A 54576-nucleotide genomic window follows, 5' to 3' on the forward strand; every position below is an offset into this window, starting at 1 on the left:
TGCTGCTGCCCCGCCTGCGGCGGGAAGCCCTGCTGCGGCTGCCCCTGCTGCGGGTACCCCTGGAAGTTCTGCTGCTGCTGGCCGGGGAAGCCCTGCTCCCCCGGGAAGCCCTGCTGGGGGTAGCCCTGCTGGTCGCCCTGGTACCCCTGCTGACCGGGGTAGCCCTGTCCCTGCTGCGGGTACCCCTGCTGACCGCCATACTGCTGCTGACCCTGCTGCGGCATCGGCTGTCCGTACTGCTGCTGACCCTGGGCGCCGCCGGGGTAGCCCTGCTGGGCATAGCCCTGCTGGCCGCCGTACTGCTGCTGCTGCATCTGCTGCCCGTAAGGCTGCTGACCCTGCTGGCCTTGCTGACCCTGCCGGCCCTGCTGGGGATGCTGCTGCCACTGGCCGTCCTGCTGGCCGGGGACCGGCTGCTGACCGCCGTACCCCGGATCGCCGGGGTGCCACGGCTCGGAGCCCTGGGGGCCGTAGCCCCCACCCAGATCGGTCATTGATCCCCTTATACCGACGGAGACGGCCGGCGGATCGGACCGGCCGTCCGGGACGGCGTCCCGGATTGTTCTCGAACCGGCGTGCTACTGCATCGCCTGGAGGGAGACGTTACCGTACCGCAGAGCCGCCCCCGGCAGGGCGGACGCCGTCTCAGTGCCCCGCCGGATCCGGTGACCCACCCGTCGGGGCGGCGCTCGGGGCCCCCGCCGAAGCCGCCGGAGACGACGCCGGGGAGGAGGCCGCCGCTGCGCTCGCCGACGCCGCCCGGACGGCGTTGAACTCCGCCACGTTGCGCTGCTGCACGTCGAAGCTGTCGGTGAACCGGGTGTCCCCCGGCTTCACGGTGACGAAGTACAGCCAGTCGCCCTGCGCCGGGTCGACCGCCGCCATGATCGCCTGCCGCCCCGGATTGCCGATCGGCGTCGGCGGCAGCCCGGCGTGCTGGTAGGTGTTGTACGGCGAGTCCAGCCTGGTGTCGGTGACGGTGGTGTTCAGCGTCGAACGGCCGAGCGCGTAGTTGATGGTCGAGTCCAGCTGCAGCGGCATGTTCTTCGCCAGCCGGTTGTAGATCACCCGGGCCACCTTGGCCATGTCCTCGGTGTTGTCCGCCTCGCCCTGGACCATGCTCGCGATGGTCACCAGCCCGTACACGCTCTGCCCGAGGTTCTGGGCGACGACCTCCGCGTCGTCCCGGGCGAACTCCTTGCCGGCCCGCTCGACCATCTGCTTCAGCAGGTCGGCCGCGGTGGTGTCGGTGGTGACGCTGTAGGTGGCGGGGAAGAGGTAGCCCTCCGGGCTGCCGTTGGCGAACTCCGGCAGGCCCAGCTCGGCGCCCTGCTCCTGCGCGGTGCGCTGGGTGGTGCCCTCGGGCAGCTGGAGCTTCTTGTCGATCGCCGCGTAGATCTGGTTGCCGCGCCAGCCCTCGGGGATGGTCAGGCCGTTGGCGTTGGCCGGGTCGACCAGGACGGCGAGCGCCGAGGCCGCCGACATCTTCTGCCGCAGCGTGTAGGTGCCGGGCTGGATCCGGCCGGCCGCGGCCGCACTGCCCTTCGCCGCCCGGGTGAAGGCGAGCGAGCTGGCCACCACCCCGTTGCGCACCAGCGCCGAGGCGATCTGGGTCAGGCCCGCGCCCTCGGGCACCGACACCTGCACCTCGCCGCTGCCGGCGCCCGCGTAGTCGGCGGCGGCCGGCGGCCGCTGCTGGCCCTGCAGCCAGGTGTACCCGGTCAGTCCGGCCCCGCCGAAGACCACGATCAGGGCCAGCGCGGTCAACCCGCAGGCCAGTCCGTTGCGCCGACGGTGCGGATCGGGTGCATCGGAGCGCGGACGGCGCGCGCCGGGCGGGCGGCCCTCGGGCTCCATCACCGGCGCACCGAGGTGGCCGGGGGTGAGCCCGGGCGTGAAGTCCTGGTCGGTCACTGCGCCCCCTCTGCGGTCCCGGAACGGAGCAAGGGGCCCGTGCGGACGCGTCCGCACGGGCCCCTCACCGGGACGTTAGAACAGAGCGGTCAGCCGACCGCCTCGACGCTCTCACCAGGAGGCCGCCCGCTCACCCGTTCGGACTCAAGGGCGGTCTGCAGGATCACCACCGCGGCGGCCTGGTCGACCACCGAGCGGCCCTTCTTCGCCTTGACCCCGGAGGCCCGCAGGCCGTGGGTCGCGGTGACGGTGGACATCCGCTCGTCGACCAGCCGGACCGGCACCGGGTAGAGCCGGTTCGCCAGCCGCACCGCGTACGCGCGGACCTTCTCCGCCGCCGGTCCCTCCTTGCCGCTGAGCGAGCGCGGCAGGCCGACGATCACCTCCACCGCGTCGTATTCCTCGACGATGGCGGCGATCCGGGCCTGGGACTTCACCCCTGCGGGGACGGTCTCCACCGGTGTGGCGAGCACCCCGTCGGGGTCGCAGGACGCGACCCCGATCCGGGCGTCACCGACGTCGACGGCGATCCGCCGCCCCCGCCGGAAGGGCCGCTCCTGCTCCTGGTCGAACATCAGGAGGCGCGCTCCGCGACCAGGCCGCGCACCGCGGCGATGGCCTCGTCGACCGCGGCCGCGTTGGTGCCGCCGCCCTGGGCGACGTCGTCCTTGCCGCCACCGCCGCCGCCGAGCGTCTTGGCGGCGACCCGGACCAGCTCGCCGGCCTTGATGCCGCGCCCGCGGGCGTCCTCGTTGGTGGCGATCACGGTGAGCGGGCGGTCGTTGGCCACCGTGAAGGCGGCGACCACGGCCGGGCGCGAGCCGAGCCGGCCGCGCACGTCCAGCACCAGCTTGCGCAGCTCGTCCGCGCCGACGCCGTCGGCGACCCGGGCGGCGACCACCGAGACGCCCTGCACGTCCTCGGCCGAGCCGGCGAGACCGGCGGCGGCCGCCAGCACCTTCTCGGCGCGGAAGCGCTCGATCTCCTTCTCGGCGTCCTTGAGCTTGGCGAGCATGCCCGAGATCTTCTCCGGCAGCTCCTCCGGGCGGCCCTTGACCAGCTCGGTCAGCTGGGAGACCACGGTGTGCTCGCGGGCCAGGAACTTGTACGCGTCCACGCCGACCAGCGCCTCGACGCGGCGCACGCCGGAGCCGATCGAGGACTCGCCGAGCAGCTTCACCAGGCCCAGCTGGGCGGTGTTGCCGACGTGCGTGCCACCGCACAGCTCCTTGGAGAAGTCGCCGATGGTGACGACCCGGACCTCGTCGCCGTACTTCTCGCCGAACATGGCGATGGCGCCGGCCTTGCGGGCCTGGTCCATCGTCATGACCTCGGCGGTGACGTCCAGCTCACGGGTCAGCACGTCGTTGATCTTCTGCTCGACGTCGACCAGCACGCTGCCGGGCACGGCGGCGGGCGAGCCGAAGTCGAAGCGGAAGCGGCCCGGGGCGTTCTCGGAGCCGGCCTGGGCGGCCGTCGGGCCGAGCGCGTCCCGCAGCGCCTGGTGGGTCAGGTGGGTGGCCGAGTGGGCGCGGGCGATCGCCCGGCGGCGGTCGATGTCGATGGTGGCGTACGCCGAGGCGCCGAGCACGACCTCGCCGAACAGCACGCCGCCGGAGTGCACGATCACCCCGGGCACCGGCTGCTGCACGTCGCGGATCTCCACGACCGCGCCGGACTCCAGCCGGATCCGGCCGTGGTCGGCGAGCTGGCCGCCGCCCTCGGCGTAGAACGGGGTGCGGTCGAGGATGATCTCGACCTCGTCGCCCTCGGTGGCGGCCGGCGCCGGGACGCCGTCCACCAGCAGGCCGACCACGGTGGCCTCGCCCTCGGTGAGGGTGTAGCCGGTGAACGCGCTGGCGCCGGCCTTGTCGGCGACCTCGCGGTACGCGGCGACGTCGGCGTGGCCCATCTTCTTGGCCTTGGCGTCCGCCTTGGCGCGGTCCCGCTGCTCCTGCATCAGCCGGCGGAACCCGGCCTCGTCCACCTGGAGGCCCTGCTCCTCGGCCATCTCCAGGGTGAGGTCGATCGGGAAGCCGTAGGTGTCGTGCAGCTTGAACGCCTGCTCGCCGGAGAGCACCGCGCCGCCGGACTGCTTGGTCTCGGTGACGGCGGTGTCCAGCAGGCTGGTGCCGGCCTTCAGGGTCTGCAGGAAGGCCGTCTCCTCGCCGGTGACGACCGTCTCGATGCGCTTGCGGTCGCTCTCCAGCTCCGGGTACTGCGGGGCCATCGCCTTGATGGCGACGTCCGTCAGGTCCTTGGCGACCACACCGGTGGCGCCCAGCAGGCGCATGTTGCGGATGGCGCGGCGCAGGATGCGGCGCAGCACGTAGCCGCGGCCCTCGTTGCCGGGGGTGACGCCGTCGCCGATCAGCATCAGCGCGGTGCGGATGTGGTCGGTGACCACGCGCAGCGAGACGTCCGACTTGTGGTCGGCGCCGTAGGTGTGGCCGGTCAGCTCGGCCGCCCGGTCCAGGATCATCCGGCTGGTGTCGATCTCGAAGAGGTTGTCGACGCCCTGCAGGATGGCGGCGAGGCGCTCGAGGCCGAGGCCGGTGTCGATGTTCTTGCTCGGCAGGTCGCCGAGGATCTCGAAACCGTCCTTGCCGTCACCGTGGCCGCGCTCGTACTGCATGAAGACCAGGTTCCAGATCTCCAGGTAGCGCTCGCCGTTGACGGCCGGGCCGCCCTCCTCGCCGTAGGCGGGGCCGCGGTCGTAGTTGATCTCCGAGCACGGGCCGCACGGGCCGGGGACGCCCATCGACCAGAAGTTGTCCTTCATGCCCAGGCGCTGGATGCGCTCGGCGGGCACGCCGATGACGTCGCGCCAGATCTGCTCGGCCTCGTCGTCGTCCTGGTAGACGGTGATCCAGAGCTTCTCCTTCTCCAGGCCGTAGCCGCCGTCCGCGACGGAGCCGGTGAGCAGCTCCCAGGCGAACTTGATGGCGCCTTCCTTGAAGTAGTCGCCGAAGGAGAAGTTGCCGCACATCTGGAAGAAGGAGCCGTGCCGGGTGGTCTTCCCGACCTCCTCGATGTCCAGGGTGCGCACGCACTTCTGGACGCTGGTGGCGCGCGAGAACTGCGGCTTGACCTCGCCCAGGAAGTACGGCTTGAAGGGCACCATGCCGGCGTTGACCAGCAGCAGGGTGGGGTCGTCGGCGACCAGGGACGCCGACGGAACGACGGTGTGGCCGCGCTCCTCGAAGAAGCGCAGCCAGCGGCGGCGGATCTCTGCCGACTCCATTAGTGGTCCTTCCGGTTCGGGGTACCGCCCGGCTGCGGCAGTGCGCGGCGGGGCGTCTTTTCGATGGCTGGGGTGGTCCGGGCACCGTCGGACGATGCGCGGGCACTGCTGGACGGAGGCAGGGCGGCGGCCGGGCTGCCGGGCGCCGCCGAGATAGCTCGGTACTGCGGCTCGCTTGATGGGGGCAGCGCGGAGCGCTTCCCAAGAAGGGTGGCGGCGGGCGACGGGCGGGCTCTGCGGCGCCCGGGCTCCACGACGGCGGTGCCGTCCAGTCCGAGGTCCTCGCGCAGCTGCTCCTCGCGCTCGGCCATGCCGGCCTTCACGTCCTGCGCGAACCGCTTGGCCGCGTCGCCCAGGTGCAGCGCACTGCGCGCGGCGGTGCCGGAGAGGCTGTCCGGGGTGAGCCGGTGAACGGCCTCGTTGGCCTTGTTCATGGCCCAGACGGTGGCGCTGGCGCCGACCGCCATCCAGAAGATGCGTCGAACCATGCCGTCAGCCCCTCACCGCGCGCCGGACCCTGGCCAGCAGGCCGCCCCTGGGCGCGGTCGCGGCACGCACCTCGGCCCGGATCAGCCGGGCCAGCTCCTCGCGCTCGCCGGGCTGGGTGGGCAGCGGAAGGGTGCCGTTCTGCTTGGCGACGGCCTTGCGGACGCCGTAGCTGAAGGCCGCGACCTTGACCAGCGGCCCGCCCAGGGTGGCAGCGACGGTGGAGGAGAGCGCGTTGGCGTTGGCGGCGGCGTCCTGCACGTTGGCGGTGATCTCGTCGACCCGCTCCAGCTGCTCGTTGGCGCTGCGCACGGCGGCGCCCGCGTCGGTCAGCAGCGGCACGGCCTGCTCGGTGACCGCGGAGACCAGGACGGTGGCCTCCTTCAGCACCCGCGAGAGCCGTACCAGGACGACGGCGAGCAGGGTGACCAGGACCGCCCAGAACACGGCGACGAGCAACCCGGCCAGCTCTCCCACGGACACCTTGTGCGCTCCCTCGCCTTGCCGTTCTCCAAACGGAACCCTATCGCGCCCGGGCCGGCTTTCCGGACCGGGTTGTTCGACGGCGGGCCGTCCGCGAACCGGTCGGGTGTGCGAACGGCGCGCGTAACCTACCCGCTGGTCACCTCGTTCTGCCAGACGGGTCGGCGGATGCGCGGCCCACGGCTCGTTCGGACCGCGACGGTTCGGGCACGGACACGGGAGCAGCGGTTGGCCGGCGACTCGACAGCACGCCCTCGGGAGACGACGCAGCCGCCGCCGGATCCCGCGCCCGGCGGCCTGCCCGCGGAGGTCACCAGCTTCGTCGGGCGCCGGGAGGAGCTGGCCGCACTGGCCGGACTGCTGGTCGGCGCCCGGCTGGTGACGGTGACCGGGCCCGGCGGGGTCGGCAAGAGCCGGCTGGCGCTGCGCGCGGCGGCCCGGGCGGCGGGCGCCTTCCCGGACGGCGCCTGGCTGGTCGAGGTCTCCCCGGTCCAGGATCCGCTGCTGCTCGGCCACGCCGTCCTGGAGGCGCTGCAACTGACCGACGGCACCGCGCGGCCGCCGCTGGACATCCTGACCGAGCGGCTCGCCGGGCACCGGCTGCTGATCGTGCTGGACGGCTGCGAGCACCTGGTGGCGGCCTGCGCGGAGCTGGCCGACGCCCTGCTGCGGGCGGTGCCGGGCCTGCGGGTGCTGGCGACCAGCCGCTCGGCGCTGCGCTCGGCGGGCGAGCACCTGCTGACCCTGGCCCCGCTGCCGGTCGGCCCGGGCGCGCCGCCGGACGCGGTCCGGCTGTTCGCCGACCGGGCCCGCGCGGTCCTGCCCTCCTTCGAGCTGACGCCCGCCACCACCGAGGGGATCGCCCAGCTCTGCCACCGCCTGGACGGCATCCCGCTGGCCGTCGAGCTGGCCGCCGGGCGGCTGCGCGCGCTGTCGGTCGAGCAGATCACCGCCCGGCTGGACGACCGCTTCCGGCTGCTCACCGGGGGTGCCCGGACGGCCCTGCCACGACATCACACGCTCCGGACGACCATCGGCTGGAGTCACGAGCTCTGCACGGTGCAGGAACGTTTACTCTGGGCCCGCCTCTCGGTCTTCGCCGGCGGCTTCGACCTGGAGGCCGCCGAGTACGTCTGCGCCGGCGAGGGCATCGAGCCGGACGAGATGCTCGACCTGCTCGCCGACCTGGTCGACAAGTCGGTGGTGCTCCGCGAGGACGGCCCCTTCGGGGTCCGCTTCCGCCTGCTGGACACCCTGCGCGAGTACGGCGGCCACTGGCTGCGCGCCGCCGGCGACGAGCAGCGGCTGCTGCGCCGCCACCGCGACTGGTACCTGGGCGTCGCCACCTGGGGCGAGGTCGAGTGGTTCGGCCCCCGGCAGGCCGAGACCGCCGAGCGCACCGGACTCGCCCACCCCAACCTCCGTGCGGCGCTGGAGTTCTGCCTGGCCGAACCGGGCGAGGAGCAGCTCGCCCTGCTGCTGGCCGGCACGCTCTGGTTCTACTGGGTCGGCTGCGGCCACCTCGGCGAGGGCCGGCACTGGCTGGACCGCGCGCTCGCCCTGGACCTTGAGCCGACCGAGGCCCGCGCCAAGGCGCTCTGGGTGACCGGCTACATGGCCACCCTGCAGGGCGACCTCGGCTCGGCCCGCCCCGCCCTGGAGGAGTGCCGCCGCCAGGCGCTGGACACCGGCGACGACCGGGCGCTGGCCTACGCCGTCCACCGGCAGGGCTGCGCCGCCCTGATCGGCGACGACCCGGTCCGCGCCGCCGAGCTCTTCGAGGAGGCGCTCTGGCACTACCGGACGATCGGCGAGCTCAACAGCAACGTCCTGATGGCCATGTTCGAACTGGGCATCGCCTACCTGTTCCAGGGGGACCAGGAGAGCGGCGCGCTCTGGCTCGGCCAGGTCCGCGAGCTGTGCGAGGAGCACGGCGAGCAGTGGGCGTACGCGTACGCGCTGTACGCGCTGGCGTACTCGCACTGGCTGAACGGCGACATCCGGCTGGCCCGGTCCTGCGCCCGGGAGAGCGTCCGGCTCAACCACCTCTTCCACGACCTGCTGGGGATCGTGCTGGCGATCGACCTGCTCGCGCTGCTGGAGACCGAGCCCGCCGGTCCGGGCGAGCCCGGCGACCTGCGCGAGGCCAGGGTCCTCCAGGGCGCGGCGCACCGGATCTGGCAGGCGGTGGGCAAGCCCTTCTTCGGTTCGCGCACCTTCAACGGGCCGCACCGGGACTGCGAGCAGCGGGCCCGGGCGGGGCTGACCGAGCAGGAGCTCGCGGACCTCTTCGAGTGCGGCGCCCGCCTCGACCTCAACGCGGCGGTCTACCGGGCGCTCGGCGGCGGCCACCCGGACGACCCGGGGCCGCAGTCGGGCCCCTGCCCGCCGCCGCCCGCGCCGCAGCCCTCGCCGGTCAGGAACAGCCGACGGAATAGTTGAAGATTGTCCATTGCTGGAGGGGGCGAGTACCACCGAAAGGAGCGACCGTGGCCACCTACAGCGCCGCCGACGAGTACCGCATGGCGACGTTCTACTTCGACTCCAAGGCCTACGCGGACGCCGCCCGCATGCTGGAGGGCGTCCTCGCCGAGGAGCCGGCCAACCTCTCCGTGCGGCTGCTGCTGGCCCGGAGCTACTACCACTCCGCCCAGCTCTCCCGGGCCGAGGCCGAGCTGCGCCGGATCCTGGACGCCGACCCGGCCGAGGCCTACGCGCGGCTGATGCTCGGCCGCACCCTGGAGCGCCGGGGCCGCGCCGAGGAGGCCCGCCCGCACCTGCGCCTGGCCGCCGCGATGACCGGTGAGGGCGCATAGCCCCGCCGCGCAAAAAAGGGGCGAGCCCCCGCAGCCTCGAAAGGCGGCGGGGGCTCGCTGGGTACTGCAGGTGAACCGCTCGCGGGTCAGCGCGAGTAGTACTCGACGACGAGCTGCTCGTCGCAGATCACCGGGACCTCCTTGCGCTGCGGCGCGCGGTCCAGGCGGAAGGCCAGGGCCTTCAGGTTGACCTCGAGGTACTTCGGGGTCTGGCCCTCGCCCGCGTAGCCACCCTCACGGGCGACCTGGAACGGGACCTTCTCCTTGCTGCGCTCGCGAACGGTCACGACGAAGCCGGGCTTCATCTGGTACGACGGCTTGTTGACCTTGCCGCCGTTGACCTCGATGTGGCCGTGGACGACCATCTGGCGGGCCTGGTAGATGGTGCGGGCAATGCCCGAACGCAGCACCAGGGAGTCCAGACGGGTCTCCAGCTCGGCGACGAGCGCCTCACCGGTCTTGCCCTCGGCCTTCTTCGCGCGGTCGAACGCGCGCGCCATCTGCTTCTCGCTCAGGTCGTACTGGGCGCGCAGACGCTGCTTCTCGAGCAGACGGACCTTGTAGTCCGAGTTCTGCTTGCGACCACGGCCGTGCTGGCCGGGCGGGTACGGGCGGGCCTCGAAGTACTTGACGGACTTCGGGGTCAGCGGCACGCCGAGCGCACGCGCGATCTTGACCTTGGGACGCTTCTGGTTCGCCATGAACCAAACCTTCCTTGCTTATGAATACGGCTTCACCAGGTGTTGACGGAGGTCGCTCCTCGCGGTCCGGAGAATAACCACGCCCACCCATGGGTGGACCGGTCAGCCGCTCTCCGAGGCCGGGCACGGAAGTGCTTGCACACGAGTGGCCCACCGAACCTGGGTTGGTGGGCTGCACGCGACACCGAAACGGTGCGCGACGCTCCTCAGGGCTCCCCCGGAGGGGGCCCGCGGCCGGTGTCCCGCTGGTGTGGCCGGTCGGCTGGGTCTCCCCTGCCGCCGTCCCGGGACATGGCACTCCGCACGAGTATACGCTGCGATCCGCCTGCTCCCGCCCGGGGCCGGGGAGACGCTCACTCGCCCCGGAGCCGGCCCCTGGTCCACTCCACGATGTCCGCGTACCGGGCCTCCCCGCCGTGCCGGGTCGGCCGGTAGTACGCCTTGCCGTGCACCGCGTCCGGCGCGTACTGCTGCGAGGCGATGCCCTCCGGCAGGTCGTGCGGGTACTGGTAGCCCTGGCCGTGGCCGAGCTTGCCCGCGCCGCCGTAGTGCGCGTCCCGCAGGTGCGGCGGCACCGCGCCCGCCAGGCCCTGCCGGACGTCCGCCAGGGCCGCGTCGATCGCCAGGTAGGCGGCGTTGGACTTGGGCGCCAGCGCCAGCGCGATCGCCGCCTGGGACAGGATGATCCGCGCCTCGGGGAAGCCGATCAGCGCCACCGCCTGGGCCGCCGCCACCGCCGTGGGCAGCGCCGTCGGGTCGGCCAGGCCGACGTCCTCGCTGGCCGAGATCATCAGCCGCCGGGCGATGAACCTCGGGTCCTCCCCCGCCTCGATCATCCGGGCCAGGTAGTGCAGGGTGGCGTCCACGTCGCTGCCGCGGATCGACTTGATCAGCGCACTGGCCACGTCGTAGTGCTGGTCGCCGTCCTTGTCGTAGCGCACCGCGGCCTGGTTGACGGCCGTCTCGGTGGTGGCGAGCGTGATGACCGCCTCGCCCTTCTCCAGCGCCGCCCCGGCCGCCGCCTCCAGCGTGGTCAGCGCCCGCCGGGCGTCCCCGCCGGCCAGCCTCACCAGGTGGTCCTCGGACTCCTCGGACAGCTCCAGCGCACCCTCCAGGCCGCGCTCGTCGGCCACCGCACGGCGCAGCAGGGCGCGGACGTCGTCGTCGGTCAGCGACTCCAGGGTGAGCAGCAGCGAGCGCGACAGCAGCGGGGAGATCACCGAGAAGTAGGGGTTCTCGGTGGTCGCCGCGATCAGGGTGACCCAGCGGTTCTCCACCGCCGGCAGCAGGGAGTCCTGCTGGGCCTTGGAGAAGCGGTGGATCTCGTCCAGGAAGAGCACCGTCTCCCGCCCGCTCATCCCGACGGCCCGGCGGGCGCCGTCGATGACCGCCCGCACCTCCTTGACTCCGGCGGTGATCGCGGACAGCTCGACGAAGCGGCCCTCGACGGCCTGGCTGATCACATGGGCGAGCGTGGTCTTCCCGGTGCCGGGCGGGCCCCAGAGGATCACCGAACTGGTGGCCGCCGGGCCGCGCGAGCCCGAGACGAGGCGGCGCAGCGGCGAGCCGGGCTTCAGCAGCTGCCGCTGGCCGGCCACCTCGTCCAGGGTGCGCGGGCGCATCCGCACGGCGAGCGGGGCCCGCCCCGGCTCCTTGGCCTGGCGTTCCTCGGCGGCGGCGGTGAAGAGGTCCGGTTCGTCCACACCGGAAGCCTATGCGAGGGCGCCGACAGACCGTCCCGGCCGAGCCGCCGGGACGGCACGGCCTACAGCTGCGGCACGTCCAGCAGGACGACCTCGAACTCCTCCAGCGAGCGCAGCGTCGCCCCGCCGGCGGTCACGGCCTTGGCCCGGGCCGCCGCGAGCGGGCCGCGGGAGGCCTCCAGGGCGGCCCGGTCGGCGAAGAGCAGGCCCACCGCACCGCGCTCGTCCTCGGCGTTGAACAGCATGGAGCCGCCGAGGAACCCGTCGACCCGCTGCATCGCGGGCAGCACCCCCTCGCGGAAGGCGGCGGCGATCCGGTCGGCCTGCGCGCGGCCGACGTCGAACCTGGTCATCCGGAACCAGGCGCCCGGGCCGGCCTGGGCGGGCCGGGCGGTGACCACGGCCTCCCAGGAGTCCTGGGCGACCGTGCCCCCGAACGGCGCCAGCAGCTCCGCGCGCCGCCCGCGCAGCTGCGCGTCGCTGTCCCGCTCGGCCTGCGCGCTCTCCCACCAGGAGCCCATCGTGATGATGCCGAGCTCGCGGTTGGCGAACAGGCCGTAGCCCCGGTAGCCGGGCTGGCCGGACAGCAGCCCGACCGCCTCGGCGCGGAGCCCGTCGAGGGTCTGGTCGAGCCTGGCCGGGTCACCGGTCGCGTAGACGGTACGGACGAACATGGGCGGGTCTCCTGACCTCCGGCGGGCGCCGCGGCGGGCGTCCGCGCGTGCACGGGCACGTCCATCGCACGCCGGGGCGGCGCCCCCGGCAACGCCGCGGGGCCGTTCGGAGGACCCGCTAGGCCCTGTCCGGTCGATCGTCGCGCGCCCGGCAGGACCGGCCGGACAGGGCCTACCCGAGCCCCGCCGCGTGGTCCGGCACGTACGTCTGCAGGTCGCGCGGCGGCCGCTGGTAGCCGCGGGGCTCCGGGCGGGCCGGCAGGTCGACGGCCGGCGGGAGGACCTCGCGGTACGGGACGGTGGAGAGCAGGTGGGCGATCATGTTGATCCGGGCCCGGCGCTTGTCGTCGCTCTCCACCACGTGCCACGGCGAGTCAGGGGTGTCGGTGTGGACGAACATCTCGTCCTTGGCCCGCGAGTAGTCCTCCCAGCGGCTGATCGACTCGACGTCCATCGGCGAGAGCTTCCAGCGCCGCATCGGGTCCTCCAGCCGGGCCCGGAAGCGCCGCTCCTGCTCGGTGTCGCTGACCGAGAACCAGTACTTGCGCAGCAGGATTCCCGCCTCGATCAGCATCCGCTCGAAGGTCGGGCACTGGTGCAGGAACTGCCAGTACTCCTCGGGCGTGCAGAAGCCCATCACCTTCTCGACCCCGGCCCGGTTGTACCAGCTGCGGTCGAACAGCACGATCTCGCCGGCCGCCGGCAGCTGCTCCACGTACCGCTGGAAGTACCACTGGGTGCGCTGGCGCTCGGTGGGGGCGGGCAGGGCCGCGACCCGGGCGATGCGCGGGTTCAGGTACTCGGTGGCCCGCTTGATCGCGCCGCCCTTGCCGGCCGCGTCGCGTCCCTCGAAGACGACCACCAGCCGGGCGCCCTCGGCGCGCACCCACTCCTGGAGCTTCACCAGTTCGTTCTGGAGCCGCAGCAGCTCCCGCTCGTACGGCTTCCTCGCCAGTCGCTCCGACGCGGTCGGATCCTCGTGCTTCGCCTTGGCTGCCACCCGGGCGCCTCCGTTCGGCTCGTCCTGATGAGCACTCACGGTAGGCGCTGCGGACGGCCCGCGCAGGTCGTGGGCGTCGCGCGGCACCGGCGGCCCCCTGAACCGCCGCTGCCGCGCTCCCCCGATGCGCCCGGCCCTGGGGCCGAGTGATCAACCTTGGCCCACACCTGCCCGACCGGTCCAATATCCCGTTCCATAACCTAGGGGCATGGATGTCGACACCCGGCTGCTGCGCAGCTTCGTCATGGTCTGCGAGGAGGGTCAGCTGACGGCCGCGGCAGCGCGGCTGTTCGTCTCCCAGCCGACGCTGACCAAGCAGATCCGCCAGCTGGAGGCGCTGCTCGGGGCCGAGCTGTTCGAGCGCTCGCGCCGGGGTATGACGCCGACCCCCACCGGGCAGGCACTGGCCGAGCACGCCGGCGCGCTGCTGGCGGGGTGGGAGGAGGCGCTGCGGGCGGCCCGGGCCGCGGCCGCCGAGCAGGGCTCGACGCTGCGGGTGGGCTTCGAGGGCGGGATCATCAACATGATGAGCCGCCAGACGGTCGTGGACTTCTCCCGGCGGATGCCCGGCTGGCAGGTCGAGCTGCGGCAGAACAACTGGTTCGACCCGACCTCGGGCCTGGCCACCGGGGAGATCGACCTGACGCTCTGGCACGCCCCGCCCTGGCTGGCGGAGGAGTACAACGTGGCCGTGCTCGGGGAGGAGCCGCGCTGCGCGGCGCTGCCGGCCGGGCACCGGCTGGCCGGCCGCGCGGTGATCGACTTCGAGGAGCTGCTGGACGAGCCCTTCGTGGCGATACCGCACGAGTCCGGCCACTGGCGCGACTACTGGCTGGCGGCGCGGGAGCGGGGCGGGCGGCCGGCGCGGATCGGCGCGGTGGCACACAATGCCGACGAGTGGCTGGCCGCGGTGGTGTGCGGCCAGGGCATCGGCTTCGCCCCGGAGACGATGAGCCGGCTGGCGGCGCGGGAGGATGTCGCGTACCGGCCGGTTCGGGGGCTGAGCCCGAGCCAGGTCGGGCTGTACTGGCCTAAGGAGCGGCAGTCGACGCCGGCGATGGCCGCGTTCGTGCGCAGCTGCCGGGCCACGGTCGGGTTCGGCGCCGGTCGGGCCGAGCGGGACCAGGGGACGCTCCGGACCTCGGTCTAGACCGTTACGAAGGGCTCCGGGTACTGGCAGAGTCCGCGCGGGTCCCCGTCGTAGGCGGGCAGCACGAGCGCCTGGAAGTAGGCCTCCGGCACCTCGAACGGACCGGTGACCTCGTGCCGTTGGGCGGGGAGGAAGCCGAACCGGCCGTAGTAGTCCGGGTCGCCGAGGACGATGACCAGCTTCTCCCCGGCCTCCTCGGCGGCGGACAGCGCGGCCCGGACGACCAGCTCCCCGACGCCCTTGCGCTGCCACTCGGGCGCGACCGCGACGGGCGCGAGCGCGAGGCCCTGGCCGTCGCCGACCTGCAGCCGGGTGAGCAGGGCGTGGCCGACCACCAGTCCGGAGCCGTCCACCGCGACCACCGACAGGCCGGGCAGCCAGGCCGGGTCGCGGCGCAGCGCGTCGACCAGGTCCGCCTCGTCCGGGCCGGGGAAGGCCGCCATGTGGACCCGTCTGGTGGCGGGCGCGTCCTCGGGACACTCGACTCTGGTAGTGACCTTCATGGGGGATCCCTCTCTGTGTCGCACACCGTTGTGGACCGGCCCCGGACGGCAGGTGCACCGTCCGGGGCCGTGAAAGGTTAGCCGATCCGGCGTCAGTCCTTGGGCTGGGCCTCGGACTTGGCGTCCTCGCGGACCTTCGGCTGGGCGTCCACGCCGGCCTCGCGGCGCTGCGCGGGGGTGATCGGGGTGGGGGCGCCGGTCAGCGGGTCGCCGCCGGTGGACGTCTTCGGGAAGGCGATGACGTCCCGGATCGTGTCGTACCCGCCGAGCAGCGTGACGATCCGGTCGAGGCCGAAGGCGACCCCGCCGTGCGGCGGCGGGCCGTAGTTGAAGGCGTCCAGCAGGAAGCCGAACTGCGAGGCGGCCTCCTCCTCGGACAGGCCGATCGCGTCGAACGCCCGCTTCTGCACGTCGCGCTGGTGGATACGGATCGAACCGCCGCCCAGCTCCGAGCCGTTGAGGACCAGGTCGTAGGCGTTGGAGAGCGCCGCGCCCGGGTCGGTGTCGAAGGTGTCGAGCGACTCGGCGGTCGGGGCGGTGAACGGGTGGTGCACCGCGTGCCAGCCCTGAAACTGGCCCTTGTCGTCCTCGATCGGCTCGAACATCGGGAAGTCGACGACCCAGAGGAAGGCCCACTGGGACGCGTCGATCAGCTCGCAGCGGCGGCCGATCTCCAGACGGGCGGCGCCGAGCAGCTCCTGCGAGGGGCGCTCCTTGCCGGCCGCGAAGAAGATCGCGTCGCCGTTCTTGGCGCCGGCCGCGGCGGCCAGGCCGGCCAGGTGCTCCTCGGAGAGGTTCTTGGCGACGGGGCCGCGCAGCTCGCCGGTCTCGGCGTCGATGACGACGTAGGCGAGGCCGCGGGCGCCGCGCGCCTTGGCCCAGTCCTGCCAGGCGTCGAGCGCCTTGCGGGGCTGCGAGGCGCCGCCGGGCATCACCACGGCGCCGACGTACGGGGCCTGGAAGACCCGGAACTCGGTGCCCTTGAAGTACTCGGTGAGGTCGGTGAGCTCCTGTCCGAAGCGGACGTCCGGCTTGTCGGAGCCGTAGCGGGACATGGCGTCCGCGTAGGTCATCCGGGGCAGCGGGTTCGGGATCTCGTAGCCGTGCACCTCGCGCCAGACCGAGCCGATGATCTTCTCGCCGAGGGCCAGGATGTCCTCCTGGTCGACGAACGAGGCCTCGATGTCCAGCTGGGTGAACTCCGGCTGCCGGTCGGCGCGGAAGTCCTCGTCGCGGAAGCAGCGGGCGATCTGGTAGTAGCGCTCCATGCCGGCCACCATCAGCAGCTGCTTGAACAGCTGGGGCGACTGCGGAAGCGCGTACCAGTGGCCGGGCTGCAGGCGGACCGGGACGAGGAAGTCGCGGGCGCCCTCGGGGGTGGAGCGGGTGAGGTACGGCGTCTCGATGTCGAGGTAGTCGTTCTCCTCCATCACCCGGCGGATGATGTTGTTGACCTTGGAGCGCAGCCGCAGGCCCTTGGCCGGGCCCTCGCGGCGCAGGTCCAGGTAGCGGTAGCGCAGCCGGACCTCCTCGTTCACCGTGCCGGGCTCGTACTCGGCGACCGGGAACGGCAGCGGGGCGGCCTCGGAGAGCACCTCGATCTCGCTGACCACGACCTCGACCGCGCCGGTCGGGATGTCCGGGTTCTCGTTGCCCTCGGGGCGCACGCGGACGTCGCCGACGACCTTGACGCAGTACTCGGCGCGCAGGCCGTGCACCGAGTCGAGGTCGCGGACCACGATCTGCACGGTGCCGGAGGCGTCGCGCAGGTCGATGAAGGCCACCCCGCCGTGGTCTCGGCGGCGGGCGACCCAGCCGGCCAGGGTGACGGTCGTTCCGGCCTGCTCCGCGCGGAGCGTGCCCGCGTCGTGCGTGCGGATCACAGCTGCTTCTCCTTCAGGGTGGTGACGAGTGCTTCGAGTTCGACGGGGGTCTGCTCGCCCGTGGTCAGGTCCTTGACCTGGACGACACCGGCGGCGAGATCCCGCTCCCCGGCGAGGACGGCGAAGCGGGCACCGGAACGGTCGGCGGACTTCATGGCGTTCTTGATGCCCTTGACGCCGAAGGCGAGGTCGGTGGCGACGCCGGCCCGGCGCAGCTCGACCACCTTGGCGAACAGGACGTTCTTGGCTTCGTCGCTCAGCGCGACGGCGTACACGGAGGTGGCGGACGGCAGGTCGAGGACGATGCCCTCGGCCTCCATCGCCAGGAAGGTGCGGTCCACGCCGAGGGCCCAGCCGACGGACGGCAGCGCGGGGCCGCCGATCATCTCGGAGAGCCCGTCGTAGCGGCCTCCGCCGCCGATCGCGGACTGCGCGCCGAGGCCGTTGTGCACGAACTCGAAGGTGGTGCGGGTGTAGTAGTCCAGCCCGCGGACCAGCTTGGGGTCGTCGGTGAAGGCCACGCCGTTGGCGGTGAGCAGCTCGCGGACCTTCTCGTCGTAGGCCTTGCACTCCTCGCAGAGGAAGTCGCGCAGCATCGGCGCGCCGCCGAGCTGGGCCTGCACCGACTCGCGCTTGTCGTCCAGCACGCGCAGCGGGTTGATCTCGGCCCGGCGGCGGGTGTCCTCGTCCAGGTCCAGGCCGGCCAGGAACTCGACCAGCGCCGCGCGGTAGACCGGGCGGCACTGCTTGTCGCCGAGGCTGTTGAGCAGCAGCGAGTAGTCGCGCACGCCCAGCGAGCGGAAGGCGTCGTCGGCCAGGATGATCAGCTCGGCGTCCAGCGCCGGGTCCTCGGCGCCGATCGCCTCGGCGCCGACCTGCGAGAACTGGCGGTAGCGGCCCTTCTGCGCCCGCTCGTAGCGGTAGTAGGAGCCGGAGTACCAGAGCTTGACCGGCAGGTTGCCCTGCTTGTGCAGGTTGGCCTGGAGCGCGGCGCGCAGCACCGAGGCGGTGCCCTCGGGGCGCAGCGCGAGCTCGTCGCCGCCCTTGGTGGTGAGGTTGTACATCTCCTTGCTGACGATGTCGGTCGACTCGCCGACACCGCGGGAGAACAGCTTGACGTCCTCGAAGACCGGGGTCTCGATGTAGCCGTAGCCGGCCCTGCGGGCGGGCGCGGCGATCGCCTCGCGGATCGCCAGGAAGGTCGCCGAGCTCGGCGGCAGCAGGTCGTAGGTGCCCTTGGGGGCGGTGAAGGTGCTCAACTTCTCTTCCGTCACATTCCTCGGCGCGGGAAGGCCGGAGCGCCGAGCGCTCCCGCCGCCTGCCTGAGGTAGGGGTTGGTGGCGCGCTCACGGCCGATGGTCGTCTGTCCGCCGTGGCCGGAGAGGACCACGGTCGTGTCGTCGAGGGGCAGGCACACCCGGGCCAGCGACCGCATGATCGCCTCGCTGTCCCCGCCCGGGAGGTCCGTACGCCCGATGGAGCCGGCGAACAGCAGGTCGCCCGAGAAGAGCACCGGGGGGAGGTCCCCGGCACCGGGCGTCCTGAACGTCACCGACCCCTTGGTATGGCCGGGCGCATGGTCGACGGTGAGCTTCAGGCCGGCCAGCTCCAGCACGCTGCCGTCGGTGAGCTCGCGCACGTCGTCGGGTTCGCCGACGGTGAGCTCGCCCATCAGCTGGGTGCCGAGCGAGCGGCCGAGCGCCTTCTCCGGGTCGGCCATCATGTAGCGGTCCTCGGGGTGGATCCAGGCCGGGACGCCCTTGGCGCCGCAGACGGGGACGACCGAGGCGATGTGGTCGATGTGGCCGTGGGTGAGCACGACCGCGACGGGCTTCAGCCCGTGCTCGCGGATCAGCTCGTCGACGCCCTGGGCGGCCTGGTGGCCGGGGTCGACGATGACACACTCCTCGCCGGGCCCCGGTGCGACCAGGTAGCAGTTGGTGCCCCAGGCTCCAGCGGGGAATCCGGCGATGAACACGCGCGTCCTCGGTGACTCGGTCGACAGTGGCGGCTACAGCATGCGGCTACACGATGTGATGTAAAGGCAGCCTACCGGCGGTCCGGGTCCGGTTGCGAACCAGATCCGCATGACAGGTTCACTTCGCCCTGGCAGGTTCACCCCGTTCTTACGGCGCCGGTCCCTACACTTGGCCGCCGATGGATGCGATGATCCGCATCAGCATCCGTACCCGCCCTCCTCGCCCGCCATCGGGCCGGAGGGGACGACAAACACCCACGTAGGAGACACGGCCCGGTGGTCACCAGCGAACAGCGGCGGCGGCAGCTCGCCCGCGAGAAGTACGAGCGCCAGGCCGAGCGCCGGGCCGAGGCGCAGGCCGCGCGCAGGCGCCGCAACACGATCCTCGGCGCCTCGCTCGCCGTGGTCGTGCTGGCGGGCGGCGGCGCGCTGGTGGGGACGGGCGCCTTCGACTCGGACGACAAGAAGGACACCGCGTCCGGTGCGCAGGCCGCGCCGACCGCGACCAACGCTCCCGCCGCGCCGACCCGCAAGCCGGTCGAGGGCTGCGCCACCCCCGCCCCGGGCGCGCCGAACGGCAAGCAGTGGCAGGCCGAGCCGGCCATGTCGGTGGAGGCGGGCGGTACCTACACCGCGACGCTGGACACCAACTGCGGCAAGGTGACCATCGCCCTGGACGCGGCCAAGGCGCCGCACACGGTGAACTCCTTCGCCTTCCTCTCCGCCGAGCAGTACTTCGACCACACCAAGTGCCACCGCCTGACCACCGGCGGGATCTTCGTGCTGCAGTGCGGCGACCCGACGGCCAGCGCGACCGTCAAGGGCGGCACCGGCGGCCCGGGCTACAAGTTCGCCGACGAGAACCTCACCGGCGCGACCTACCCGGCCGGCACCGTGGCGATGGCCAACTCCGGCCCGGGCACCAACGGCAGCCAGTTCTTCCTGGTCTACAAGGACACCAAGCTCGACCCGGCGTACACCCCGTTCGGCAAGATCACCGGCGGCCTGGACGTGCTGCAGAAGATCGCCGCCGCGGGCACCCTGGACGGCGGGACGGACGGCCCCCCGATGGCCGACTTCACCCTCAACGCGGTGGCCACCGCGAAGGGTTGAGCATCGCCGGGGCCGGCCCGCCGTCGCCGTGAGGCGGCGCCGGGACCGGCCCCGGAGCGAAATCGCCCGGCTCGGATGCGGACAGCACCGGGCCTGGTCGCCTATGTTGGCGTTGTATAGGGTGCCCAGACCCGCCGGCCGTCACCCTCGGCAGCACAGCACGGCGGACGGGACGGCGGACTCATCGGTCCGCCGCACATCAACTGTGGACGACGTACGCGTGCGCCCCGGCGCGGGCGCGACGTCATGTGGAGGACGCGCTATGAGCAGCGACCCGTGGGGCCGTGTCGACGAGCAGGGCACGGTCTACGTCAGGACGGCCGACGGCGAACGCGTCGTGGGTTCCTGGCAGGCCGGCTCGCCCGAGGAGGCCCTCGCCTACTTCGAGCGCAAGTACCAGGGCATCGAGGTGGAGATCGGCCTGCTGGAGAAGCGGGTGCGCACCACCGACCTGGCCGCCAAGGACGCCCAGACCGCACTGGAGCACCTGCGCGCGCAGGTCGCCGAGGGGCACGCGGTGGGGGACCTGGACGCGCTGGCCAAGCGGCTGGACACGCTCGCCGGTGAGATCGAGAGCCGTCGCGAGGAGCGCAAGGCGGCCCGCGCCAAGGCGCAGGACGAGACCCGCACGGCCAAGGAGTCGCTGGTCGCGGAGGCCGAGCGGCTCGCCGAGTCCACCCAGTGGCGGGAGGCCGGGGACCGGCTGCGCGCGCTGGTGGACACCTGGAAGGGCCTGCCCCGGCTGGACCGCAAGAGCGACGACGAGCTGTGGCACCGCTTCTCGCACGCCCGCTCGGTCTTCTCCAAGCACCGCAAGGCGCACTTCGCGACCCTGGACGCCGAGCGCGACCAGGCCCGCGCCGTCAAGGAGCAGCTGGTCACCGAGGCGGAGGCGCTCTCCTCCTCCACCGAGTGGGGTGACACGGCGGCCCGCTACCGCGACCTGATGGGCCGCTGGAAGGCCGCCGGGCGCGCGCAGCGCGACATCGAGGACGAGCTGTGGGCGCGGTTCCGCGGCGCGCAGGACGTCTTCTTCCAGGCCCGCTCCGCGGTGTTCAGCGAGCGGGACGCCGAGCAGGTCGAGAACCAGAAGCTCAAGGAGGTGCTGGCGGCCGAGGCCGAGGCGATCCTGCCGATCACCGACCTGAAGGCCGCCAAGGCCGCGCTGCGCGAGATCAACGAGCGCTGGGAGGCCATCGGGCACGTGCCGCGCGACGCCCGTCCGAAGCTGGACGGCCGGCTGAACACGGTCGAGCGGGCGATCCGCGAGGCCGAGGACAGCGAGTGGAAGCGCTCGAACCCGGAGGCCAAGGCCCGTGCGGCCGGCATGGTCGGCCTCTTCCAGGCCAAGGCCGAGAAGATCCAGGCCGACCTGGACAAGGCCCGCGCGGCCGGCAACGCGAGCAAGGCCGCCAAGCTGGAGTCCGAGCTGGCCGGTGTGCAGACCCTGCTGGAGCAGGCGCACCGCAGCCAGGAGGAGTTCACCGGCTGATCCTGCGCCGCCGGATCCGACAAGGGCCCCACCGCCGAGGCGGTGGGGCCCTTTCGCCGTACCGGTGGCCCTACTTGCGGGCCGAGGTGACCCGGTAGACGTCGTAGACGCCCTCGACGCCGCGGACGGCCTTCAGGACGTGGCCGAGGTGCTTCGGGTCGCCCATCTCGAAGGTGAAGCGGCTCATCGCGACCCGGTCGCGGGAGGTCTGCACCGCCGCCGACAGGATGTTGACGTGCTGGTCGGAGAGGACCCGGGTGACGTCCGAGAGCAGCCGCGAGCGGTCCAGCGCCTCGACCTGGATGGCCACCAGGAAGACGGAGGACTGGGTGGCCGCCCACTCGACCTCGATCATCCGCTCCGGCTGCTGGCTGAGCGCCTCGACGTTGACGCAGTCGGCGCGGTGCACCGAGACGCCGTTGCCGCGGGTGACGAAGCCGACGATCGGGTCGCCCGGCACCGGGGTGCAGCACCGGGAGAGCTTCACCCAGACGTCCTCGACGCCCTTGACGATGACACCCGGGTCGCCCTTGGCCCGGCGGCGGACCGCCCGGCGGGTGTCGTGCGTCGGGGTGGCGGTCTCCGCGAGGTCCTCGGTGGCCCCCTCCTCGCCGCCGAGCGCCTGCACCAGCTTCTGCACGATGTTCTGCGCGGCGACGTGGCCCTCGCCGATCGCCGCGTACAGCGAGGAGATGTCCGGGTAGCGCATCTCGTGGGCCAGGGTGACCAGCGAGTCGCCGGTCAGGATCCGCTGGATCGGCAGGCCCTGCTTGCGCATCGCGCGGGCGATGGCCTCCTTGCCGTGCTCGATCGCCTCCTCGCGGCGCTCCTTGGAGAACCAGGCGCGGATCTTGTTGCGGGCGCGCGGCGACTTGACGAAGCCCAGCCAGTCCCGGGAGGGTCCGGCGTTCTCCGCCTTGGAGGTGAAGACCTCGACGCTGTCGCCGTTCTCCAGGGTCGACTCCAACGGCACCAGCCGCCCGTTCACCCGGGCCCCTATGCAGCGGTAGCCGACCTCGGTGTGGACGGCGAAGGCGAAGTCCACCGGGGTGGCGCCGGCCGGCAGCGCTATGACGTCGCCCTTGGGCGTGAAGACGAAGACCTCGTTGTTTGAGAGGTCGAAGCGCAGCGACTCCAGGAACTCGCTCGGGTCCTCGGTCTCCTTCTGCCAGTCCAGCAGCTGCCGCAGCCAGGCCATCTCGTTGACGGCGCCGGCCTTGTCGTCCTTGCGGGTCTGGGTCGGGGTGTCGGTGCGCACCTTGGAGGCGCCGGCCACCGCGCGCTGCTTGTACTTCCAGTGCGCGGCGATGCCGTACTCGGCCCGGCGGTGCATGTCGAAGGTGCGGATCTGCAGCTCGACGGGCTTGCCGCCCGGACCGATCACCGTGGTGTGCAGCGACTGGTACATGTTGAACTTGGGCATCGCGATGTAGTCCTTGAACCGCCCCGGCACCGGGTTCCACCGCGCGTGGATGGTGCCCAGCGCCGCGTAGCAGTCGCGGACGGTGTCGACCAGGACCCGGATGCCCACCAGGTCGTAGATCTCGGCGAAGTCCCGGCCGCGGACGATCATCTTCTGGTAGACCGAGTAGTAGTGCTTCGGCCGGCCGGTGACGGAGGCGGTGATCCGGGCGCCGCGCAGGTCGCCCTGGACCTGGTCGATGACGGTCGCCAGGTACTCGTCCCGCTTGGGGGCGCGCTCGGCGACCAGGCGGACGATCTCGTCGTACATCTTGGGGTAGAGGATCGCGAAGGCGAGGTCCTCCAGCTCCCACTTGATGGTGTTCATCCCCAGCCGGTGGGCCAGCGGGGCGTAGATCTCCAGCGTCTCGCGGGCCTTCTTCTCCTGCTTCTCCCGCTTGAGGTAGCGCATGGTGCGCATGTTGTGCAGGCGGTCGGCCAGCTTGATCACCAGGACGCGCGGGTCCTTGGCCATCGCGACGACCATCTTGCGGACGGTCTCGGCCTGCGCGGCCTCGCCGAACTTGACCCGGTCCAGCTTGGTGACGCCGTCGACCAGCAGGGCCACCGAGTCGCCGAAGTCCTTGCGCAGGGTCTCCAGGCCGTAGTCGGTGTCCTCGACGGTGTCGTGCAGCAGCCCCGCCATCAGCGTCGCGGCGTCCATGCCCAGCTCCGCCAGGATGGTCGCGACGGCCAGCGGGTGGGTGATGTAGGGGTCGCCGCTCTTGCGCTTCTGGCCGCGGTGCCACTTCTCGGCGACCGCGTACGCCTTCTCGATCTCCCGCAGCAGGACCGGGTCGGCCTTGGGGTCGTTGGCCCGGATGGAGCGGAACAGCGGCTCCAGGACGGGGTTGAGCACGCTGGAGCGCTGACCGCCGAGGCGGGCCAGGCGGGCGCGCATGCCTCCGGAGGAGGAGGGCCGGGTGACCGGAGCCACCGGACGCGAGGAGGTCGGCGCCGGGCGTGCCGGGGTGGCCCCCGAGGGCGTGGGACGGTCTTCGGGGGCGGCCGCTGCGGCCGTGGGCACAACCTCGTCGGGCAAGGACACTCCTCGGGGCACCGGGCCTGCCCCTGGCACCGGTCGCACAACCGGGAGGGGATGAATCTTCATGGTACCGAGCCGGGCGCTCCGGTGTTCAGCCGCCCGGGTCCGGACACGCGGAGGGCGGCGGTCTGATGATCCGACCACCGCCCTCCGTTCCCAGCTCAGACCGTGACCAGCGTCTCCAGCGGGGCGCTGCCCAGGTGCCCGGCGAGCCGCGCGCGGCCGTCCAGGAAGCCCAGCTCCATCAGGACCACGACGCCCGCGAGCTCGGCGCCGGCCTCCTTCACCAGGTCCAGCGACGCACCGATGGTGCCGCCGGTGGCCAGCACGTCGTCGACCACCAGCACCCGCTCACCGGGGGCGAAGGCGTCGCACTGCACCTCCAGCGTCGCCGAGCCGTACTCCAGCTCGTACGAGCGCCGGAACACCTCGCCGGGCAGCTTGCCCTGCTTGCGGATCGGCACGAAGCCGAGCCCGGCCGCGAAGGCCGCCGGAGCCGCCAGCACGAAGCCGCGCGCCTCCAGGCCCACCACCTTGGTCGCACCGAGGGCCTGCGCCCGGTCCGCCAGCGCCTGGACGAGGGTCGCGAAGGCCTCGGCGTCGGCCAGCAGCGGCGCGATGTCCTTGAACAGCACACCCTGCTTCGGGTAGTCCGGGACGTCCCGGATCCGGCTGTTCAGCAGCTCGGCCAGTACGGTGTCGGCGGTGGTCACAAGAGGTCCTTACGGTCGGGCGGGTCAGCGCTTGCCGGACGAACGGCCCTTGGCACGCGAGGTGCCGGCCGCACGGCCGCGCTGACCGACCATACCCGCGGGCAGGTCCTCGTCGGCGAACTCCTCGCCCTCCGGCGTCGCGTCCGAGCCGGCCTCGGCGGCCGCCTTGGCGTCCGCCGCACGGCGCTGCGCGACCCGCTTGGCCAGCGCCTTCATCTCCGGCTGCTCCTCCTTGAGCTGCGCCAGCAGCGGGGTGGCGACGCAGATCGAGGAGTAGGCACCGGCGGCGAGGCCGATGAACAGCGCGAGCGAGATGTCGTTCAGGGTGCCGGCACCCAGCAGGCCGCCACCGATGAACAGCAGCGCCGCCACCGGGAGCAGGGCGACCACCGTGGTGTTCAGCGAGCGCACCAGGGTCTGGTTGAGACCCGCGTTGGCGGCCTCGCTGTAGGTGATCTTGTTCTGCTTGGTGAGCCCCTTGGCGTTCTCCTTCACGGTGTCGAAGACGACGACCGTGTCGTAGAGCGAGTACCCGAGGATCGTCAGGAAGCCGATCACCGTACCGGGGGTGACCTCGAAGCCCACCAGGGCGTACACGCCGATGGTGATCAGGAGGTCGTGGATGAGGGCGACCAGGGCGGCCACCGCCATCCGCCACTCGAAGGCGATCGCCAGGTAGATCGTCACCAGGATCATGAAGATGATCAGGCCGGTGAGCGCCTTGTGTGAGATCTGCTCACCCCAGCTGGGACCGATCACCTGGGTGTCGATCTCGGCGACGGGGACGTTGATCTCCTTGGACAGCTTGTCCGTGAAGACCGACGAGGAGACCTGCTCCTCGGAGCTGATCTGGATGCGGATCTTCTCGCCGCCGTCGACGGACTGCACCAGGGGGTGCGAGTGGACGATCTTGTCCACCGCGTCCTGTGCCTGCGAGATCGACAGCCCCGGCTTGGCGACCGTGTAGACCGAGCCGCCCTTGAACTCGATGCCGAGTTTCAGGCCCATGGCCAGGCCGACCGCCGCGACCAGGACGATCACACCGGAGATGCTGTACCAGAGCTTGCGGCGCCCGACGAAGTCGAAGCTGACCTCGCCCTGGTAGAGCCGGTGGCCCAGATTGGAGAAGCGTGACACGGTGTCAGGCCTCCTTCACGGCGGAAGCGGACGGGCTACGGCGACGGGTACTGCGCAGCGGCGGGCGGGCGCCCAGCCGCTTCGGGTCCAGACCGGACCACGGGTGGCCGTCGGAGAAGAACTTCTTCCGGGCCAGCAGGGTGATCAGCGGCTTGGTGAAGAGGAAGATCACCACGACGTCGAGCGCGGTGGTCAGGCCCAGCGTGAACGCGAAGCCCTGCACCTTTCCGACCGAGACGAGGTAGAGCACCGCGGCACAGAGGAAGGACACGAAGTCCGACACCAGGATGGTGCGCCGGGCGCGCGGCCAGGCCCGCTGGACGGCCGGGCGCAGCGGGGCGCCCTCGCGGACCTCGTCGCGGATGCGCTCGAAGTACACGATGAAGGAGTCCGCGGTGATACCGATCGCGACGATCGCACCGCAGATGGCCGGCAGGTTCAGCGCGAAGCCGATGCCCGCGCCGAGCAGGCTCATGATCGAGTAGGTGAGGATCGCCGAGACGATCAGACCGGCGATCGAGACCAGGCCCAGGCCCCGGTAGTAGACCAGCGAGTAGAGGACCACCAGCAGCATGCCGATCAGGCCGGCGATCAGGCCCGCCTTCAGCTGGTCGCCGCCGAGCTGCGGCGAGACGGTGGTGACGTCGCTGGTGGTGAACTCCAGCGGCAGCGCGCCGAAGCTCAGCACGTTGGCGAGGCTCTGCGCCTCGGTCTGGCTGAAGCTGCCGGAGATCACGCCCGAGCCGCCGGGGATGGGGCCGCGCACGAGCGGGTGGGAGACGACCTGGCCGTCCAGCACGATGGCGAACTGGTCGGTCGGGCTGGGCTGGCCGGCCAGCTTGCCGGTGATGTCGGTGAACGCGTCGCCACCCTTGCCGTTGAACTGCAGCTGGACCTGCCAGCCGCCGCCCTGCTGGGTGTCGATGGTGGCCTGCGCCTTGGAGACGTCCGAGCCGTAGACGGCGACCGGGCCGAGGGCGAGCTTGTAGTAGAGGCCCTTCTCGTCCTTCTGGGTGCAGGCGACGGCCGGCTTGTCCACGGCCGTCTGGTAGTTCTTCCGCTGGTCCTGCTGGGAGCAGTCGATGCGGGCGAAGTCGGCCGCCAGCTCCGGCGGCACGGTGCCCGAGGTCATCGCGGCGGTCAGGTCCGGGTTGGCGGCCGGAGCGCTGGGCGCGGTGCTCGGAGCGGTGCTCGCGCCGGTGGCGGCCGCGCTCGGGGTGGCGTCGGCGGCGAGCGCCTCGCCGACCGCGCGGCCCTGCTTGGTGGCGCTGGCGCTCGGCGCGACGGCGGTGGTGCCCGCCGAGGCCGAGGGGGTGGCCGAGGGGGCCGCACCCGGGGCGGCGCTGCCGCTCGCCGTGGGGGACGCGGTCGGGGCCGGGATCTGGATGCCGCTCGGGGCGAGGGCGAGGACCGGGCGGAAGAACAGCTGGGCGGTGGTGCCGACCTGGTCGACCGCCGTCTGCTTGTCTCCACCCTTGGGGATGTTGACGATGATGTTCTTGTCGCCCTGGGTCTGGACCTCCGCCTCGGAGACACCCATCCCGTTGACGCGCTGCTCGATGATCCCGGTGGCGATGTCCATGCTGGACTTGTTGATCGCCTTGGGGTCGGTCGACTTCGCGGTCAGCGTGATGCTGGTGCCGCCGGCGAGGTCGATCCCGAGGCGGGGCTTGGTGTTGCCCGTCCCGAACATGAGGGCGACCAGTCCGACGGTGACGACCAGGATGAGGGCCAGCGCCCGCCCTGGGTAGCCGTCGCGCGGGCGCGACTTGGGTGTTGCCACCTTGCTCGTTTCTCCCTGTCCATGCCACCTCCCCAACCGGACCCCCGTCCGGCTCGTGGCGGGACGGGGGCATGGCGGGAGCGCGGCCCTGAGGTCCTGTGGGCTCGCGGCACTGCGCCGCGCGGCCGGGCTGGTGCCCGACCGTACTACTTGCTCGCGGGAGCCCCGCCCTCGGCATCGCCCTTCTCGGCGCTGTCCTTGGTGAGCGTCAGCGGCTTGTCCTCGGCCGGCTCGGCCTCGGCGTCCTCGGCATCGACCTCGGGGAGCTCGTCCTCGGCGGGGCGACCGTTGATGATCGCGTCGTACTCCTGCGGGTCCAGCACGGCCGCGACCGCACTCTTGGTGAAGTGGCTGATCACGCCGGGGGCGATCTCCAGCTCGACGGTCTCCTCGTTGACCGCCTTCACCTGGGCGTACAGGCCGCCGATGGTGCGCACTCCGGCCCCGGGCTCCAGCGCGGTCTGCATGCTCTGCATCTGCTGCTGGCGCTTCTTCTGCGACCGGAACATGAGCACGATCGCGATGATCGGGAGGAGAAGGATGATGAGGTTCACTGCAGCCAGGGTCCTTTACGGGCCGCCGGTCGGCGGCCTGTGTGGTATTGGTCGGCCCGTCAGGTGAGAGGGGCGGTCCGGCGGAGTCTAGGCGACCCCGAACTGATCGGACAACGCCAAGCATCGCATCCTGCCGCCGAAAGTGGCGAGCCTCGGCCTGCACAGTTTCGTCGGACTTCTTCCCCGACTTCCGCCCGCGGACCTCTCACGGGCCCCCGCCGGGCCGGCGTCACCCGTTCAGCCGCCGTCCCCCGGGAAGAGTTCCGGCTGGGCCGGCACCGCACCGCGGGTGGTCTGGACCGGCGGGGTGAGGCCGAGGTGCTGCCAGGCGGCGGCGGTGGCGATCCGCCCGCGCGGGGTGCGGGCGAGCAGTCCCTCGCGGACCAGGAACGGTTCGGCGACCTCCTCGACCGTCTCGGCCTCCTCCCCCACCGCGACCGCGAGCGTCGACAGCCCGACCGGGCCGCCGCCGAACAGCCGCAGCAGCGCGTCCAGCACCGCGCGGTCGAGCCGGTCCAGCCCGCGGGCGTCCACCTCGTAGACCTCCAGCGCCTGGGCGGCGATCCCCGGGGTGACCACGCCGTCGTGCCGGACCTGGGCGTAGTCGCGCACCCGGCGCAGCAGCCGGTTGGCGATCCGCGGGGTGCCCCGGGAGCGGCCGGCGATCTCGGCGGCGCCGGCCGGGTCGATCTCGACGTCCAGCAGGGCGGCCGAGCGGTGCACCACCCGCTCCAGCTCGGCGGGGGCATAGAACTCCATGTGCCCGGTGAAGCCGAAGCGGTCGCGCAGCGGCGGCGGCAGCAGGCCGGCCCGGGTGGTCGCGCCGACCAGGGTGAAGGGCGGCAGCTCCAGCGGGATGGCGGTGGCGCCGGGCCCCTTGCCGACGATCACGTCGACCCGGAAGTCCTCCATCGCCATGTAGAGCATCTCCTCCGCCGGGCGGGACATCCGGTGGATCTCGTCCAGGAAGAGCACCTCGCCCTCGGTCAGCGAGGAGAGGATCGCCGCCAGATCCCCCGCGTGCTGGATCGCCGGACCGGAGGTGATCCGGATCGGGGCGCCCAGCTCGGCCGCGATGATCATCGACAGGGTGGTCTTGCCGAGCCCGGGAGGGCCGCTGAGCAGCACGTGGTCGGGGGCGCTGCCGCGCTGGCGGGCGGCCTGGAGCACCAGCGACAGCTGCTCGCGCACCCGCTCCTGGCCGATGAACTCGTCCAGCAGCTTGGGCCGCAGCGCCGCCTCGACCGCCTGGTCCTCGCCGTCGGCGGCGGCCGTGACCAGCCGGTCGGCCGGGTCGGAGTCGTACGGGCTCATCGGTGCGGGCTCCAATGTCGACAAGGGGACAGGTGATCAGATCGGCAAACCGGATCGGCGAAGAGGTCAGCGGGTGCGGTTCAGGGTGCGCAGCGCGGCCTTGAGCAGCGCGCCGACGTCCGTCCTGGGCTGGGCCTCGGCCTCGGGGGTGACGGCGGTGACCGCCTCGTCGGCCTCCCGCGGGGCGTAGCCGAGGCCGACCAGCGCGGCGTGCAGCTGCTCGCTCCACGGCGCGGGCCCGGCGGCGATCGGCTTCTGGGCGGGGACGCTGCCGTGCGGGGCGCCCAGCTTGTCCTTGTACTCCAGCAGCAGCTTGGCGGCCTTGGCCTTGCCGATCCCGGGGACGGCGATCAGCGCCTTCTCGTTCCCGGCGGCGACGGCGGCGCGCAGCTCGTCCGGGCTGTGCACCCCGAGCATGGCCTGCGCCAGGCGCGGGCCGACGCCGGGCGCCGCCTGCAGGATCTCGAAGACGGCGCGCTCGTCGTCGTCCGCGAAGCCGTAGAGGGTGAGCGAGTCCTCCCGGACCACCAGGGAGGTGGCGAGCCGGGTGGGCTCGCCCGGCCGCAACCCGGCCGCGGTGGCGGGCGTGCACTGCACGGCCATCCCGACGCCGCCGACCTCGACGACGACGGTGCCGCCGGAGATGGCGGCCACCGGGCCCTGGACGAAGGCGATCATCGTGCGGCTCCTCGGGAGGCTCGGTAGGCGGACGGCCGGGCCGGTGCGGCCTTGGCCGGCGCCGCCTTGGCGACGGCGGCGGCGATCCGGTCGGTGGCACCGCCGCGCCAGATGTGGCAGATGGCCAGCGCCAGCGCGTCCGCGGCGTCGGCGGGCTTGGGCGGGGCGTCCAGCCGCAGCAGCCGCTGCACCATGCTGGTGACCTGGGCCTTGTCGGCCCGCCCGGAGCCGGTGACGGCCGCCTTGACCTCGCTGGGGGTGTGCAGGGTGACGGGGATGCCCCGCCGGGTGGCGCAGAGCATAGCGACGGCGCTGGCCTGCGCGGTGCCCATCACGGTGCGGACGTTGTGCTGGGCGAAGACCCGCTCGACCGCCACCAGGTCCGGCCGGTGCTCGTCGAGCCAGCTCTCTATGCCCTGCTCGACCAGGAGCAGCCGCGGCCCGATCTCCGCCTCGGCGGGCGTGCGCACCACGCCGACCCCGACCATCTTCAGGGGCCGGCCGGGCGCGCCGTCGACCACCCCGATCCCGCACCTGGTCAAGCCCGGGTCCACACCCAGTACCCGCACGTCAGCCCCGCCTCTCGGTAAACCCGCCGCCCGCCCCCGGGCGCAGCGACCTGCGAAGGCTACCGCCCGGGTCGGACAACGGCTCGAACGACACCGGCCCGGTGGTCCTGGGACCACCGGGCCGGGAGGTGGGAACGGTCACTCGGAGTCGAGCTGCGCACCGACCTCGTCGCTGATGTCGAAGTTGGCGAAGACGTTCTGCACGTCGTCGCTGTCCTCCAGGGCGTCGATCAGCTTCAGGATCTTGCGGGCGCCCTCGACGTCCAGCTCGACCTGCATGCTCGGCAGGAAGTTGGCCTCGGCCGAGTCGTAGTCGACGCCGGCGTCGACCAGCGCGGTCCGGACGGCGACCATCCTGGAGGCCTCGGAGACGATCTCGAAGGACTCGCCGAGGTCGTTGATCTCCTCGGGCTCCTGGTCGAGGACGACCTCGAACAGCTTGTCCTCGTCCACGCCGTCCGACTTGGGGACGATCACGACACCCTTGCGGGTGAAGAGGTAGGACACCGAGCCCGGGTCGGCCATCGAGCCGCCGTTGCGGGTCATCGCGACGCGCACGTCGGAGGCGGCGCGGTTGCGGTTGTCGGTGAGGCACTCGATGAGGACGGCCACACCGTTCGGGCCGTAGCCCTCGTACATGATGGTCTGGTAGTCGGCGCCGCCGGCCTCCAGACCGCCACCGCGCTTGACGGCGCGGTTGATGTTGTCGATCGGGACCGAGCTCTTCTTCGCCTTCTGGATGGCGTCGTACAGGGTCGGGTTACCGGCCGGGTCGGGACCACCGGTGCGCGCCGCCACCTCGATGTTCTTGATCATCTTGGCGAAGAGCTTGCCGCGCTTGGCGTCGATCACGGCCTTCTTGTGCTTGGTCGTAGCCCACTTAGAGTGGCCGGACATCGCCAGCTCCTTTACGTCGCCAAAGGGAAATGAACAGATGAGATCTTACCGGTGTCGTCACCGGTGGACCGCACACGGTCAGCGTGCGGCGGCGAGGTGCTCCTCGACCATGGCAACGAAGTAGCCGTGCACCCGGTGGTCGCCGGTCAGCTCGGGGTGGAACGAGGTCGCGAGCAGGTTGCCCTGGCGCACGGCGACGATCCGGCTCTCCGGGCCGTCCGCGGCCGGAAGCTCGGCCAGCACCTCGACACCGGCGCCGACGGCCTCGACCCAGGGGGCGCGGATGAACACGCCGTGCACCGGGCCGCCGTCCAGGCCCTTGAAGTCGACTCCGGACTCGAAGGACTCGTTCTGGCGCCCGAAGGCGTTGCGCCGCACGGTCATGTCGATCCCGCCGACGGTCTCCTGGTCCTCGCGGCCGTCCAGGATCTTGTCGGCCAGCATGATCATGCCCGCGCAGGTGCCGTAGACCGGCATGCCGGCGGCGACCCGCTCGCGCACCGGGTCCATCACGCCGAACAGCAGCGCCAGCTTGGACATGGTGGTGGACTCCCCGCCGGGGATCACCAGCGCGTCGACCTCGGCCAGCTCCTCGGCACGGCGCACCGGGCGGGCCAGCGCGTCGGCCTCGGCCAGCGCGACCAGGTGCTCGCGGACGTCGCCCTGCAGGGCGAGGACGCCGATGACTGGAGTGCTCACGGTCTCAAACCTCTTCGATCGTTACTTCGTGTGTACGTGGCGCGGCCCGCCGCGCGCCGAGGCGCTGCGGCGGGCCGACGCTGGTCGCGGAGTGGTTACCAGCCGCGGTTGGCGTAGCGCTCGGTCTCGGGCAGGGTGTCGCAGTTGATGCCGACCATGGCCTCGCCCAGGTTGCGGGAGGCGTCCGCGATGATCTTCGGGTCGTCGAAGAAGGTGGTGGCCTTGACGATCGCGGCGGCACGCTTCGCCGGGTCGCCCGACTTGAAGATGCCGGAGCCGACGAAGACGCCCTCGGCGCCCAGCTGGCGCATCAGCGCGGCGTCGGCCGGGGTGGCCACACCACCGGCGGAGAACAGCACGACCGGCAGCTTGCCGAGCTCGGCGACCTCCTTGACGAGCTCGTACGGGGCGCGCAGCTCCTTGGCGGCGGCGTACAGCTCGTTGTTGTCGAAGCCGCGCAGCTTGGCGATCTCGTTCTTGATCTGGCGCAGGTGGCGGACGGCCTCGACGACGTTGCCGGTACCGGCCTCACCCTTGGAGCGGATCATGGCCGCGCCCTCGGCGATGCGGCGCAGGGCCTCGCCCAGGTTGGTGGCACCACACACGAAGGGGGTGGTGAACGCGAACTTGTCGGAGTGGTTGACCTCGTCGGCCGGGGTCAGCACCTCGGACTCGTCGATGTAGTCGACACCGAGCGACTGCAGGACCTGGGCCTCGACGAAGTGGCCGATCCGGGACTTCGCCATGACCGGGATGGAGACCGCGGCGATGATCTCCTCGATCATGTTCGGGTCGGACATCCGGGCCACGCCGCCGTCCTTGCGGATGTCCGCGGGGACCCGCTCGAGCGCCATGACGGCCACCGCGCCGGCGTCCTCGGCGATCTTCGCCTGCTCGGCGTTGACCACGTCCATGATCACACCGCCCTTGAGCTGCTCGGCCATGCCGCGCTTCACCCGGGCGGTGCCGATCTGCGGCTGGTCTGCGGTGGTGGGGGTGCTGGACACGTGAGACCTCACTCGAAGATGAACCAGTGCTATCGCCCTATGGTAGGCGGAAGAAACGGCCCCTCCATGCGCCACCAAGTCCAGCGCGGCCGACGGGATACGACAAACAGGCCGGATCCGGACGCACCGCTCCACGCCCCGCCGCCGGGGCATGTCCGGCAATGTCCGGACCTTACGCCGGGGCCCCCTCAGGCGTCAGGGCCGGCGGAGGCGTGTCGTCCATCTCGAAGGCCATCGGGAACGGCGCCTTGCCCGCCAGCCGGAAGTAGCGCACCAGCCGGTGCTCGCGCACCGCCCGGGCCGCCCGCACCGCGTCGTTGTGGAACCGCCGCGCCAGCGGCACCCGGCGGACCGCCGCCGTCAGATCCTTCACGGCCTCCTCGCCACCCGGCTCGGCGACCAGCACCGCGACCTGCTCCGGCTCGGCGAGCACCGCCCGCAGGGCCAGGCTCAGCTGGCTCTCCGCCACCTCGCGGTGCTCGTCCTCCGCCTGCCGGGCCGCGTGCGCCGCGTCCAGCAGCAGCAGCGAGGCCGCCGGGTCCAGCAGCGAGGAGGTCGCCAGCTCCATCGCCACCGAGGCCCGGCGGACCAGCTGCGCGTCCAGCGCCGCCCGTGCGGCGTCGATCCGGGCGTGCAGCCGGTCCAGCCGTCCGGCCGTCCAACTCAGGTACATGCCGAACAGCACCACGGCCACGCCGGCCCAGATCCAGGTAGTCACGGGGCGCTACGCTACCGGGTGCCGCGAGGTCAGCCCTCGATGGTGGCGCTGCGGTAGCAGTCGCGGTCGATGTCGGAGATGTTCACCGCGGTGAACAGCCGACCGCCCGGCGCCGGCCGGACGTGCTCGGCCAGCAGCGCCTGGACGGCCTCGCCGAGCGCCGCCTTCGCCTCCGGGGCGCGGCCGGGGAAGATCTGGAACTCCACGTACACCTGCTCGTCGGCGCCGGTGCTCTCGCCCACGACGAAGTCCTCGGTCCGGCGGAACAGCGTCTTGCACGCCTCGGGCCGGGCGTCGATGGTCTTCACGGCGAGCCGGTTGATCGCCAGGCCCAGCGCCCGGCGGTCGAAGGAGCCCTCCAGGCCCGGCGAGTAGTCGACGGAGATCTGCGGCATGGGGATACCTCCACGGGTCACGGTGATCAGTACGGTCCGGCAGACCCTAACCACCGGCGCCCGCGGTTGCTTCCCCCCGCAGGGGGAGCAACCGGCACCCGCCGGGCGCGCCTCAGTCGCGGGCCAGCCCGAACCGGCCGCGCCGCCCGGTGCGCTCGTCCTCCCCGACCACGGCCGCCGCACCCGACGCGACCGTCTCGTACACCGCCAGGATGTCCGCGCCGACCGTCGACCAGTCGAACCGCCGGACGTGCCGGGACGCCGCCTTGCGCAGCTCCTCCAGCCGGCCCGGGTCCCCCAGCAGGCGCAGCGCCGCACGGGCCAGCGCGTCCGCGTCCTCCACCGGGAACAGCTCGCCCGCGGCCCCGCCGTCCAGCACCTGCTTGAACGCGTCCAGGTCGCTGGCCAGCACCGGCGCACCCGCCGACATCGCCTCGACCAGGATGATCCCGAAGCTCTCGCCGCCGGTGTTCGGCGCCACGTACAGGTCGACGCTGCGCAGCAGCCGGGCCTTCTCCCGGTCGCTGACCATGCCGAGGAACTCCACCTGCCGGCGGACCTCGGGCGCCAGGCCCGCGACGGCCTCCTCCTCGTCGCCCTTGCCGGCCACCAGCAGCCGGACCCCGGGGCGCTCGGCGAGGATCCTCGGCAGGGCGGCCAGCAGCGTCGGCAGGCCCTTGCGCGGCTCGTTGATCCGGCCGATGAACCCGATCGTGCCGGGCTCGCCCGCGGCCGCGCCGCCCGTCCAGCGGGAGTCCGGCTCGGCCTCCGCGAAGAAGCCGACGTCCACGCCGTTCGGGATCACCACCGCGTCCCCGCCCAGGTGCTCGACCAGGGTGCGCCGCGCGTACTCGCTCACCGCGATCCGGGCCCGCATCTTCTCCAGCCCCGGCTGGAGGATCGGCGAGGCCGCGATCATCGCCCGCGAGCGCGGGTTGGAGGTGTGGAAGGTGCCGACCATCGGCCCGGACGCGGACCACGCCGCCAGCATCGACAGGCTCGGCGAGGCCGGCTCGTGGACGTGCAGGATGTCGAAGCGGCCCTCGTTCAGCCAGCGCCGCACCCGGGCGGCGGACAGGATGCCGAAGCTCAGCCGCGCCACCGAGCCGTTGTACGGCACCGCGACCGCCCGCCCGGCCGAGACGACGTACGGCGGCAGCGCCTCGTCGTCCTCGGCGGGCGCCAGCACCGACACCTCGTGGCCGAGGCCGATCAGGTGCTCGGCGAGGTCCCGGATGTGGAACTGCACGCCGCCGGGGACGTCCCAGTCGTACGGGCAGACGATGCCGATCTTCACTGCTTCCTCATGCTCCTTCAGGGCCCGGAGGCCTCGGCGGCGGGCTCGACGGCCCGCTCTGCGGCGCCGGCGGGCTCCGCGGCGGGCGCTTCCGCCGCCGCACGGACCGGCAGGTCGGCCAGCCAGAAGCGCTGCAGCATGTGCCAGTCCTCGGGGTGCTCGCGGATCCCCTGCTCCCAGATGTCCGCCATCGCCTGCACCATGGCCTGGGTCTGCTCCTTGCGGTCGCCCTCGGCGGGCACCGGGATCTCCGGGTTTATCCGCGCCCGCAGCACCCGACCGTCGTACCAGAGGGTGGCCGGCATCAGCGCCGCGCCCGTCCGCTGGGCCAGGGCCGCCGGACCGGCCGGCATCCTGGTCGCCTCGCCGAAGAACGACACCTCGACGCCGGCCTCCGAGAGGTCCCGGTCGCCGACCAGGCAGACCAGCCGGCCCGCCCGCAGCCGGCGGGCCATCGTGCCGACCACCGAGACGCCGCTGCCGGTCAGCGCCAGCACCTCCATGCCCAGGCTCTCCCGGAACTCCACGAACCGGTCGAACAGGCGCTCCGGCTTCAGCCGCTCGGCGACCGTGGTGAACGGGTACCCCTCCAGCGCGACCCACGCGCCCGCGAGGTCCCAGTTGGCCATGTGCGGCAGCGCCACCACCACACCGCGGCCGGAGTCCAGCATCGCGCGCATCTGCTCGGAGCCCTCGACCTGGACGTCCCGGGCGATCCGCTCGCGGCTCCACACCGGCAGCCGGAAGGACTCCATCCAGTACCGCATGTACGAGCGCATCCCGGCCCGCGACAGCTCGCGCAGCCCGGCCTCGTCCAGCTCGGGCCGCACCCGGCGCAGGTTCTTCTCCAGTTGCAGCACCCGCGGCCCGCGGCGGCGCCACGCGGTGTCCGCGAGCCGTTCGAACAGGGCGCGCGCCACCGGCTCCGGCAGATGCTTCAGCACCGCCCAGCCCAGCGCGTACGCCGAATACACCAGTCGGTCCTTCACCGAAGGCCCGCCCCCCTTCAGCTCCCGGCCGCCATCCGGTCGGCCTCGAACGCCTCGCGGCGCACTGTCAGCATCCGCTGGAACACCGTCACCAGGCTGCCCGCCGCCACCAGCCACAGCGCCACCGGCAGCAGCCACTCCACGTACGGCACCCCGAACGTCGCCAGGCCCGCGACCCCGGCCGCGACCAGGCTGATCACCAGCCGCTCGGCCCGCTCCACCAGCCCCGACACGTCGCACGGCAGGCCCTGGCTCTCCGCCCTGGCCTTGGTGTACGACACCACCAGGCCGCTCGCCAGGCAGAAGATCGCCACGGCGCACAGCAGGTTGTTGTCACCCTTGCCCGCGTACCACATGGCCAGACCGCCGAAGATAGCCGCGTCGGCCACCCGGTCCAGCGTGGAGTCCAGGAACGCGCCCCAGCGGCTGGTCCGGCCCAGCTGCCGGGCCATGTTCCCGTCCACCAGGTCCGAGAAGATGAACAGCGTGATCGTGATGGTGCCCCAGAAGAACTCCCCGCGGGGAAAGAACACCAGCGCACCGGCCACCGAACCGGCCGTACCGACCAGCGTCACGGCGTCCGGGCTCACGCCCAGCCGGATCAGGAACGCGGCGAACGGGGTCAGGACACGTGTGAAGAAGGCACGCGCGTATTTGTTGAGCATGGCCTTCCCGACCGCTCCGATCTCCCTGGTACCCGCCTGCGGCCCAAGACGCGGCAGGCGGCCGGACGGATCAGCCCATCCGGCGCACCCATCGTATCCACGCCGAACGACACCCTCCGCCGCACCGCACCGCCCACCCGGCCCCACGGGCGCCCGCCCGCCACCCCCGGCACGCGGCCACACACGAACGGTGACCACCCGGGCCGCCCCGCCCGCGCCCCCGCCACCCCCGCCCACCAGCCACGTCACGCGCAGCGGTGCCGCGCGCCCGCACCCGCCCCGGTCGCACCGCAGGCGGGGAGTTGAAGACGGACCCTAGACTTTTCACGACAGTCCGGCCGCCGCCAGGACACCCCCGGCGACCGGCCAGGCGCGACGGGAGGAGACCCCCCGATGCCCGACCGCAGCACCGCACGAGCCGGCCAGGCGCCCACCGTCGCCGACCCCCGGCACCTGCGCAACGTCGTCCTGATCGGCTGCAGCGGCGTGGGCAAGACCACCCTCGCCGAGTCACTCGCCCTCGCCGCCGGCGCCGTCAACCGCCCCGGGCGCATCGCCGACGGCAACACCGTCTCCGACCACGAGGACATCGAGCACCAGCAGCAGCGCTCCGTCCAGCTCTCGCTGCTCCCCCTCGAGTGGAACGGCATCAAGGTCAACCTGCTCGACCCGCCCGGCCACCCCGACTTCGCCGCCGAGCTGCGCGCCGCCCTGCACACCGCCGACGGCGCCGTCTTCGTCGTCTCCGCCACCGAGCCGATCACCGCCCCCACCCGAGCCCTGTGGCGCCAGTGCGCGGCCGAGTCCATCCCCCGGGCCATCGCCGTCGCCAAACTCGACGTCGCCCGCAGCAGCTTCGACGACATCCTCACCGCCTGCCACGACGCCTTCGGCCTGGGGCCCGACACCCTGCGCCCGCTCTTCCTGCCCGTCCACCAGGGCGACCACCCCACCGGCACCGTCGACCTCCTCACCGGCCGCGGCTACGGCGAGGCCGGCCAGGAGATCGACGCCGGCCAGGCCCCCGGGGCCGGCCCGGCCAGGGAAAGCCTCGTCGAGGCCATCTCCGGCCAGGACGACACCCTGATGGAGCGCTACCTGGCCGGCGAGACCCTCGACACCGAGGCCCTGGAGGCCGGGCTGCGCCGCGAGGTCCTCGCCTGCGCCCTCCACCCCGCCCTGCCCACCACCGACGGCGGCATCGGCGCGGCCGAACTCCTCGACCTCATCACCACCGCGTTCCCCGACCCCACCGAACGCACCCGCCCGGGCCCCGACTGCGACCCCGACGCCCCCCTCGCCGCCCAGGTCGTCCGCGTCACCAGCGACGCCTACGTCGGCCGGGTCAGCCTGCTGCGCATCTACGCCGGCACCCTGCACCCCGACACCCACATCCACCTCACCGGCCCCGGGCACTCCGGCGACCACCAGGAGGGCGACGAACGCGTCACCGGCCTCACCAGCCCGTTCGGCAAGCTGCAGCGGCCCGTCCCGCACGCCGTCGCCGGGGACCTGGTCAGCGCCGCCAAGCTCACCAGCGCCCGGTCCGGCGACACCGTCCACGAACCCGGCCACCCGGTGAAGCTCGACGGCTGGACGCTGCCCGAACCGCTGCTCCCGATCGCCGTCGAGGCCCACAGCAAGGCCGACGACGACAAGCTCTCCCAGGCCCTCAACCGGCTCACCGCCGAGGATCCGGCGCTGCGCCTCGAACAGAACCCGGACACCCACCAGCTGGTCCTCTGGTGCACCGGCGAGGCCCACGCCGAGGTCGTCCTCGACCGGCTCCGCGGCCGGCACGGGGTCCACGTCGACACCGTCGAACCCAGGGTCGCCCTGCGCGAGACCTTCGGCACCGCCGCCGCCGGCCACGGCCGGCTGGTCAAGCAGTCCGGCGGCCACGGCCAGTACGCCATCTGCGAGCTGGAGGTCGAGCCGCTTCCCGCCGGCTCCGGCTTCGAGTTCCAGGAGCACGTGGTGGGCGGCGCCGTCCCCAAGCACTTCATCCCCTCCGTCGAGAAGGGCGTCCGCGCCCAGCTCGCCAAGGGCGTCTCCACCGGGCACCCGCTCGTCGACGTCCGGGTCACGCTCACCGACGGCAAGGCGCACTCGGTCGACTCCTCGGACTCCGCCTTCCAGGCCGCCGCCGCCCTCGCCCTGCGCGACGCCGCCGAGCACGCCGTCATCCGGCTGCTGGAACCGGTCGCCGCCGTCAGCGTCCTACTCCCCGACGACTACCTCGGCGCCGTACTCGGCGACCTCTCGGCCCGCCGCGGCCGCGTCCTCGGCACCGAGACCGGCGGCCCGAGCCTGACCCTGCTGCGCGCCGAGGTGCCGGAGCTCGAACTCGCCCGCTACCCGGTCGACCTGCGTTCACTCACCCACGGCACCGCCGAGTTCTCCCGCGCCTACCTGCGCCACGAACCCATGCCCGCCGCGCTGGCCGCCCGCCTCGCGGACGACGACGGGTAGGACGACGGGTAGCCGACGGACAGGGCGCCTACCGCTTGGGCAGCGCGCAGGCCGGCGTGCCGCCCGGCATCCGGTGCCGGTTCTTCGACACCCAGCGGTACACCGCACCCGCCAGCGGCCGCACCGGCGCCAGCGCCAGCGCCCCGCCCAGGTACGCCCACACCCCGCCCGAGCGCATCAGCAGCCGGGCCACCGCCTGCGCCCCGCCGTACACCCGGCCGGCCGGAGTGATCCAGAGCACCTCGCGCTCCGCGCGCTCCCAGGACACCTCTCCGCGCCCCCCGGCCCTCGCGTCCAGCGCCGCCAGGTCCGCGAACTGGAACGGCACCCCCTCCCAGCCGCCGGACGCCAGCGTCTGCCGCAGATACCGCTCCGCCCACGTCTCGCACGTCGTGCAGAACGAGCAGTCCCCGTCGAAGACCAGTACCGGATCCTTCACCGCAGTTGCCTCCATACGCCCATCGTGCACCACCGCCCACCGCCGTCCGGCCACCGGGTTCCGAACCGGCGAAACCTGGGCATCATGGCCCACAGGCCCACCGCGGCCGGATCGTGACGCCTCTTCAGACGATCATCCGCGCGGCACCACCACGGCACGGTAACCTGCCGCTGACAAGGGGAGGAGGGGACGCCACCGTGACGACACTCGACATGACCCCGGGTGCGCAGATACCCCGGACCGACGCCGGCCCGCAGACCGCCGTCACCCAGGCGCTCTCCTCGGCCGCCTACCGTGACAGCCCGATCTCGGACTTCGTGAAGCAGGTCACCGCCGCCACCGAGAAGAAGGGGCGGTTCGCGCTCTTCCAGCCGAACCTGGGCGAGGCCTTCAGCAGGGCCGTCATCGCCCGCACGCTCGGCGCCGGGCGCAAGCCCATCGTGCCCTCCTTCGGCACCGACACCCGCCAGATCGTCGAGCACTGCCTGGCCGCCCAGGAGCTGCGCGACTCCCGCGACCGCAGCCTCACCACCATCACCGTCGTCACCGGCGTGCTCTTCCTCCCCGGCACCCTGATCTGGCTCGCCGCCTTCCAGCTGCGCGCCTGGCTCCGCAAGGACAACGCCAAACAGGCCGGCCTCTACGGCACCCTCGCGCTCGTCGCCGCGGCCGCCGTCGCCGTCCTGCTCGCCGTCCGACCGCCCCTCGGCGGCCCGCTCGGCATCTACCTGCGCATCGTCATGCTCGCCCCCGTCGTCGGCTGGTACCTCGCCAAGCGGATCGTCCTGCGCTCCACCGAGGACCTCCGCGCCCGCTGGCAGGCCCTCGTCGAGGGCACCGCCGTGGCCGCCACCGTGCCGCAGGCCGTCCCCCGCGACGACCTCGACAAGAAGGCCACCGACCTGCGCGCCAAGCTCGGCCGGCTCGAAGCCGAGCAGGAGACCAACATCCAGCACTACGCCGGGCCCAAGGGCATCCTCGGCGTCGGAAAGCGCTGGGGCGAGTGGCGGATGGTCGACGTGCTGCGCCCCGCCGAGGGCCACGCCGACTTCCGCGCCTTCCACCCCTGGGACCTCGTCCGCAAGATCGCCGGCCACCTCAAGGGCCTGGGCATCAGCGAGGTCGCCAACAGCGGCATGACCAACGTCTCCGTCAAGCAGTGGGTGGTGCTTGAGGTCGGCGAGGGCGCGGACGAGATCGGCCGGCCCGGCGGCGCCGACATGGACGGCGACCGGATGCGCGATTTCGCCATCCAGTCCGTCGCCGACAAGCAGACCTTCGCGGGCGGCGGCCCCCGGCACTACCTCGCCACCCAGTTCATCACCTTCGACGGCAAGCTGATCATCACCTTCACCGTCACCGTCACCCTGCTCGCCAACACCCTGACGGTCGCCGTCGCCGGCTACGCCCTCGGCCCGGTCAACGGCCTCTTCTTCGACAAGCCCAAGCCGAAGGAGCGGACCGAGCCGAAGACCGGCAAGTTCTGGGAGGAGCGCACCATCCAGCTCCCCCTGATCGACAACGACGAGGTGGTGCGCCAGGCCGTCCGCGCGCCCTTCATGCGCGCCCCCGGTCTGCTGGCCTGGCTCGGCGGCGGCCTCGGCCTGCCCGAGCCCTTCGGCCTGCGGCACGCCTGGGCCTCGCCGCCCTGGGGCAGCCGGTTCATGACGGACAACGCGCTCAACGCCTCCGTCCCGGTGCTCAGCGCCGTGCACGCGGCCACCCTGGAGTTCCTGGACGAGCACGACCTGGACACCGAGCGGTTCTTCAAGAACCGGGCCTCGATCATCAAGTCCGAGGCGCAGGGCAGCCGGCCCTACAACGTCGACCGGTTCGACGCGGGCTGAGCAGGCATGTGGGAAGGGGCCCGACCGGAGATCCGGTCGGGCCCCTTCCCACATGTCCGGGCTCAGTCCTGCGGCCAGACCTCGGCCAGCATCTTGCGGGTGTCCGCCAGCAGCTGCGGCAGCACCTTGGTGTGGCCGACCACCGGCATGAAGTTGGTGTCCCCGCCCCAGCGCGGCACCACGTGCTGGTGCAGGTGCGCCGCGATCCCGGCACCCGCCGCGGCGCCCTGGTTCATCCCGATGTTGAACCCGTGCGCCCCCGAGGCCGAACGCAGCGCCGTCATCGCCTTCTTGGTGAACACCGCCAGCTCGGCGGTCTCCGCCTCGTCCAGGTCGGTGTAGTCGGCGACGTGCCGGTACGGGACCACCATCAGGTGGCCGCCGTTGTACGGGTACAGGTTGAGCACCGCGAACACGGCGCTGCCGCGCGCGATCACCAGCCCGTCCTCGTCGCTCAGCGACGGGATCGAGCAGAACGGGCAACCGTCGTCCGGAGCCGGGCCGGTGGGCTTGTTCTCGCCCTGGATGTACGCCATCCGATGGGGGGTCCACAGGCGGCGGAAGCCGTCCGGCTCGCCGACGCCCCGCTGCAGTTCCGGCTCAGTCGTCATGCTGATCAGCATATTCGCACCGGCTGGCTTGCAAAGCAGTGCGGGGCAGACTCCTCGGAAGCCTGCCCCGCGAACCGCCGCCTACGGCATCACACCTGGATGCGACGCTCCACCGCGTCCACGATCTCGGCGACCGCGTCGGCCAGCGGCACGCCGTTCTTCTGCTCGCCGTTGCGGTAGCGGAAGGAGACCGCGCCCGCCTCGACGTCGTCGTTGCCGGCGATCAGCATGAACGGCACCTTGGACTTCTGGGCGTTGCGGATCTTCTTCTGCATCCGGTCGTCCGAGGTGTCCACCTCGACCCGGATCCCGCGCTTCTTCAGCTCGGCCGCGACCTCCAGCAGGTACGGCACGTGCTCGTCGGTGATCGGGATGCCGGTCACGGTGACCGGGGCGAGCCACGGCGGCATGGCGCCGGCGTAGTGCTCCAGCAGCACCGCGAAGAAGCGCTCGATCGAGCCGAACAGCGCACGGTGGATCATGACCGGCCGCTGCCGCGAACCGTCCGCCGCCGTGTACTCCAGGTCGAAGCGCTCGGGCAGGTTGAAGTCGAGCTGGATGGTCGACATCTGCCAGGTCCGGCCGATCGCGTCCTTCGCCTGGACCGAGATCTTCGGGCCGTAGAAGGCCGCGCCGCCCGGGTCAGGGACGAGCGGGAGGCCCTGCTTCTCGGCCACGTTCGCGAGGACGGCGGTGGCCTCCTCCCAGGCCTCGTCCGAACCGACGAACTTCACCGGGTCCTTGGTGGAGAGCTCCAGGTAGAAGTCGGTCAGACCGTAGTCGCGCAGCAGGTTGAGCACGAAGGTCAGCGTCGAGTCGAGCTCCTCCGCCATCTGCTCACGGGTGCAGTAGATGTGCGCGTCGTCCTGGGTGAAGCCGCGGGCCCGGGTCAGACCGTGCACCACACCGGACTTCTCGTACCGGTACACCGTGCCGAACTCGAAGAGGCGCAGCGGCAGTTCACGGTACGAGCGGCCGCGCGCGTCGAAGATCAGGTTGTGCATCGGGCAGTTCATGGGCTTCAGGTAGTAGTCCACGCCCTCGTCGAGCTGCATGGGCGGGTACATACCGTCGGCGTACCAGTCCAGGTGGCCGCTCTTCTCGAAGAGCTTCCCCTTGGTGGCGTGCGGGGTGTAGACGAACTCGTAGCCCTCCTCCTCGTGCCGGCGGCGCGAGTAGTCCTCCATGGCGCGGCGGATGATGCCGCCCTTGGGGTGGAAGACGGCGAGGCCGGAGCCGATCTCCTCGGGGATGGAGAAGAGGTCGAGCTCGTTGCCGAGCTTGCGGTGGTCGCGCTTCTCGGCCTCGACGAGGAAGTCGAGGTGCGCCTTCAGCTCGTCCTTGGTCGGCCACGCGGTGCCGTAGATGCGCTGGAGCATCGGGTTGCGCTCACTGCCGCGCCAGTAGGCGGCCGCGTTGCGCATCAGCTTGAACGCCGGGATGTGCCGGGTGGACGGCAGGTGCGGGCCGCGGCAGAGGTCGCCCCAGCACAGCTCGCCGGACTTGGCGTCCAGGTTGTCGTAGATCGTCAGCTCGCCGGCGCCGACCTCGACGTCGGCACCCTCGCCGGCGGTCGCGGCGGAGCCCTTGAGGCCGATCAGCTCCAGCTTGTACGGCTCGGCGGCCAGCTCTTCGGTGGCGGCCTCGTCGGTCACCACGCGGCGGGAGAACTTCTGGCCCTTCTTGATGATCTCCTGCATGCGCTTCTCGATGGCCTTGAGGTCATCGGGGTGGAACGGCTTCTCGACGTCGAAGTCGTAGTAGAAGCCGTCCTTGACCGGCGGGCCGATGCCGAGCTTGGCCTCCGGGAAGAGCTGCTGCACGGCCTGCGCCATGACGTGCGCGGTGGAGTGGCGCAGGATGTCCAGGCCGTCCTTGCTGCCGATCGCGACCGGCTCGACCTCCTCGCCGTCCTGCACGGCGTACGCGAGGTCCTTGAGCTGGCCGCCGACGCGGGCGGCGATGATCGAGCGGTCGTCCGCGAAGAGCTCGGCGGCCGTAGTGCCCGTGGTCACCACGCGCTCTTCCCGATCGGGTTCGCGGTTGATGATTACCCGGACGTCCGTCACCGGTCTCTCCTGACGTGCTGGATTCATAGGACGCAACACTGCGCTGCGCGTGACGATGGTACCGAGAGCACCACCCCCGCCGTGCACCTACGCCCCCTGTCCCCCCTCCCCCAGCCCCTTGAGCAGCCGCTCCCGCTCGGCGTCCTCCAGCCCGCACGGTTCCAGGCCGCGCGGCTGCGCGAGCCGGCGGAAGCCGCCGCGCCGCTCCAGCCGGCCGCTGACCCGCACCGGGGTGCCCGCCAGGTGGGCCTCGGCGGCCAGCCGGTAGGCGGGGTCGGGCAGCCTGAGCCGCACCTCGGCGACCTCGGCCCCGCCGAGCACCCGCATCCGGACGGTGCCCGGCCCGGCCGGGTCGGCGCGCTTGAGGCGCACGACCACGCCGACCAGGGTGACCGCGACGGCCGGCTCGATCCGCTCGAGCAGCGCGGCGGCCTCCTCCAGGGCGGGCAGGTCCCCCGGCGAGAACTCCAGGGCGATCCGCCGGTCGCCGAACCCGCCGGGCGTCCCCGCGGCGGCCGACCACGCGACGGACAGCTGCGCCGCCGTCGCCCCGCGCACCAGGTCCGCGACGGACTGCACCAGCTCCCGGCTGACCCCGGCCTGCACCGCGTTCTCGAAGGCCTCCGGCCCGCCGCTGACCCTCCGGTAGTCGACGGCGTCGCGCAGCGCCTCCAGCGCGCGCACCAGCGTGGTCACCGCCGCCCGCCCCTCGGGCGCGGGCGTGTACGCGGTGAGGCCCGCGCCGCCCTCCACCACCAGGACCCGCTCCAGGAAGTCCTTGGCCCAGGCGTCCAGCCGCGCGCCGAAGTACGCGGCCCTGGTCCGCCCGGCCTTGGCGCCCGCCGCGAGCATCCCGCGCGCCGCCTGGTGCAGCCGCTCGGCGCCGTCCCAGGGCGCGGTACCGGCCGGGCCCGGCAGCTCGCGCCGCCAGTGCAGTTCGTCGCCGGGGACGGCGAGCGCCAGCAGGATCGAGCGGGCCGAGGGGCTGCGCGAGCGCGACAGCGCGGTGACGGCGTCGGCGAGCAGCTCGACGGCGTCGTCGAAACCGTCCCCCGCGGGCACCAGCAGGCTCGTCCCCGGGTCCGTGTCGTCCGGCGGCGTCCAGCGGCCGTACCGGGCGGACGGGCCGCCGCGCCGCACCCAGCCGTGCCGGGCGAGCAGCGTGCAGAGCACCGCCGGGTCGACGGCCGCCGGGTCGGGCAGTGCCCGGGCGCCGTCCGGCAGCCCCTGTGGCAGTGTCATCGTCCTGCTCCTCCCCGCCGGGGCGGGGCCGTCACGGGCTGCCGCCCGCACCGACCCGCGCCATGATGTCGCACAGTGCGCGGTCGTCGAAGACCTTCGCGGTGGGCACCCGGACGTTGGTCCGCCGCTGCCCGGTCACCGGGTGGCCGGCCAGGTTGACCCAGTAGCAGCAGTGCCGCAGCTCCAGCGCGTCCGGCCGGGCCGCCAGCCAGCGGTCGACCCGGCGCGGCAGCAGCATCACCACCAGGATCTTCGGCACCGCGACCCGCACCCGGGCCAGCTTTCGCAGGTGCTCGTTGTCCAGGGTGAAGCCGAAGTGCGGCCCGGCGGGCTCGGGGGCGATCTGCTGGGTGGCCTTGAGCTGGATCTTGATGGTCACCTCGTCGTCCACCTGGTGCGCCCGGGAGCCGTGGCTCACGTGCCAGTCGATGCCGTTGTCCGGGAACGGCTGGGACAGCGAGCAGCCCGCCGCCGCCACCACCGCGTGCAGGTACCCGACCTGCAGTGTCTCCATGCAGGCCGTCACCGCCAGATCGCCCCGCAGGACGGCCGCCGCCTCCTCGGGCTGCGGCTGTGTCAGCGCCATCGCCCCGTAGCCTCCCCCGGCCCCGGGCCCGTCCGGATTCGAACAGGACACCCGACCGAAGCATCCCCGGCCAGGGCTCGGCCAAACGGTTGAACGGGCGTCAGGAGCGGTATCACCCTCACGGAACGCAGTACCTGAGGGGCAGTCATGCAGCAGCACTGGTTCACCGGCCCGCTCGCCTCCTTCGACACCGAGACCACCGGCGTGGACGTCGAGACCGACCGGATCGTCTCGGCCGCCCTGGTCGTCCAACCCGCCCCGGGCGCTCCCCCGCAGACCTCCGCCTGGCTCGCCGACCCCGGCGTGCCGATACCGGACGGCGCCCGGGCCGTGCACGGCATCTCCGACGAACACGTCCGGGCCCACGGCCGCCCCGCCCGTACGGTGGTGGCGGAGATAGCCCGCGCCCTCGCCGAGCAGTCCCGCGCCGGGCGCCCGCTGGTGGTGATGAACGCCCCCTACGATCTGACGCTGCTGGACCGCGAGTTGCGCCGCCACCGCGGCCTGTCGCTGACCGACGCGCTGGGCGGCGGAGGGCTGCTGGTGCTCGACCCGCGGGTGCTGGACAAGCACGTGGACCGCTACCGCAAGGGCCGCCGCACCCTCACCGACCTGTGCGCGCACTACGGGGTGGAGCTGGCCGGGGCGCACGACGCGGCCGCCGACGCGACGGCGGCACTGGACCTGGTCCGGGCGATAGCGACCCGCTACCCGGTGGCCCTGGGCGGGCTCTCGGCGGCCGAACTGCACCTGCGGCAGGCGGTCTGGCACGCGGCGCAGGCCCGGGGGCTGCAGAACTGGTTCGACCGGACGGGCACGCCGGAGCGGGTGGACCTCTCCTGGCCGCTGCGCCCGGCCCGGTGCGGCTGCGGCCGGCGGCTGTCACCGGAGCACAGCTGCGAGGTCGCGGCGTAGCGGCGGGTGCGAGGTCACGGCGGGCGCGCGGACACGCAACAGGCCCCGACCGGTTTCCCGATCAGGGCCTGTGTGCTGTCCGGTGGGCGATACTGGGATCGAACCAGTGACCCCTTCGGTGTGAACGAAGTGCTCTCCCGCTGAGCTAATCGCCCGGGCAACGAGAAGAAGACTAGCACCATTCGAGGGGTGCCGTACAACTCGCACCACCCGGCACCCGGTCGGCACATCCGCAGAAGTCCGACTCCGCACGGAAGATGACTGTGCCTCAGCCCGATTCCGTACAACTGCCGACGGATTCCGGAAATACATGTGAGGCCCAGTCGATAATCGACTGGGCCTCACATATCACAATGCATTCCGGTGGGCGATACTGGGATCGAACCAGTGACCCCTTCGGTGTGAACGAAGTGCTCTCCCGCTGAGCTAATCGCCCGGGTGCAGGGAAAACATTACCGCATCCCGCGGGGTGCTCCGAACACCCCGCGGCCGGACCCCGGCCACCCGGACGGCCCCGGGCGGATCACCCGGACGGCCCACACCGGTGGCGCCGGGCGGGCTCAGCCGCCGTTGATCTTCCAGGGCATGACCAGCCCGTACTTCCACAGGTACCAGCCGCCGATCCCGGCGATCACCGCGAGGCCGATCGCGGTCAGGGTGAGGTTGCGTCGGCGCACCCTCGGGTCCATCGCCTTCTGGGCGGCCTCGGCCACCTTGCGACGGGTCCAGCGCAAGGCCAGCTGGGCCCAGACGAACTCGGTGGCCCAGATGCCCATGCCCAGGAAGATCACCACCCAGCCCGGTCCGGGCAGCGGCAGCATGATCACGCCGAGCACCACCACCGCCAGGCCGGCCAGGAAGATCACCACCTGCCAGCTCAGGTGCAGCGGCCGGGAGCGGCGGATGAAGTGCGGCGCGCGCGAGCCGAGCGCCCGCCCGCCGTCGACGCCCGACCCCTCGCCCCCGCCGCCCTGTGCGCCGTCCTCCGCTCCCCCGTGCGCCCCCGTCTCCTCCGGCACCGCCGCCTCCCCCGTTCTCGTGATCTCGTCCGCGTTCCCGCGCGCCTTGTCGCTTCGCACAGTCATGCCAGGAAACTAACCGAGAAGTGGTGCGGTAATGCCCCGACAGGCACTCCGTGCCGATTCCGCAATGCGCCGTAAGGGGTACGACTCGCCCCCGAATCGGGACAGAGGGGTTTACATCGGTCTTGGGGGTGGGATGGTCCGTTCGCCGACGTGCGATTCCCCGAGCGCACACTGAGCGAAAGGCCATGGCGCTTATGAACACCACGGTCAGCTGCGAGCTGCACCTGCGCCTCATCGTGTCCAGCGAGTCCTCACTGCCCGTCCCCGCGGGCCTGCGCTACGACACCGCCGACCCCTATGCCGTGCACGCCACGTTCCACACCGGCGCGGACGAGACCGTGGAGTGGGTGTTCGCCCGAGATCTCCTTGCGGAGGGGCTGCACCGACCCACCGGTACCGGCGACGTCCGGGTGTGGCCGTCGCGCAGCCACGGGCAAGGGGTGGTCTGCATCGCCCTGAGCTCTCCGGAAGGAGAAGCCCTGCTGGAAGCCCCGGCCCGGGCGCTTGAGTCGTTCCTCAAGCGGACGGACGCCGCGGTGCCCCCCGGCACCGAACACCGCCACTTCGACCTCGACCGGGAGCTGTCCCACATCCTCGCTGAAAGCTGAATTCGACCGGAGGCGGTCACGCCCCGCCGGCGGCGGGGCCGTACCCCCTGCCGTCACCGCAGCCGTCCTACTCGGGGGCACGGCAGCAGACTCAGCCGCGCACGACGCGGTCTCGGGGCCGGTGAGCGGCCCGCCCCCCACCGGGGCGGGCCGGAGCACCACAGGCGCCCGGCACTGGAGCCGGCCATCCGTACGGGTGGCCGGCCTCGCTGCCGGGCGCCTGTGGTTTTCCGGGGCCGGGCGAACACCCTGACGCCTTCCGTACGTTCCTTCGAAAGAAGCGGCCGCCCTAGGGGCGCACGGCCCGGTAAGGTCTGAAGTGACCGTAGACGCGGGGTGCCGACGGCCCCCTCCGCGCGAGGAGCCCCCACGTGCTGATCACCCATGACACCGAGTGCGCGCTGAGCATCCTCGTCGAGCTGCTCAACACCGCCCCCGAGGTGTGCGGCACCGAGCTGCTGCCCGACGTGGCCGCGCTGGACGCCTTCGTGATCCGCCAGGAGATCAGCGAGATCGACTCGCTGACCGCGGACGACCTGCGCAGCGTGCACGAGCTGCGGTCCCGGCTCCGCGAGGTGTTCGGCACCGAGTCCACCGAGGAGGCCGCCGAGCTGGTGAACGCACTGGTCGCCGCCGCCGGCACCACGCCCCGGCTGACCAACCACGACCACCACGGCTGGCACATCCACTACTTCGCGCCGCACGCCGCGCTCGGCGACCACCTGGCGGCCGAACTGGGCATGGCGCTGGCGTTCATCCTGATGGCCGGCGAGCGCGAGCGGCTGCGCCGCTGCGAGGCGCCGGACTGCGCCCGCGTCTTCGTGGACCTCTCGCGCAACCGCTCCCGCCGCTACTGCGACAGCCGCACCTGCGGCAACCGGCTCCACGTGGCCGCGTACCGGGCCCGGCAGCGGTCGGCGGAGGCCGTGCCCTCCGCCTGACCGTCGCGGGCCGGCACGGCCTGCCGGTCACGGCTCCCCGGTCGCGCCCGATCGGTGGCGGTCACGTCGGTGGCGGTCACGGCCGGGCGGGCACGGTCAGAGGCCGCGGCGGCGGAGGATCTCCTCGATGTCGGCGAAGTCGCCGAGTCCGTCGTCCGACTTCCCGGCGGGCTTCCTCGGCGCCTTGGGGGCGGCCTTCCCCGGCTCCGGCGTGGCGGTGACAGCCGGGCGGGCGGGGCCCGCGGCCGCCGCGGCGGCCGGGCCCGACGCATCGCCCTCGACGGCGCGGCGCCGGCCCACCCAGCGGGTGGTGACCAGCAGGCCGGCCGAGACCGCCAGCAGCGCCAGGCCCGTCCAGACCCGGGGGTCGAACACCAGGTCCGTCGCCCAGTCGGCGAGCTCGCCGCCGATCGTCCGCGCCACCGGGAACAGGCCCGACAGATAGAGCCCGGCCGGCAGCAGCGCCACCGCGAACCAGCGGGTCGCGGAGAGCAGGCGCCTCCGGTAGGCGCGCATCCCCGCCATCGCCACCCCGCCCGCCGTGAGCGCGAATGCCACCGCCGCCGTCAACACGGCCGCACTCCGACCCGGGCGTGCGGCCGTATGGTCGTCCTGGTCATCGGACCTCCCGTCGGTCTGGGCCTCGGGGCACACCGTGCCTGGCACGGTGCCCACTAGTGGAACACTGAGGGCATGATCGAAGGTTCCCTCCCCCGCCTCGAGTTCTGGTGCGAGCTCCAGTGCCCGGACTGCCGCACCGCGCTGGACGACGTACGGGCGCTGCGCGCCGCGTACGGCGACGCGCTCCCCATCGAGCTGCGGCACTTCCCGCTGGAGAAGCACAAGCACGCCTACGCCGCCGCACAGGCCGTCGAGGAGGCGTTCGCGCAGGGCCTGGGCTGGCCCTACGTGGAGGCGCTGCTGGCCCGGGTCGAGGACCTGGACGCGCGCGGCGAGCAGGTGCTGCTGGAGGTGGCCGCCGAGGTCGGGGTGGACGCCGAGGAGGTGGACACCGCGCTGATCGACGGCCGCCACATGCTGATCGTGGACGCCGACCAGGCCGAGGGCAAGGCGATCGGCGTGACGGGCACGCCGACGTACGTGATCGCCGGGCAGCGGCTGGACGGCGGGCAGAGCCAGGACGGCCTGCGGGCCCGGATCACCGCCATCATCGAGGCGGCGAAGGCGTCCTGACGACCGGTCAGATCAGCGTCTTGCCGTAGACCCGGTTGGTGATCCGGAAGCCGAGCGAATCGTAGAGCCGGATCGCGACCTCGTTGCCGGAGAAGACGTTCAGCCCGAGGTCGTGCACTCCGGCGGCCAGGCACTCGCGCTCGGCGAGCAGCATCAGGGAGCGCCCGTGGCCCCGCCCCCGGTGGGCCTCGGCCACCTCGACCACCATCACCCAGGCGAGCGGACCGCCGCCGGGCAGGTCGCGGACCCGCAGGGCCAGCCAGAGGGCGCCCAGCGGGTCCGGCCCGGCGCCGTGCAGCCGGCGCAGGACGACGCCCGGGGTGTCGGCCCCCTGCGGCAGCAGGTGCACATGGTCGGCGTCCGACTTCGCCCGGGCCTGCTGCTCGCTGAGGCCGGAGGAGAGCAGGTCGTGGATGTACCCCTGCTTGGCCTGCTCCAGCCAGCCGGGGAACCCCTCGGCGTCGATCCGGCGCGCCGAGACGCCGGGCGGCAGCTCGGGCGCTGCGGTGAGCCGCTTGGCCATGTTCCGCATCCGCTCGGTGTAGCCGAGCGTGGCGGCGAGGCCGCGCGCGGGCTGCGCGGCCTCCGGGATGTCCGCGTCCACCCGGGAGCAGCCCCAGCCGCGCAGGACCTCCTCGGCGGCCAGTGCGCCGAACGTTCCACGCCCCCGGCCGCGCCCCTCGCGGACCTCCAACTCTGAGATCTCCCCCCAGAGTTGGGGCCCGCGCGGAACGGTGGTGGTGCGCAGCGCGCCGACCGGGCGGCCGTTCGCGCAGATCTGCCAGCGTCTGGTGCGGCCGCCGGCGGCGGTGGGTGTCTCCGGGCCCTCGGGGCGCAGCGTGGTGGTCATGTCGGGGTCCCTTCCCCACCGTGCGGGTGTTCTATCCGCCGTCGCCGCTCGGCCGTGTCACGGGTCGAGGTCGTCGCCGCTGCGCTCGGTGAAGACGGCCATGGCCTTGGCGGTGACGGGCCCCGGGCCGGGCAGGTCGCGGTCGTCGACCCGGGAGACGGCCTGGACGTCGCGCAGGGTGGAGGTGAGGAGGATCTCCTCGGCGTCCTGGAGTGCGGAGAGCGGCAGGTCGACCTCTTCGGCGCCGCACCAGTCGATGACGAGTTGGCGGGTGATGCCGGCGAGGCAGCCGGAGGCGAGGGTGGGGGTGACCAGGCGGCCGCCGAGGACGAGGAAGACGTTGGAGCCGGTGCCCTCGCAGAGCAGTCCGGCGGTGTTGGCCAACAGGGCCTCGGAGGCGCCGACGCGGTGGGCGGCGGCCAGGGCGACGACGTTCTCCGCATAGGAGGTGGTCTTGAGGCCGGCGACGGCGCTGTGCTCGTTGCGCCGCCACGGGACGGTGGCGACGGCGGTGGCGTCGGGGCGCTGGGCGGCGGCGGCGATGGCGACGACCAGGGTGGGGGTGTCGTCGCCGCGCTCGGAGCCGAGCGGGGAGCGGCCGCCGGTGTAGGTGATGCGCAGGCGGCCGAGCGGCATGGGGTTGGCGGCGAGGACCTGTTCGCAGCCCTCGCGGACCAGCTCGTGGTCGGGGTCGGGCAGGCCGAGGCCGCGGGCGGAGCGGGTGAGCCGGTCGAGGTGGCGGGTGACCGCGAAGGCGCGGCCGTCGACGGCCTTCATCGTCTCGAAGACGCCGTCGCCGGTGGTGAGTCCGTGGTCGAGGACGGAGACGGCGGCGGCGTGGGAGTCGACGAGGGAGCCGTTCACCCAGCTCGTGGTGGGGTTCTGCATCGAGGGTTGCTCCTCGTGGGAGTGGGCGGGGCGGCGCCGCCTGGGCCTAGGGCGTGGGGCGCGTCCCGCTTCAGTCGGTTTCGGTGCCCGACGCTATCGCGACCAGGCGGGCGGCTTTCAGCTCCGTCTCCGCCCACTCGCGCTCGGGGTCGGACTCCCAGGTGATTCCGGCGCCGGTGCCGAAGCGCAGCACGGGTGCGCCGGGCTCGGTCCGGTCGATCCAGAACGTGCGGATGCCGACGGCGAGTTCGCCCTCGCCGCGGTCGGCGTCGACCCAGCCGACGGCGCCGCAGTAGGGGCTGCGGGGGGCGGTTTCCAGGGCGTCGATGATCCGTAGCGCGCTGGACTTGGGCGCTCCGGTGACGGAGCCGGGCGGGAAGGTGGCGTCGAACAGGTCGGGCCAGCCGACGTTCTCGCGCAGGGCGCCCTGGACGGTGGAGACCAGGTGGACCAGGCCCGGGTGCTTCTCGACGGCGCAGAGGTCGGGGACGGTGACGGTGCCCGTCTCGCAGACCCGGCCGAGGTCGTTGCGGACCAGGTCGACGATCATCACGTTCTCGGCGTGGTCCTTGTCGAGCAGGTCGGCCTCGGTGCGGCCGGTGCCCTTGATCGGGCCGGAGGAGACGGTCCGGCCGTCGCGGCGCAGGAAGAGCTCGGGCGAGGCGGTGGCGATCTCCACGCCGTGCCGGGGCAGCCGGATCGTGCCCGCGTAGGGCGCCGGGTTGCCGTGGGCGAGCAGGCCGGTGAGGGCGTCGATGTCGGTGCGGGCCGGGTCGGGCAGCGGTGCGGAGAGCACCCGGCAGAGGTTGGCCTGGTAGACCTCGCCGGCGGCGATGTGCTCGCGGATGCGGCGGACCCCTGCGGTGTAGGCGTCGTGGTCGAGGGAGCTGTGCCAGCTGTCGGGCTCCGGTCCGAGCCAGCCGGCGCCGGCCGGGGGTGCGGGGTCGGGGCGGACGTCGTCGAAGCGGGCGCAGGTGAGCCGGCCCTCGAAGTCGTAGGCGACGGCCCAGTAGCCGGTGGAGTCGAGGGCGGCCGGGTCCGAGGTGACGTCGCGCAGCCCGGTGGCGAGGCGGCCGCCGAAGCGGGCGAGCGGGCTGTGGGAGGCGGTGGGGCCGGACACGGTTCTCCTGCGCGGATATCGGTGCGTGGTCGCCGCGCGGGGGGTGGACGCGGGGGCTGCGCTGGTGGCTGGGCTGCGGTGCCTGAAGTGTAGGTCGGGGGTGCGGGCCGGGGGCGTGCGCCGGGTGGGCCGGCCGGGGCGTCGTGCAGGTGTGCGCCGGGTGGCCTGCGGGTGTCACTGAGGGTGGCCCTGCGGTGCCGACGGGACAGGCCTGCGCGGACACCCCCGCGGCACGCTGCGGGAACGGATTTTTAGCTGGCCCGGGAATCCGCTAGAGTTCAACACGTCGCCAGGGAGCGCAGCCGGGAAAACCGGTGAAGCCCCCGGGAGACAGGCGGACGTGGCTCAGTTGGTAGAGCATCACCTTGCCAAGGTGAGGGTCGCGAGTTCGAATCTCGTCGTCCGCTCGATGGAGAACAGTGTAAGATCGTTCTTCGAGTGTTGCCTGGTGGAGTGGCCGAGAGGCGAGGCAACGGCCTGCAAAGCCGTCTACACGGGTTCAAATCCCGTCTCCACCTCCAAGAGGTTCCCCGGTCTGACCGGGAGACCTCCCCGCGCGATTAGCTCAGCGGGAGAGCACTACCTTGACACGGTAGGGGTCACTGGTTCAATCCCAGTATCGCGCACGTCGGGCCCTTCGGGGTCTGC

General features: G+C 72.5%; 51 protein-coding genes and 5 tRNA genes (1 of these 56 cut by a window edge). 15 read left to right on the forward strand and 41 right to left on the reverse strand.

The features are described from left to right. A protein-coding gene (locus ACIGZJ_RS16070) for a hypothetical protein (protein WP_396457790.1) crosses the window boundary here: on the forward strand, positions 1-497 show its 3' portion. The gene continues 10 nt to the left of window position 1, outside the view; the window shows 497 of its 507 coding nt (coding positions 11-507); its start codon lies off the left edge, out of view; the stop codon is at positions 495-497. A gap of 148 nt (positions 498-645) precedes the next feature. On the opposite strand, the gene mltG is transcribed toward ACIGZJ_RS16070, so the two are convergent. From mltG to ACIGZJ_RS16095, 5 genes are all read right to left on the reverse strand, one after another. Beyond that, the gene (gene mltG / locus ACIGZJ_RS16075) at positions 646-1914 is read right to left on the reverse strand and encodes an endolytic transglycosylase MltG (RefSeq protein WP_396457791.1); all 1269 of its coding nucleotides are present in this window, start codon (positions 1912-1914) and stop codon (positions 646-648) included. Positions 1915-2003: 89 nt separating this feature from the next. After that, on the reverse strand, positions 2004-2489 hold the full coding sequence (ruvX, locus tag ACIGZJ_RS16080) for a Holliday junction resolvase RuvX (RefSeq protein ID WP_392933902.1): 486 nt from the start codon (positions 2487-2489) through the stop codon (positions 2004-2006). Next, positions 2489-5158, reverse strand: a complete 2670-nt coding sequence (gene alaS / locus ACIGZJ_RS16085; RefSeq protein WP_396457792.1) for an alanine--tRNA ligase — start codon at positions 5156-5158, stop codon at positions 2489-2491. The genes ruvX and alaS overlap by 1 nt, the downstream gene beginning before the upstream one ends. Next, positions 5158-5646 carry a DUF6167 family protein gene (locus tag ACIGZJ_RS16090; protein WP_396457793.1) on the reverse strand — a complete coding sequence of 163 codons (489 nt, stop codon included), beginning with the start codon at positions 5644-5646 and terminating at the stop codon, positions 5158-5160. Before ACIGZJ_RS16090 ends, alaS begins: the two co-directional genes overlap by 1 nt. Before the next feature lie 4 nt (positions 5647-5650). Beyond that, positions 5651-6127 (reverse strand): DUF948 domain-containing protein, encoded by a 477-nt coding sequence (locus ACIGZJ_RS16095; protein ID WP_392933895.1) that lies wholly within the window; start codon positions 6125-6127, stop codon positions 5651-5653. A 228-nt stretch (positions 6128-6355) separates the two neighbouring features. On the opposite strand from ACIGZJ_RS16095, the gene ACIGZJ_RS16100 reads away from it, so the two are divergent. Continuing rightward, positions 6356-8569, forward strand: coding sequence for an ATP-binding protein (locus ACIGZJ_RS16100; protein ID WP_396457794.1), 2214 nt, complete (start codon positions 6356-6358; stop codon positions 8567-8569). Positions 8570-8649: 80 nt separating this feature from the next. Continuing rightward, on the forward strand, positions 8650-8943 hold the full coding sequence (locus tag ACIGZJ_RS16105) for a tetratricopeptide repeat protein (RefSeq protein ID WP_392934670.1): 294 nt from the start codon (positions 8650-8652) through the stop codon (positions 8941-8943). A gap of 86 nt (positions 8944-9029) precedes the next feature. On the opposite strand, the gene rpsD is transcribed toward ACIGZJ_RS16105, so the two are convergent. The 4 genes from rpsD to ppk2 all read right to left on the reverse strand — a co-directional run bounded on the left by rpsD (position 9030) and on the right by ppk2 (position 13021). Then, the gene (gene rpsD / locus ACIGZJ_RS16110) at positions 9030-9644 is read right to left on the reverse strand and encodes a 30S ribosomal protein S4 (protein ID WP_063346792.1); all 615 of its coding nucleotides are present in this window, start codon (positions 9642-9644) and stop codon (positions 9030-9032) included. Between the two features lie 353 nt (positions 9645-9997). Next, positions 9998-11347 (reverse strand): replication-associated recombination protein A, encoded by a 1350-nt coding sequence (locus ACIGZJ_RS16115; protein WP_396457795.1) that lies wholly within the window; start codon positions 11345-11347, stop codon positions 9998-10000. Positions 11348-11409: 62 nt separating this feature from the next. Then, positions 11410-12021 carry a hypothetical protein gene (locus ACIGZJ_RS16120; protein ID WP_396457796.1) on the reverse strand — a complete coding sequence of 204 codons (612 nt, stop codon included), beginning with the start codon at positions 12019-12021 and terminating at the stop codon, positions 11410-11412. Positions 12022-12193: 172 nt separating this feature from the next. Further along, entirely contained in the window at positions 12194-13021 is an 828-nt protein-coding gene (gene ppk2 / locus ACIGZJ_RS16125) for a polyphosphate kinase 2 (RefSeq protein WP_396457797.1), read from the reverse strand. A gap of 208 nt (positions 13022-13229) precedes the next feature. Between ppk2 and ACIGZJ_RS16130 the strand changes: the two genes are divergently transcribed. After that, positions 13230-14171, forward strand: coding sequence for a LysR family transcriptional regulator (locus ACIGZJ_RS16130; protein ID WP_396457798.1), 942 nt, complete (start codon positions 13230-13232; stop codon positions 14169-14171). On the opposite strand, the gene ACIGZJ_RS16135 is transcribed toward ACIGZJ_RS16130, so the two are convergent. The 4 genes from ACIGZJ_RS16135 to ACIGZJ_RS16150 all read right to left on the reverse strand — a co-directional run bounded on the left by ACIGZJ_RS16135 (position 14168) and on the right by ACIGZJ_RS16150 (position 18535). Beyond that, a complete protein-coding gene (locus tag ACIGZJ_RS16135) occupies positions 14168-14674 on the reverse strand; it encodes a GNAT family N-acetyltransferase (protein WP_396457799.1) in 507 nt (168 codons plus the stop codon). The genes ACIGZJ_RS16130 and ACIGZJ_RS16135 overlap by 4 nt on opposite strands. Positions 14675-14766: 92 nt before the next feature. Next, complete coding sequence (gene aspS / locus ACIGZJ_RS16140) at positions 14767-16557, reverse strand: aspartate--tRNA ligase (RefSeq protein ID WP_396457800.1); 1791 nt, start codon at positions 16555-16557, stop codon at positions 14767-14769. Further along, positions 16554-17816 (reverse strand): histidine--tRNA ligase, encoded by a 1263-nt coding sequence (hisS, locus tag ACIGZJ_RS16145; RefSeq protein WP_392933878.1) that lies wholly within the window; start codon positions 17814-17816, stop codon positions 16554-16556. Before hisS ends, aspS begins: the two co-directional genes overlap by 4 nt. Before the next feature lie 11 nt (positions 17817-17827). Further along, positions 17828-18535, reverse strand: coding sequence for an MBL fold metallo-hydrolase (locus ACIGZJ_RS16150; protein ID WP_396457801.1), 708 nt, complete (start codon positions 18533-18535; stop codon positions 17828-17830). A 276-nt stretch (positions 18536-18811) separates the two neighbouring features. Between ACIGZJ_RS16150 and ACIGZJ_RS16155 the strand changes: the two genes are divergently transcribed. Both ACIGZJ_RS16155 and ACIGZJ_RS16160 read left to right on the forward strand, forming a co-directional pair. Beyond that, the gene (locus ACIGZJ_RS16155; RefSeq protein ID WP_396457802.1) at positions 18812-19648 is read left to right on the forward strand and encodes a peptidylprolyl isomerase; all 837 of its coding nucleotides are present in this window, start codon (positions 18812-18814) and stop codon (positions 19646-19648) included. 262 nt (positions 19649-19910) lie between these two features. Continuing rightward, positions 19911-21140 (forward strand): DUF349 domain-containing protein, encoded by a 1230-nt coding sequence (locus ACIGZJ_RS16160; protein WP_396457803.1) that lies wholly within the window; start codon positions 19911-19913, stop codon positions 21138-21140. 70 nt (positions 21141-21210) lie between these two features. Here ACIGZJ_RS16160 and ACIGZJ_RS16165 read toward each other — a convergent pair whose 3' ends face one another. The 16 genes from ACIGZJ_RS16165 to pgsA all read right to left on the reverse strand — a co-directional run bounded on the left by ACIGZJ_RS16165 (position 21211) and on the right by pgsA (position 37061). Continuing rightward, positions 21211-23712, reverse strand: coding sequence for a RelA/SpoT family protein (locus ACIGZJ_RS16165; protein WP_396457804.1), 2502 nt, complete (start codon positions 23710-23712; stop codon positions 21211-21213). A 95-nt stretch (positions 23713-23807) separates the two neighbouring features. Next, on the reverse strand, positions 23808-24359 hold the full coding sequence (locus ACIGZJ_RS16170) for an adenine phosphoribosyltransferase (protein WP_396457805.1): 552 nt from the start codon (positions 24357-24359) through the stop codon (positions 23808-23810). A gap of 24 nt (positions 24360-24383) precedes the next feature. Beyond that, the gene (gene secF / locus ACIGZJ_RS16175) at positions 24384-25496 is read right to left on the reverse strand and encodes a protein translocase subunit SecF (protein WP_396457806.1); all 1113 of its coding nucleotides are present in this window, start codon (positions 25494-25496) and stop codon (positions 24384-24386) included. A 4-nt stretch (positions 25497-25500) separates the two neighbouring features. Continuing rightward, positions 25501-27279, reverse strand: coding sequence for a protein translocase subunit SecD (secD, locus tag ACIGZJ_RS16180; protein WP_396457807.1), 1779 nt, complete (start codon positions 27277-27279; stop codon positions 25501-25503). A gap of 146 nt (positions 27280-27425) precedes the next feature. After that, positions 27426-27833, reverse strand: coding sequence for a preprotein translocase subunit YajC (yajC, locus tag ACIGZJ_RS16185; RefSeq protein ID WP_396457808.1), 408 nt, complete (start codon positions 27831-27833; stop codon positions 27426-27428). A 237-nt stretch (positions 27834-28070) separates the two neighbouring features. After that, the gene (gene ruvB / locus ACIGZJ_RS16190; protein ID WP_396457809.1) at positions 28071-29147 is read right to left on the reverse strand and encodes a Holliday junction branch migration DNA helicase RuvB; all 1077 of its coding nucleotides are present in this window, start codon (positions 29145-29147) and stop codon (positions 28071-28073) included. A 66-nt stretch (positions 29148-29213) separates the two neighbouring features. Further along, positions 29214-29825, reverse strand: a complete 612-nt coding sequence (gene ruvA, locus ACIGZJ_RS16195; RefSeq protein ID WP_392933859.1) for a Holliday junction branch migration protein RuvA — start codon at positions 29823-29825, stop codon at positions 29214-29216. After that, positions 29822-30394, reverse strand: a complete 573-nt coding sequence (ruvC, locus tag ACIGZJ_RS16200; RefSeq protein ID WP_396457810.1) for a crossover junction endodeoxyribonuclease RuvC — start codon at positions 30392-30394, stop codon at positions 29822-29824. The genes ruvA and ruvC overlap by 4 nt, the downstream gene beginning before the upstream one ends. Before the next feature lie 138 nt (positions 30395-30532). Then, on the reverse strand, positions 30533-31291 hold the full coding sequence (locus tag ACIGZJ_RS16205; RefSeq protein ID WP_396457811.1) for a YebC/PmpR family DNA-binding transcriptional regulator: 759 nt from the start codon (positions 31289-31291) through the stop codon (positions 30533-30535). A 78-nt stretch (positions 31292-31369) separates the two neighbouring features. After that, on the reverse strand, positions 31370-31990 hold the full coding sequence (gene pdxT, locus ACIGZJ_RS16210; RefSeq protein WP_396457812.1) for a pyridoxal 5'-phosphate synthase glutaminase subunit PdxT: 621 nt from the start codon (positions 31988-31990) through the stop codon (positions 31370-31372). A gap of 95 nt (positions 31991-32085) precedes the next feature. Continuing rightward, the gene (gene pdxS, locus ACIGZJ_RS16215) at positions 32086-32997 is read right to left on the reverse strand and encodes a pyridoxal 5'-phosphate synthase lyase subunit PdxS (protein ID WP_392933851.1); all 912 of its coding nucleotides are present in this window, start codon (positions 32995-32997) and stop codon (positions 32086-32088) included. 172 nt (positions 32998-33169) lie between these two features. Continuing rightward, on the reverse strand, positions 33170-33670 hold the full coding sequence (locus ACIGZJ_RS16220; protein WP_392934665.1) for a hypothetical protein: 501 nt from the start codon (positions 33668-33670) through the stop codon (positions 33170-33172). 74 nt (positions 33671-33744) lie between these two features. After that, positions 33745-34110, reverse strand: a complete 366-nt coding sequence (locus tag ACIGZJ_RS16225) for a 5-carboxymethyl-2-hydroxymuconate Delta-isomerase (protein ID WP_396457813.1) — start codon at positions 34108-34110, stop codon at positions 33745-33747. A 112-nt stretch (positions 34111-34222) separates the two neighbouring features. After that, positions 34223-35407 carry a glycosyltransferase family 4 protein gene (locus ACIGZJ_RS16230; protein ID WP_396457814.1) on the reverse strand — a complete coding sequence of 395 codons (1185 nt, stop codon included), beginning with the start codon at positions 35405-35407 and terminating at the stop codon, positions 34223-34225. A gap of 17 nt (positions 35408-35424) precedes the next feature. Beyond that, the gene (locus tag ACIGZJ_RS16235; RefSeq protein WP_396457815.1) at positions 35425-36396 is read right to left on the reverse strand and encodes a phosphatidylinositol mannoside acyltransferase; all 972 of its coding nucleotides are present in this window, start codon (positions 36394-36396) and stop codon (positions 35425-35427) included. Between the two features lie 17 nt (positions 36397-36413). After that, the gene (pgsA, locus tag ACIGZJ_RS16240; RefSeq protein ID WP_387950418.1) at positions 36414-37061 is read right to left on the reverse strand and encodes a phosphatidylinositol phosphate synthase; all 648 of its coding nucleotides are present in this window, start codon (positions 37059-37061) and stop codon (positions 36414-36416) included. Positions 37062-37454: 393 nt separating this feature from the next. On the opposite strand from pgsA, the gene ACIGZJ_RS16245 reads away from it, so the two are divergent. Further along, positions 37455-39533, forward strand: coding sequence for an elongation factor G-like protein EF-G2 (locus ACIGZJ_RS16245; protein WP_396457816.1), 2079 nt, complete (start codon positions 37455-37457; stop codon positions 39531-39533). Positions 39534-39561: 28 nt separating this feature from the next. On the opposite strand, the gene ACIGZJ_RS16250 is transcribed toward ACIGZJ_RS16245, so the two are convergent. Continuing rightward, entirely contained in the window at positions 39562-39987 is a 426-nt protein-coding gene (locus tag ACIGZJ_RS16250) for a thiol-disulfide oxidoreductase DCC family protein (protein ID WP_396457817.1), read from the reverse strand. 182 nt (positions 39988-40169) lie between these two features. Between ACIGZJ_RS16250 and ACIGZJ_RS16255 the strand changes: the two genes are divergently transcribed. Continuing rightward, the gene (locus tag ACIGZJ_RS16255; RefSeq protein ID WP_396457818.1) at positions 40170-41819 is read left to right on the forward strand and encodes a hypothetical protein; all 1650 of its coding nucleotides are present in this window, start codon (positions 40170-40172) and stop codon (positions 41817-41819) included. Between the two features lie 62 nt (positions 41820-41881). On the opposite strand, the gene ACIGZJ_RS16260 is transcribed toward ACIGZJ_RS16255, so the two are convergent. From ACIGZJ_RS16260 to ACIGZJ_RS16275, 4 genes are all read right to left on the reverse strand, one after another. Then, entirely contained in the window at positions 41882-42442 is a 561-nt protein-coding gene (locus ACIGZJ_RS16260) for an HIT family protein (protein ID WP_396457819.1), read from the reverse strand. 77 nt (positions 42443-42519) lie between these two features. Further along, positions 42520-44499 (reverse strand): threonine--tRNA ligase, encoded by a 1980-nt coding sequence (gene thrS, locus ACIGZJ_RS16265; protein WP_396457820.1) that lies wholly within the window; start codon positions 44497-44499, stop codon positions 42520-42522. Between the two features lie 87 nt (positions 44500-44586). Then, positions 44587-45741 carry a hypothetical protein gene (locus tag ACIGZJ_RS16270; RefSeq protein WP_396457821.1) on the reverse strand — a complete coding sequence of 385 codons (1155 nt, stop codon included), beginning with the start codon at positions 45739-45741 and terminating at the stop codon, positions 44587-44589. Between the two features lie 31 nt (positions 45742-45772). Beyond that, on the reverse strand, positions 45773-46327 hold the full coding sequence (locus ACIGZJ_RS16275; protein ID WP_392933825.1) for a DUF4365 domain-containing protein: 555 nt from the start codon (positions 46325-46327) through the stop codon (positions 45773-45775). A 147-nt stretch (positions 46328-46474) separates the two neighbouring features. On the opposite strand from ACIGZJ_RS16275, the gene ACIGZJ_RS16280 reads away from it, so the two are divergent. Then, the gene (locus tag ACIGZJ_RS16280) at positions 46475-47242 is read left to right on the forward strand and encodes an exonuclease domain-containing protein (protein ID WP_392933822.1); all 768 of its coding nucleotides are present in this window, start codon (positions 46475-46477) and stop codon (positions 47240-47242) included. Positions 47243-47325: 83 nt separating this feature from the next. On the opposite strand, the gene ACIGZJ_RS16285 is transcribed toward ACIGZJ_RS16280, so the two are convergent. The 3 genes from ACIGZJ_RS16285 to ACIGZJ_RS16295 all read right to left on the reverse strand — a co-directional run bounded on the left by ACIGZJ_RS16285 (position 47326) and on the right by ACIGZJ_RS16295 (position 48327). After that, a tRNA-Val gene (locus ACIGZJ_RS16285) sits at positions 47326-47397 on the reverse strand. 209 nt (positions 47398-47606) lie between these two features. After that, positions 47607-47678 (reverse strand) — tRNA-Val (locus tag ACIGZJ_RS16290). Positions 47679-47802: 124 nt separating this feature from the next. Continuing rightward, complete coding sequence (locus ACIGZJ_RS16295; protein WP_396457822.1) at positions 47803-48327, reverse strand: TIGR02611 family protein; 525 nt, start codon at positions 48325-48327, stop codon at positions 47803-47805. A 194-nt stretch (positions 48328-48521) separates the two neighbouring features. Between ACIGZJ_RS16295 and ACIGZJ_RS16300 the strand changes: the two genes are divergently transcribed. Then, complete coding sequence (locus ACIGZJ_RS16300) at positions 48522-48935, forward strand: SsgA family sporulation/cell division regulator (protein WP_030056266.1); 414 nt, start codon at positions 48522-48524, stop codon at positions 48933-48935. Positions 48936-49306: 371 nt separating this feature from the next. Continuing rightward, the gene (locus tag ACIGZJ_RS16305; protein WP_396457823.1) at positions 49307-49876 is read left to right on the forward strand and encodes a CGNR zinc finger domain-containing protein; all 570 of its coding nucleotides are present in this window, start codon (positions 49307-49309) and stop codon (positions 49874-49876) included. A 96-nt stretch (positions 49877-49972) separates the two neighbouring features. On the opposite strand, the gene ACIGZJ_RS16310 is transcribed toward ACIGZJ_RS16305, so the two are convergent. After that, the gene (locus ACIGZJ_RS16310; RefSeq protein ID WP_396457824.1) at positions 49973-50434 is read right to left on the reverse strand and encodes a hypothetical protein; all 462 of its coding nucleotides are present in this window, start codon (positions 50432-50434) and stop codon (positions 49973-49975) included. Positions 50435-50569: 135 nt separating this feature from the next. Between ACIGZJ_RS16310 and ACIGZJ_RS16315 the strand changes: the two genes are divergently transcribed. After that, complete coding sequence (locus tag ACIGZJ_RS16315; RefSeq protein ID WP_396457825.1) at positions 50570-51070, forward strand: DsbA family protein; 501 nt, start codon at positions 50570-50572, stop codon at positions 51068-51070. 7 nt (positions 51071-51077) lie between these two features. Here ACIGZJ_RS16315 and ACIGZJ_RS16320 read toward each other — a convergent pair whose 3' ends face one another. The 3 genes from ACIGZJ_RS16320 to ACIGZJ_RS16330 all read right to left on the reverse strand — a co-directional run bounded on the left by ACIGZJ_RS16320 (position 51078) and on the right by ACIGZJ_RS16330 (position 53928). After that, positions 51078-51920, reverse strand: a complete 843-nt coding sequence (locus ACIGZJ_RS16320) for a GNAT family N-acetyltransferase (RefSeq protein WP_396457826.1) — start codon at positions 51918-51920, stop codon at positions 51078-51080. A gap of 57 nt (positions 51921-51977) precedes the next feature. Then, the gene (locus tag ACIGZJ_RS16325) at positions 51978-52808 is read right to left on the reverse strand and encodes an aminotransferase class IV (RefSeq protein WP_396457827.1); all 831 of its coding nucleotides are present in this window, start codon (positions 52806-52808) and stop codon (positions 51978-51980) included. 70 nt (positions 52809-52878) lie between these two features. Next, the gene (locus tag ACIGZJ_RS16330) at positions 52879-53928 is read right to left on the reverse strand and encodes a chorismate-binding protein (RefSeq protein ID WP_392933805.1); all 1050 of its coding nucleotides are present in this window, start codon (positions 53926-53928) and stop codon (positions 52879-52881) included. A 334-nt stretch (positions 53929-54262) separates the two neighbouring features. On the opposite strand from ACIGZJ_RS16330, the gene ACIGZJ_RS16335 reads away from it, so the two are divergent. The 3 genes from ACIGZJ_RS16335 (at position 54263) to ACIGZJ_RS16345 (ending at position 54554) form a co-directional block, all read left to right on the forward strand. After that, a tRNA-Gly gene (locus tag ACIGZJ_RS16335) sits at positions 54263-54335 on the forward strand. A gap of 40 nt (positions 54336-54375) precedes the next feature. Next, positions 54376-54449, forward strand: a tRNA-Cys gene (locus ACIGZJ_RS16340). A gap of 33 nt (positions 54450-54482) precedes the next feature. Next, a tRNA-Val gene (locus ACIGZJ_RS16345) sits at positions 54483-54554 on the forward strand. Positions 54555-54576: the final 22 nt, after the last annotated feature.

Origin of the sequence: Kitasatospora sp. NPDC052868, assembly GCF_044547105.1 — a bacterium.
Classification (GTDB): Bacteria; Actinomycetota; Actinomycetes; order Streptomycetales; family Streptomycetaceae; genus Kitasatospora.

Bases quoted from the DNA above. Each gene is read 5' to 3' on its own strand.
- ruvX (WP_392933902.1), bottom strand. From the start codon at position 2,489: ATGTTCGACCAGGAGCAGGAGCGGCCCTTCCGGCGGGGGCGGCGGATC.
- alaS (WP_396457792.1), bottom strand. From the start codon at position 5,158: ATGGAGTCGGCAGAGATCCGCCGCCGCTGGCTGCGCTTCTTCGAGGAG.
- ACIGZJ_RS16090 (WP_396457793.1), bottom strand. From the start codon at position 5,646: ATGGTTCGACGCATCTTCTGGATGGCGGTCGGCGCCAGCGCCACCGTC.
- ACIGZJ_RS16105 (WP_392934670.1), top strand. From the start codon at position 8,650: ATGGCGACGTTCTACTTCGACTCCAAGGCCTACGCGGACGCCGCCCGC.
- rpsD (WP_063346792.1), bottom strand. From the start codon at position 9,644: ATGGCGAACCAGAAGCGTCCCAAGGTCAAGATCGCGCGTGCGCTCGGC.
- ACIGZJ_RS16120 (WP_396457796.1), bottom strand. From the start codon at position 12,021: ATGTTCGTCCGTACCGTCTACGCGACCGGTGACCCGGCCAGGCTCGAC.
- ACIGZJ_RS16130 (WP_396457798.1), top strand. From the start codon at position 13,230: ATGGATGTCGACACCCGGCTGCTGCGCAGCTTCGTCATGGTCTGCGAG.
- ACIGZJ_RS16135 (WP_396457799.1), bottom strand. From the start codon at position 14,674: ATGAAGGTCACTACCAGAGTCGAGTGTCCCGAGGACGCGCCCGCCACC.
- ACIGZJ_RS16160 (WP_396457803.1), top strand. From the start codon at position 19,911: ATGAGCAGCGACCCGTGGGGCCGTGTCGACGAGCAGGGCACGGTCTAC.
- ACIGZJ_RS16165 (WP_396457804.1), bottom strand. From the start codon at position 23,712: ATGAAGATTCATCCCCTCCCGGTTGTGCGACCGGTGCCAGGGGCAGGC.
- ruvB (WP_396457809.1), bottom strand. From the start codon at position 29,147: ATGAGCCCGTACGACTCCGACCCGGCCGACCGGCTGGTCACGGCCGCC.
- ruvA (WP_392933859.1), bottom strand. From the start codon at position 29,825: ATGATCGCCTTCGTCCAGGGCCCGGTGGCCGCCATCTCCGGCGGCACC.
- ACIGZJ_RS16205 (WP_396457811.1), bottom strand. From the start codon at position 31,291: ATGTCCGGCCACTCTAAGTGGGCTACGACCAAGCACAAGAAGGCCGTG.
- ACIGZJ_RS16220 (WP_392934665.1), bottom strand. From the start codon at position 33,670: ATGTACCTGAGTTGGACGGCCGGACGGCTGGACCGGCTGCACGCCCGG.
- ACIGZJ_RS16225 (WP_396457813.1), bottom strand. From the start codon at position 34,110: ATGCCGCAGATCTCCGTCGACTACTCGCCGGGCCTGGAGGGCTCCTTC.
- pgsA (WP_387950418.1), bottom strand. From the start codon at position 37,061: ATGCTCAACAAATACGCGCGTGCCTTCTTCACACGTGTCCTGACCCCG.
- ACIGZJ_RS16245 (WP_396457816.1), top strand. From the start codon at position 37,455: ATGCCCGACCGCAGCACCGCACGAGCCGGCCAGGCGCCCACCGTCGCC.
- ACIGZJ_RS16250 (WP_396457817.1), bottom strand. From the start codon at position 39,987: ATGGAGGCAACTGCGGTGAAGGATCCGGTACTGGTCTTCGACGGGGAC.
- ACIGZJ_RS16260 (WP_396457819.1), bottom strand. From the start codon at position 42,442: ATGCTGATCAGCATGACGACTGAGCCGGAACTGCAGCGGGGCGTCGGC.
- ACIGZJ_RS16270 (WP_396457821.1), bottom strand. From the start codon at position 45,741: ATGACACTGCCACAGGGGCTGCCGGACGGCGCCCGGGCACTGCCCGAC.
- ACIGZJ_RS16275 (WP_392933825.1), bottom strand. From the start codon at position 46,327: ATGGCGCTGACACAGCCGCAGCCCGAGGAGGCGGCGGCCGTCCTGCGG.
- ACIGZJ_RS16280 (WP_392933822.1), top strand. From the start codon at position 46,475: ATGCAGCAGCACTGGTTCACCGGCCCGCTCGCCTCCTTCGACACCGAG.
- ACIGZJ_RS16295 (WP_396457822.1), bottom strand. From the start codon at position 48,327: ATGACTGTGCGAAGCGACAAGGCGCGCGGGAACGCGGACGAGATCACG.
- ACIGZJ_RS16300 (WP_030056266.1), top strand. From the start codon at position 48,522: ATGAACACCACGGTCAGCTGCGAGCTGCACCTGCGCCTCATCGTGTCC.
- ACIGZJ_RS16315 (WP_396457825.1), top strand. From the start codon at position 50,570: ATGATCGAAGGTTCCCTCCCCCGCCTCGAGTTCTGGTGCGAGCTCCAG.
- ACIGZJ_RS16320 (WP_396457826.1), bottom strand. From the start codon at position 51,920: ATGACCACCACGCTGCGCCCCGAGGGCCCGGAGACACCCACCGCCGCC.
- ACIGZJ_RS16325 (WP_396457827.1), bottom strand. From the start codon at position 52,808: ATGCAGAACCCCACCACGAGCTGGGTGAACGGCTCCCTCGTCGACTCC.